The sequence below is a fragment of the Photobacterium sp. WH77 genome, assembly GCF_022014395.1.
Lineage (GTDB): Bacteria > Pseudomonadota > Gammaproteobacteria > Enterobacterales > Vibrionaceae > Photobacterium > Photobacterium arenosum.
In genome coordinates, this window is record NZ_JAKLTE010000003.1 from 1 (window position 1) to 57,671 (window position 57,671).

Annotated in this window: 49 protein-coding genes and 1 tRNA gene (1 of these 50 running past the window's edge); 23 read left to right on the forward strand and 27 right to left on the reverse strand. The window is 49.7% G+C overall.

The genetic code is table 11. The features are described from left to right. The coding region (locus L6J37_RS03845) for an EAL domain-containing protein (RefSeq protein WP_237794182.1) at positions 1-1,469 on the forward strand (1,469 nt) is incomplete at its 5' end. 50 nt (positions 1,470-1,519) lie between these two features. On the opposite strand, the gene L6J37_RS03850 is transcribed toward L6J37_RS03845, so the two are convergent. From L6J37_RS03850 to hutH, 7 genes are all read right to left on the reverse strand, one after another. Next, a complete protein-coding gene (locus tag L6J37_RS03850; protein WP_237794184.1) occupies positions 1,520-3,136 on the reverse strand; it encodes a methyl-accepting chemotaxis protein in 1,617 nt (538 codons plus the stop codon). A gap of 214 nt (positions 3,137-3,350) precedes the next feature. Next, on the reverse strand, positions 3,351-4,391 hold the full coding sequence (locus tag L6J37_RS03855) for a DUF2955 domain-containing protein (protein WP_218383904.1): 1,041 nt from the start codon (positions 4,389-4,391) through the stop codon (positions 3,351-3,353). Between the two features lie 12 nt (positions 4,392-4,403). Next, the gene (locus tag L6J37_RS03860; protein WP_218383906.1) at positions 4,404-5,462 is read right to left on the reverse strand and encodes an HlyD family secretion protein; all 1,059 of its coding nucleotides are present in this window, start codon (positions 5,460-5,462) and stop codon (positions 4,404-4,406) included. A 6-nt stretch (positions 5,463-5,468) separates the two neighbouring features. Beyond that, positions 5,469-5,951 (reverse strand): transcriptional regulator SlyA, encoded by a 483-nt coding sequence (gene slyA, locus L6J37_RS03865; RefSeq protein ID WP_218383907.1) that lies wholly within the window; start codon positions 5,949-5,951, stop codon positions 5,469-5,471. A gap of 223 nt (positions 5,952-6,174) precedes the next feature. Next, a complete protein-coding gene (locus L6J37_RS03870) occupies positions 6,175-7,530 on the reverse strand; it encodes a hypothetical protein (RefSeq protein WP_237794186.1) in 1,356 nt (451 codons plus the stop codon). Positions 7,531-8,356: 826 nt separating this feature from the next. Continuing rightward, positions 8,357-10,369: a urocanate hydratase gene (locus tag L6J37_RS03875; RefSeq protein WP_192014991.1), complete on the reverse strand. Its 2,013-nt coding sequence runs from the start codon at positions 10,367-10,369 to the stop codon at positions 8,357-8,359. A gap of 15 nt (positions 10,370-10,384) precedes the next feature. Further along, on the reverse strand, positions 10,385-11,875 hold the full coding sequence (gene hutH, locus L6J37_RS03880) for a histidine ammonia-lyase (RefSeq protein WP_218383909.1): 1,491 nt from the start codon (positions 11,873-11,875) through the stop codon (positions 10,385-10,387). Positions 11,876-12,025: 150 nt separating this feature from the next. On the opposite strand from hutH, the gene L6J37_RS03885 reads away from it, so the two are divergent. Continuing rightward, positions 12,026-12,973 (forward strand): LysR family transcriptional regulator, encoded by a 948-nt coding sequence (locus L6J37_RS03885; RefSeq protein WP_237794189.1) that lies wholly within the window; start codon positions 12,026-12,028, stop codon positions 12,971-12,973. A 223-nt stretch (positions 12,974-13,196) separates the two neighbouring features. Here L6J37_RS03885 and L6J37_RS03890 read toward each other — a convergent pair. Further along, positions 13,197-13,287, reverse strand: a tRNA-Ser gene (locus L6J37_RS03890). A gap of 118 nt (positions 13,288-13,405) precedes the next feature. After that, a complete protein-coding gene (locus tag L6J37_RS03895) occupies positions 13,406-14,284 on the reverse strand; it encodes a DMT family transporter (RefSeq protein ID WP_218384182.1) in 879 nt (292 codons plus the stop codon). 127 nt (positions 14,285-14,411) lie between these two features. Between L6J37_RS03895 and L6J37_RS03900 the strand changes: the two genes are divergently transcribed. Next, positions 14,412-15,875, forward strand: a complete 1,464-nt coding sequence (locus L6J37_RS03900) for an aminotransferase-like domain-containing protein (RefSeq protein ID WP_269093355.1) — start codon at positions 14,412-14,414, stop codon at positions 15,873-15,875. Positions 15,876-15,922: 47 nt separating this feature from the next. Continuing rightward, positions 15,923-17,053, forward strand: coding sequence for a PQQ-dependent sugar dehydrogenase (locus L6J37_RS03905; RefSeq protein WP_237794191.1), 1,131 nt, complete (start codon positions 15,923-15,925; stop codon positions 17,051-17,053). Positions 17,054-17,097: 44 nt separating this feature from the next. Here L6J37_RS03905 and htpX read toward each other — a convergent pair whose 3' ends face one another. Beyond that, a complete protein-coding gene (gene htpX / locus L6J37_RS03910) occupies positions 17,098-17,976 on the reverse strand; it encodes a protease HtpX (protein ID WP_192014986.1) in 879 nt (292 codons plus the stop codon). Positions 17,977-18,254: 278 nt separating this feature from the next. Here htpX and L6J37_RS03915 point away from each other — a divergent pair, with 278 nt between their 5' ends. Continuing rightward, positions 18,255-18,410 (forward strand): hypothetical protein, encoded by a 156-nt coding sequence (locus tag L6J37_RS03915; protein ID WP_192014985.1) that lies wholly within the window; start codon positions 18,255-18,257, stop codon positions 18,408-18,410. A gap of 146 nt (positions 18,411-18,556) precedes the next feature. Continuing rightward, entirely contained in the window at positions 18,557-19,219 is a 663-nt protein-coding gene (locus L6J37_RS03920; protein WP_192014984.1) for a hypothetical protein, read from the forward strand. Positions 19,220-19,298: 79 nt separating this feature from the next. On the opposite strand, the gene bioD is transcribed toward L6J37_RS03920, so the two are convergent. From bioD to bioB, 4 genes are read right to left on the reverse strand one after another with little or no spacing between them, the layout of a single operon-like run. Then, positions 19,299-19,976 carry a dethiobiotin synthase gene (gene bioD / locus L6J37_RS03925; protein WP_192014983.1) on the reverse strand — a complete coding sequence of 226 codons (678 nt, stop codon included), beginning with the start codon at positions 19,974-19,976 and terminating at the stop codon, positions 19,299-19,301. Continuing rightward, positions 19,969-20,748 carry a malonyl-ACP O-methyltransferase BioC gene (bioC, locus tag L6J37_RS03930; RefSeq protein ID WP_237794193.1) on the reverse strand — a complete coding sequence of 260 codons (780 nt, stop codon included), beginning with the start codon at positions 20,746-20,748 and terminating at the stop codon, positions 19,969-19,971. Before bioC ends, bioD begins: the two co-directional genes overlap by 8 nt. 16 nt (positions 20,749-20,764) lie before the next feature. Further along, positions 20,765-21,964 carry an 8-amino-7-oxononanoate synthase gene (bioF, locus tag L6J37_RS03935; protein ID WP_237794394.1) on the reverse strand — a complete coding sequence of 400 codons (1,200 nt, stop codon included), beginning with the start codon at positions 21,962-21,964 and terminating at the stop codon, positions 20,765-20,767. Continuing rightward, a complete protein-coding gene (gene bioB / locus L6J37_RS03940) occupies positions 21,951-23,003 on the reverse strand; it encodes a biotin synthase BioB (RefSeq protein ID WP_192014980.1) in 1,053 nt (350 codons plus the stop codon). The genes bioF and bioB overlap by 14 nt, the downstream gene beginning before the upstream one ends. Positions 23,004-23,194: 191 nt before the next feature. On the opposite strand from bioB, the gene bioA reads away from it, so the two are divergent. Together bioA and L6J37_RS03950 are read left to right on the forward strand one after the other, a co-directional pair. After that, a complete protein-coding gene (gene bioA / locus L6J37_RS03945; RefSeq protein ID WP_237794396.1) occupies positions 23,195-24,454 on the forward strand; it encodes an adenosylmethionine--8-amino-7-oxononanoate transaminase in 1,260 nt (419 codons plus the stop codon). Between the two features lie 127 nt (positions 24,455-24,581). Next, positions 24,582-25,151: an LON peptidase substrate-binding domain-containing protein gene (locus L6J37_RS03950; protein WP_192015062.1), complete on the forward strand. Its 570-nt coding sequence runs from the start codon at positions 24,582-24,584 to the stop codon at positions 25,149-25,151. A gap of 9 nt (positions 25,152-25,160) precedes the next feature. Here L6J37_RS03950 and L6J37_RS03955 read toward each other — a convergent pair whose 3' ends face one another. Together L6J37_RS03955 and mlc are read right to left on the reverse strand one after the other, a co-directional pair. Further along, complete coding sequence (locus tag L6J37_RS03955) at positions 25,161-25,526, reverse strand: thiol-disulfide oxidoreductase DCC family protein (RefSeq protein WP_237794194.1); 366 nt, start codon at positions 25,524-25,526, stop codon at positions 25,161-25,163. 119 nt (positions 25,527-25,645) lie between these two features. Beyond that, the gene (gene mlc / locus L6J37_RS03960) at positions 25,646-26,863 is read right to left on the reverse strand and encodes a sugar metabolism global transcriptional regulator Mlc (RefSeq protein ID WP_237794195.1); all 1,218 of its coding nucleotides are present in this window, start codon (positions 26,861-26,863) and stop codon (positions 25,646-25,648) included. Positions 26,864-27,145: 282 nt separating this feature from the next. On the opposite strand from mlc, the gene queE reads away from it, so the two are divergent. The 8 genes from queE (at position 27,146) to L6J37_RS03995 (ending at position 36,423) form a co-directional block, all read left to right on the forward strand. Continuing rightward, positions 27,146-27,814 carry a 7-carboxy-7-deazaguanine synthase QueE gene (gene queE / locus L6J37_RS03965; protein WP_218383922.1) on the forward strand — a complete coding sequence of 223 codons (669 nt, stop codon included), beginning with the start codon at positions 27,146-27,148 and terminating at the stop codon, positions 27,812-27,814. A gap of 206 nt (positions 27,815-28,020) precedes the next feature. Next, positions 28,021-30,882 carry a hypothetical protein gene (locus L6J37_RS03970; protein WP_237794196.1) on the forward strand — a complete coding sequence of 954 codons (2,862 nt, stop codon included), beginning with the start codon at positions 28,021-28,023 and terminating at the stop codon, positions 30,880-30,882. A 207-nt stretch (positions 30,883-31,089) separates the two neighbouring features. Continuing rightward, complete coding sequence (gene asnS, locus L6J37_RS03975) at positions 31,090-32,490, forward strand: asparagine--tRNA ligase (protein WP_192014975.1); 1,401 nt, start codon at positions 31,090-31,092, stop codon at positions 32,488-32,490. A gap of 436 nt (positions 32,491-32,926) precedes the next feature. Beyond that, positions 32,927-34,471 carry a methyl-accepting chemotaxis protein gene (locus L6J37_RS03980; protein WP_237794197.1) on the forward strand — a complete coding sequence of 515 codons (1,545 nt, stop codon included), beginning with the start codon at positions 32,927-32,929 and terminating at the stop codon, positions 34,469-34,471. Positions 34,472-34,637: 166 nt separating this feature from the next. Then, a complete protein-coding gene (locus L6J37_RS21400) occupies positions 34,638-34,991 on the forward strand; it encodes an AraC family ligand binding domain-containing protein (RefSeq protein ID WP_330872746.1) in 354 nt (117 codons plus the stop codon). Positions 34,992-35,001: 10 nt separating this feature from the next. Beyond that, positions 35,002-35,466, forward strand: coding sequence for an AraC family transcriptional regulator (locus L6J37_RS21405; RefSeq protein WP_330872745.1), 465 nt, complete (start codon positions 35,002-35,004; stop codon positions 35,464-35,466). 22 nt (positions 35,467-35,488) lie between these two features. Further along, positions 35,489-36,100: a LysE family translocator gene (locus L6J37_RS03990; RefSeq protein WP_237794198.1), complete on the forward strand. Its 612-nt coding sequence runs from the start codon at positions 35,489-35,491 to the stop codon at positions 36,098-36,100. Between the two features lie 35 nt (positions 36,101-36,135). Further along, the gene (locus L6J37_RS03995) at positions 36,136-36,423 is read left to right on the forward strand and encodes a DUF2000 family protein (protein ID WP_237794199.1); all 288 of its coding nucleotides are present in this window, start codon (positions 36,136-36,138) and stop codon (positions 36,421-36,423) included. A 73-nt stretch (positions 36,424-36,496) separates the two neighbouring features. Here the strand turns inward: L6J37_RS03995 and L6J37_RS04000 are convergent, their stop codons facing one another. Next, positions 36,497-36,949: a hypothetical protein gene (locus L6J37_RS04000; RefSeq protein WP_237794200.1), complete on the reverse strand. Its 453-nt coding sequence runs from the start codon at positions 36,947-36,949 to the stop codon at positions 36,497-36,499. 592 nt (positions 36,950-37,541) lie between these two features. Between L6J37_RS04000 and L6J37_RS04005 the strand changes: the two genes are divergently transcribed. The 3 genes from L6J37_RS04005 to L6J37_RS04015 all read left to right on the forward strand — a co-directional run bounded on the left by L6J37_RS04005 (position 37,542) and on the right by L6J37_RS04015 (position 40,630). Further along, positions 37,542-37,700: a hypothetical protein gene (locus L6J37_RS04005; RefSeq protein ID WP_237794202.1), complete on the forward strand. Its 159-nt coding sequence runs from the start codon at positions 37,542-37,544 to the stop codon at positions 37,698-37,700. Positions 37,701-37,752: 52 nt separating this feature from the next. After that, the gene (locus tag L6J37_RS04010) at positions 37,753-38,031 is read left to right on the forward strand and encodes a hypothetical protein (RefSeq protein WP_237794203.1); all 279 of its coding nucleotides are present in this window, start codon (positions 37,753-37,755) and stop codon (positions 38,029-38,031) included. Between the two features lie 316 nt (positions 38,032-38,347). Next, a complete protein-coding gene (locus tag L6J37_RS04015; RefSeq protein ID WP_237794204.1) occupies positions 38,348-40,630 on the forward strand; it encodes a YgiQ family radical SAM protein in 2,283 nt (760 codons plus the stop codon). Between the two features lie 92 nt (positions 40,631-40,722). Here the strand turns inward: L6J37_RS04015 and L6J37_RS04020 are convergent, their stop codons facing one another. The 6 genes from L6J37_RS04020 to L6J37_RS04045 form a co-directional block, all read right to left on the reverse strand. Next, a complete protein-coding gene (locus L6J37_RS04020; protein ID WP_237794205.1) occupies positions 40,723-42,156 on the reverse strand; it encodes an aspartate kinase in 1,434 nt (477 codons plus the stop codon). A 137-nt stretch (positions 42,157-42,293) separates the two neighbouring features. Next, complete coding sequence (locus tag L6J37_RS04025; protein ID WP_027252509.1) at positions 42,294-42,689, reverse strand: ectoine synthase; 396 nt, start codon at positions 42,687-42,689, stop codon at positions 42,294-42,296. An 11-nt stretch (positions 42,690-42,700) separates the two neighbouring features. Further along, positions 42,701-43,966: a diaminobutyrate--2-oxoglutarate transaminase gene (gene ectB, locus L6J37_RS04030; protein ID WP_218383931.1), complete on the reverse strand. Its 1,266-nt coding sequence runs from the start codon at positions 43,964-43,966 to the stop codon at positions 42,701-42,703. A gap of 23 nt (positions 43,967-43,989) precedes the next feature. Continuing rightward, positions 43,990-44,526, reverse strand: coding sequence for a diaminobutyrate acetyltransferase (gene ectA, locus L6J37_RS04035; protein WP_192014967.1), 537 nt, complete (start codon positions 44,524-44,526; stop codon positions 43,990-43,992). 343 nt (positions 44,527-44,869) lie between these two features. After that, entirely contained in the window at positions 44,870-45,025 is a 156-nt protein-coding gene (locus L6J37_RS04040) for a hypothetical protein (protein WP_237794206.1), read from the reverse strand. A 103-nt stretch (positions 45,026-45,128) separates the two neighbouring features. Beyond that, the gene (locus L6J37_RS04045; protein WP_237794207.1) at positions 45,129-46,943 is read right to left on the reverse strand and encodes a diguanylate cyclase; all 1,815 of its coding nucleotides are present in this window, start codon (positions 46,941-46,943) and stop codon (positions 45,129-45,131) included. 267 nt (positions 46,944-47,210) lie between these two features. Between L6J37_RS04045 and L6J37_RS04050 the strand changes: the two genes are divergently transcribed. Continuing rightward, positions 47,211-48,059, forward strand: coding sequence for a UDP-2,3-diacylglucosamine diphosphatase (locus L6J37_RS04050; protein WP_237794208.1), 849 nt, complete (start codon positions 47,211-47,213; stop codon positions 48,057-48,059). Positions 48,060-48,118: 59 nt separating this feature from the next. On the opposite strand, the gene ydiJ is transcribed toward L6J37_RS04050, so the two are convergent. Both ydiJ and L6J37_RS04060 read right to left on the reverse strand, forming a co-directional pair. Further along, positions 48,119-51,178 (reverse strand): D-2-hydroxyglutarate dehydrogenase YdiJ, encoded by a 3,060-nt coding sequence (gene ydiJ / locus L6J37_RS04055; protein WP_237794210.1) that lies wholly within the window; start codon positions 51,176-51,178, stop codon positions 48,119-48,121. Positions 51,179-51,365: 187 nt separating this feature from the next. Continuing rightward, positions 51,366-52,880 carry a bifunctional NUDIX hydrolase/phosphatase PAP2 family protein gene (locus tag L6J37_RS04060; RefSeq protein WP_237794212.1) on the reverse strand — a complete coding sequence of 505 codons (1,515 nt, stop codon included), beginning with the start codon at positions 52,878-52,880 and terminating at the stop codon, positions 51,366-51,368. A gap of 183 nt (positions 52,881-53,063) precedes the next feature. Between L6J37_RS04060 and L6J37_RS04065 the strand changes: the two genes are divergently transcribed. Then, a complete protein-coding gene (locus tag L6J37_RS04065; protein ID WP_237794214.1) occupies positions 53,064-54,722 on the forward strand; it encodes a VRR-NUC domain-containing protein in 1,659 nt (552 codons plus the stop codon). Between the two features lie 176 nt (positions 54,723-54,898). Beyond that, complete coding sequence (locus tag L6J37_RS04070) at positions 54,899-55,690, forward strand: pirin family protein (RefSeq protein WP_237794215.1); 792 nt, start codon at positions 54,899-54,901, stop codon at positions 55,688-55,690. A 100-nt stretch (positions 55,691-55,790) separates the two neighbouring features. On the opposite strand, the gene L6J37_RS04075 is transcribed toward L6J37_RS04070, so the two are convergent. Next, positions 55,791-56,267, reverse strand: a complete 477-nt coding sequence (locus L6J37_RS04075; RefSeq protein WP_237794216.1) for a DUF2947 domain-containing protein — start codon at positions 56,265-56,267, stop codon at positions 55,791-55,793. 173 nt (positions 56,268-56,440) lie between these two features. Further along, complete coding sequence (locus L6J37_RS04080) at positions 56,441-56,659, reverse strand: hypothetical protein (protein WP_218383953.1); 219 nt, start codon at positions 56,657-56,659, stop codon at positions 56,441-56,443. A 476-nt stretch (positions 56,660-57,135) separates the two neighbouring features. On the opposite strand from L6J37_RS04080, the gene L6J37_RS04085 reads away from it, so the two are divergent. Then, a protein-coding gene (locus tag L6J37_RS04085; protein WP_237794217.1) for a DUF3108 domain-containing protein crosses the window boundary here: on the forward strand, positions 57,136-57,671 show its 5' portion. It continues 247 nt past the right edge of the window; only the first 536 of its 783 coding nucleotides appear in the window; its start codon is at positions 57,136-57,138; its stop codon lies beyond the right edge, outside the window.

Consider the following 57,671-nt stretch of genomic DNA (forward strand, 5'->3'; position numbering starts at 1 on the left):
ATGCCAGGGGGAGTCTGGAAAACCTGGTAAACGAAAAAGCCAACATTGCGAGTGCGCTTCTGCAAAACACCATGGATGAAGCCCATATTGCTGTTAATAAGGCTACTCCATTGCTCGGTGCCGCCTGTACCCCTGCAACCGCGGAAGAGCTAAAGCGCATTTCCGTGCTCAGCCCTAATATTCGCACCATTAACTTAGTCAAAGATGATTACGTTTACTGTTCATCACTGTTCAGCAGGACATTGAAAAAGAATGCTAACACCCACATCTCAATCGACAACCGGCTGTTTCTGGCCACGCATAATTATTTCAATCCAAATGAAAACATTCTTTTTCTCAGCTCAAAAGCTGGTGACAGGTATGCAATCGCAAGTATTGATGTCCATTATATAAAAAAAACACTCAAGACTATTGGACAGAAAATTCCGTTAACAGTTACGTTAAATAACCAGCAGAGAGTGACATACAACACTTTTTACTCTGAGACAAAAAACGGCACATTAATCGCCCTGAATTCCCGGGATGATGAGTTCACCATTTCATCTCGGATAAGCCAGCAAATGTATCTGGATTACATGCTGTCGCATTTATACATTCCCATATATCTGTGCATCATTATTGCCATTATCATCAGCATCAATGGCTACCGCCAGCTCAAGCGCCCGCGCTCACCTCAAGAGGAATTACGGCGGGCCGTAGAAGACAATGAGTTTCTGCCTTACCTGCAACCTATAGTGAACCATCAAGGCAGGATTTGCGGTGCGGAAATATTAATGCGTTGGCACCACCCGAACCAGGGGTTCATCATGCCAGACTTATTTATCCCTCTGGCAGAGGACACCGGCCTGATTACAATCATGACGACTCAGATGCTGACCAGCGTGAAATCTTATTTACTTCAGAATCAACACTATCTGCCCGACGGCTTTCACCTGGCCATTAATATCAGCCCAGGCCAGTGTAATGATCTGCTTTTCTATAATGACTGCCTGAGTTTCATGTCTGCCTTTCCGGAAGGAAAGGTAAAACTGGTCGCTGAACTGACAGAGCGGGAGTTCATTGAAGATACAGGGAATGCTGCCCTCCTGTTTGAGAAGCTGCATAATCTGGGGGTTCAAATTGCGCTGGATGATTTCGGCACCGGTCATTCATCGCTGGCGTATATCAACCAGTTCAACATCGACATTATTAAAATCGATAAGAGCTTTACCCACCTGATTGGTTCCGTAGACATGCCGAGCCATATCGTAGATAACGTGGTTGATCTGGCCAACAGACTGAACATAGATGTCGTTGCAGAAGGGGTGGAAAACGCGACACAGGAAGCCTATCTCAAGCTGCGCAACATTCAGTTTTTCCAGGGCTATTTCTACGATAAACCCATTCCTCCAGCGGTTTTCATAGAGAAAATGCAGCAGCAAAGCGACAGACAGGCACGCTTAACCGCTGATCTTTCACTGAATGGCTAACGAATCAAGCAGGGAGCAAACTCCCTGCTGTTTATTATCATTAGTAAACGCTACACCTTAAAATAGGCCAGGTGCTGGTTAAGTAATTCAGAGACTTGCGCCATTGCCTGACTTTCCTGAGCAAGGTTCATGGATGATTCTTTCATCACGTTAGCAGACAGGTGAATGCTGCTGACATTTTCATTCATTTCATTGGCGACTATGCCTTGTTGTTCCGCCGCGGCCGCTATCAGCACCACTCTGTCAGTGGTTTGGTTCAAGTCTGACACCATATTTTCAAAGGTGATCCGGGTTTCCAGCGCAACATCGACACAGCTTGCCGCCTGAAAATGACTCGATTGCATGGTTTTGCTCGATTGCTCAGCAATACTGGTCAGTCTGTCGATACTGGCCTTGACCTCTGATGTCGACTGCTGAGTGCGACTGGCAAGATTTCTGACTTCATCGGCAACCACGGCAAATCCGCGTCCCATCTCACCGGCTCTGGCCGCTTCAATGGCGGCATTCAATGCCAGCAGATTGGTCTGCTCCGAGACATCCTGAATCACGTTCACCACAGCATGAATATCCTTTACCCCTTGTAACAGCTCATTGACGAAGCTGTCTGCCTGGGTGATGTTTTCAGCCACCGACTGAATATTATCGCTGGTGGCTTTCATGCTGACACTACTTTGCGAAGCCTGCTCAGCAACGTGAACAGTGGCCTCGGAGGTACTTTCTGCATTTTGGGCGACATCGTTAATGGTTGCCGACATTTCATTCATCGCCGCCGACAGTTGCTCAAGCTGTACGTGCTGGGATTCGACGCTGGTTGCCGTCTCTTCACTGGCACTGGCAATTCGGCCAGCCATTTCACGTGATTGCTCCGCAGACTGACTGGCCACTTTGAGTGCCGCCTGCAGTTTATCCAGCATGCGGTCGACTTCCCGCCCCATTTCACCAATTTCATCCTTACGCTTTTTATTCAGCCTGACTTTCAGATCACCGTCTGCAATCACATGAACTTTTTCGACCAGCGCAGTGAGCGGTGTGACAATATCGTGTGCCAGCAAGTACCCGAACAATGCCAGAATGATCACCGCAGCGGCAGCAAAAACCGATGCCTTCGCCAGATCACTGTAGAAGACATCGTCTATATCCGACACCAGTACGCCCGAGCCGACTATCCAGTCCCACTCAGGAAAATACATCACATAAGATATTTTTTCGTGCAGCCGGCCATCCGGTGCCCGCCAGGTATAATCCAGAAACCCCTGGCCTGTTGCCGACGCGATACTCGCCATTTCACGCCAGTGATACTTGCCAGAACCATCGCGGATCGCAGAAGCATCAGCGCCGTCCAATTCCGGCTTTAACGGGTGGATAATGACTTGTTGCCTTGGGTTGGTAATCCAGAAATAGTTATCACCATCATACCTGAGCTGATCAATGGCCTGCAGTGCCATATTTTTCGCCTGCTCTGCACCTAAATCCGCCGTCTGAGCGGCAAAAAACTGAATGATACTTTGCGCGGTTTCAACTTGTGCGCGCAGCTTATCTTCACGCTCGCTGAATGAAGCGTTGCGCTGCTGCGCCAGATTATAAATACAGACAGATACAATAATCCCGGCGGCTATTGCCACCAGCAGTTGCAGCTTTATTTTTATTGATATATTTCCAAGTTTCACGTGATGTCCCTGCCAAAATAAGCAACAAAGCACGTATTTTGCAGCAGGGAATCCGGGGAAGAGTTATCTGAAATCAAAGAAAGTTGAAACTCTATGCCTGACAGGCATTAAACGTAATGATATGTGACACACGTCATATACAACTCGCTCAATGTCCTATTACTGACTATGTGGAAATCTGTCGATATCAACCTCAGTGCAACACAAGCCCCGGCTACTGAGCCGGGCTGAAACGGGTCGCCTCAAAGCTGTTCAGTAAACGGTGGATCAGGTATGTCACCAGTAAGGTGGCAACTATGGCGAAGAAGATACTGCTGACCCGGTAAAGCGCGCTGAACACCAGATCATTACCCGGAGTCAGGTATTGCCCGTATAAAATGCCAAGGGTTGTCAGTCCGCCAAAGCCGGCACCTGAGCCGCTGGATTCCTTAACATGCATATAGCTGAACAACATAGCGCCTATCCACAGCAATGGAATGATCAATACCAGCATTCCGGACCAGTCGTACAATAACAACTGCCCTGCCATACCAAAGGCGACCCCCATGATAGTGCCCATCGCCCGTTTACGGGCATAACCCAAAGCGCCATTCCAGTGCATAGGAAAAAGCAGTAACAAGGTGGTCGCCTGCGCTGACATCGAGTCATTCAGATCAAAGATCTGAAAAACCAGAAACGACAGTGTTGCAATACTGGCGCCCATCAGTGCTTCATGGCGCATTCGGTGAGAAGCCTTCGGTTCACTGGGACGTGCTGGTGGCCGACGAGGTTCGGCATCAGGGATCAAAAACGTCATCAGGTAAGCAATCACCACCGACAGCACATTGGCCAGCAGGTTGCTGAAGATAAGATCATTCAAATCTGAACTCGGGTAACTGGCAAAGTGCAGCATAATGCTCAGGCTGAGCACGCTGTTCGCCCCGAACAGAAAGAGTGTTCCTTTGGACATACAGGCAAATTTGTACAGAAAAAGCACGAAAGCAATCAGGGTCATCATGCCCGGATGTCCGCCAAAGAATCCGCCTAGTATCCCCACTTCCAACCCGCACACTATCGCCGCAGCCAGCAGCTGACGCGCGGCATGCGCACTCATCACAGGCACCATTCCCAGCAACAGCATGGGGGTAACAGTAAAAAAAACGCCGTAGTTCCAGCCGAAAATTTTACTGATCGTAAAGCCGAGCGTGGCACCGGTTGCAATTCTCAGGCACTGGCGGACATCGTTTTCCGACATCGGATGATCCCATAACTTCATGGCACCTCCGGCTTAGTAGATGTAGTGCAGCGCACTAAGGAACTTAATCTGAGCATGAGCCATCCAGGCGAACAGGCCACCGTCCGGAACCAGCTGTACCGTGGCACGCGCACCTGCGGGTAACTGTTGCGGCGATTCCCCATCAATGTTCAGATGAAGACGCATTCGCTGGGCATCCCGCACCCATCGGTTAGACTCTGTAGGCGTGGCAAGACGGCCATTCGCATCAAACTGTCCGGCACTGACACCCGCATCCAAACTGCTGATATGTGCACTAAAGACCTGCCCTGGCTGACTGTCGAAAGCAACCAGCGCCTGACTGTCGTTACTGAAATGTCGCAGGCTCTTTTCCCGGAAATCGGCAATGATATCGACATCCGTTGATACCAGTGCCACCAGCGGATTACCGGCTGCCGCGTAAGCGCCTTGCTCCAGCTGGAGATTGGTAATTACGCCGTCACGTTTGGCTTCTACACGGGTATAAGACAGATTCAGTTCTGCCTGTTGTAGCTGATTTTTCGCCACACGAATGCTCAGGTTTTTATCGCTGATTTCGCCCCGGCTGACTTCCAGCTCTTTTAAGCGCGCTTTCGAGGCAGACAAATTCGCTTTGGCTGCGATGGCAGCACTCTGAGCATCATCACGCAGTTGTTGTGATGTCCCGTTGCGATGAAACAGTGTGCTCAGTCGCTGCGCTTCGCGTGTTTTTTGTTGCAAAATGGCTTCATTCGCCGCGACTTCTGCCTTTGCGGCCAGGATAGAGGCATCCAGCTGGCTGTTATTCTGGATCACTTTTTCCAGATTCAGACGCGCTTGTTCGACGGCCAGCTTATACGGGGCCGGATCGATAACAAACAACACGTCGCCCTGATGGACGGCCTGATTATTATGCACATGTATTTCGGTGATCGGGCCATTCACTCTGGGAGCGACTTTGGTAACAACCCGTGTCGCCATCGCTTGTGGGGTCAAAGGCATAGCCAAGTCGGCCATCAAAAAATAGGCAAAGACCAACACAAATGCGAAACAGGCGTATTTAATCCAGCGGGCAAACTTTTGATCAGGTGTCATAGAGGTTTATGTCTCCTTAGAATCGTTATTGTGTTCTTTATTCAGAGAATCCAGCGCATTGTGGGCAATCTGCTCCAGAATTAAGCCCAGCTTCTGTAATTCCTGATCGTTAATATGCGATAGCAGCTGTTTGCGCACCTGCATGATGCGTGCTTCCATTTGGGTGAGCAGTTGTCGTCCTTCATCCGTCAGGCTGACAATCCGGGCGCGCTTATCACTGTCGCAGCAACGGCGTGTAATCAGCGACTGTTCTTCAAGCTGTTTCAGGGTGCGCATCAGCGAGGCCAGTTCGATCTCCAGCGCTTCTGCCAATGTTTTCTGACTGACATGATCGCCCAACCGCTGCAGTTTCCACAAAGCCGTCCAGCGCGGATGAGTGAGGCCCAAAGGGGCCAGTTCGCGGTCTGCCACCATCTTCCACAAACGCGAAACACGGCTGAGCTGCTCAGCTAACGGCAGATCACGCAGTATATTGATATCTTGAATCATGGTGCTTCACCAAAAATACTTAGCCTGCTAAGCAATATAATATAGTTAGCAGGCTAAGTAAATGTTTCGTGATTTATCTCACACCATGCCAGTACAAGCATTTTGACGCAGCATGCGCTGTTCGAGGGGAAACTGGAGCGAAATCAGACAAGGTCGGGGGGCTCTGAAAACAATAACGCCAGAATGAGAAAGCTCACATTCTGGCGTTGTGGATCAATGATACTTACAGCAGGCGGTTAAATTCGACATCATATCTTTCATTGAGACTATCGGTTATATCGAGCGTCAACGTCTTCCCATCTTCTGATACGGTCACAGAATGAATCATGGATTGAACTCCATTGTCATGCAGGAGAGATGGCCCTGAACCGTCAAAAATCAGGTCTAGAGTCAGATCAACGTTATTCATATGTGAATAAGTACCGTACTCAATCCCAATATCACCGTCCTCACCTTCTGGCACTTCGCTATCGGCCAGTTGAACCAAGAAAAACTTACCGTCATCACGGAAGTTGAAAATGACATGTCCTGAATTATTACCTTCTTCGGCTGGCTCTTCTTTAAGTTCCCAGCTTCCCACAATAGTATTGGAGGTTGCCACTCGAGGGAAAACTTCGTCACCGGAAGCGTCTTCATCATCAGACGGTGTTGGATCAGTCCAGGTCAGAGAAAGTGAAGCATCGCTGACGACAAAATTGGTGATGATGTCATCACTGGCCAGACCGCCATCAAAATGGTCATCTGCAATACCGTTGTTGTCGTTATCTTTAGACCAGCTGATCTTTTTCCCTACTAAATCAGTACCTTTCAGCTTAAAGCTGCCATATTGGAAACCTTGCCACAAATCTTCATCTTGGTCTTCAACTTCATATTCATATTCCACAACCAAAAAGTGGCCATTAGGGAAAATGTTCACAATACCTGCATATTCAGAATCCTCACCCACTTCCCAACCTAAGGTAAACATACCTTTTAAATCAGCCGTTGTTGTGCTCAGGCTTTCTTCAAAGTGGGCTTTTGCTTCAGCCTCATCTGGCAGGTCGCTGGCAGATTTACCTGCCTGAGACAGAAGCGCTGTGACATTGGATTCATTACCAAAATCAGCGGGCGCAACATTGAAGTTAATTTGAGATGCGGTGTTTTTCACTGTTTCGTTAATAGCAATGCCATTTGAAGGATCGCCGTCAGTATCCAGAGTCATCAGCAGGCGGACAATGTTCACCACAGCGTTATTGTTGATATCATCAGTGCCAGCTAAGTCCAATGGGGTAATCACATTCCCGGCATCAACAGAGGTAAAACTGTGGCCCCCCATTTTGAAGGTGACTTTTTCACCCGGCTTATAGCTGAATTCGCCATTGGCATTGGTGGTTCCGCTCTGGGTGGCGGTAACATAGTCCATGCCTTGGACCGCAGCGTCAATCAAACGACCGGTTGATACATCACCGGATTGATTTTGATCACCACCGGATGAATTGTTATTGGCTGTATCGTTACTAGAACTACTGCCACCGCCACAAGCACTGATCGCAAAACCCAGTGCTGCCACAATCGACAAGTTTAATAGTTTTCTTTTCATTGTTGTTGTCCCTCTGCATATGTGTTTTTTTGCTTTTATAGTATTTTGTTTTCGCGGATCCAAATACAGGCAGGAAAACTGAGACACTCAACGATTCGCTCTAATTAATATATTAAACATTCATTTCAAAAGCATTAATCCCCACAAACGCAAACCAAAATGAAGCATTCGACCATTCAGAGCTTCAACAAAGTAAATTAATATACATATCAATAATGACTCAAGATATTTCACTATTGATATGTTAAAAATAAATCTGGCAATTCTGATGACAAAAAATGTAAAAGAACGCTAATTAAGGATTGTTATCAACACAATTAAATTGACAACCCCCTGACATAAAACAAAAAAATCGAGCTACTCACTAATAGCGCCTGTTAATTGATATTATTGTGATTATTATCACACAAATTAATGATGCCAATTTGAGATAAACAAGAGCTTCATGAATACCAAAATAAAAACAACAAACCACAACTATTCACAAAAGGAATACATTGGTGCTTTTACATGAATAAATAATAAGAAACTGAGTTATCTGGCAGTTAAACCCATTCATGAATAAATATTTCATCCAGCGTAATCATGTTCGTAGTCTGGTTAACCGTTAACTGAAAAGTGGCTTCGGTTAAAATAACCGGGAAGAATTACCAGCGTTGAAACACAGCTTCGAATGAATGGTTAAGATTGGATGCCTGATATATGTCGGGCGACAGAGCCAGAACAAGGTAGGGAGGGAGGTTTAAATCTCGTAACACAACTCTGAACCCAAAAGAAAAAGCCTCGTCATAACGAGGCTTTCAGAAAACAATGATTGGCAGGTTACTCAGAATGTCAGATTATTGATAATGTCATCGTCAACCTGATTCGCTAACGTCACTTTTAGCTTAGGCGTTCTTGCCATTTCACGCTGAATGGCAAAGTTCGCTTCTTTATTACGTGCCCAGCTGCGACGTGCAATACCGTTATTAACATCGAACAGCAACATAGACTTCAGCCTGCGCTCGGCACTTTCACTGCCATCAAGCAACATGCCGAAACCGCCGTTGATCACTTCACCCCAGCCTACACCGCCACCGTTATGGATAGAGACCCAAGTCGCGCCGCGGAAGCCATCGCCGATCACGTTGTGAATGGCCATATCAGCTGTAAAGCGGCTGCCATCATAGATGTTCGACGTTTCACGGAATGGTGAATCCGTACCACTGACGTCGTGGTGGTCGCGGCCCAGTACGACAGGACCGATTTCACCGCGATGGATCGCATCGTTAAACGCTTTGGCAATTTCCATACGACCTTGTGAATCAGCGTACAGAATACGCGCTTGTGAACCGACGACCAGCTTGTTTTGCTTCGCATCTTTGATCCAAGTGATGTTGTCTTGCATCTGCTGCTGAATTTCTTCTGGCGACTCGGCCATAATCTTGCTCAGCACCTCAGCGGCAATCGCATCGGTTCTGTCCAGATCTTCCGGCTTGCCTGAAGTACAGACCCAACGGAACGGGCCAAAACCGTAGTCAAAACACATAGGACCCAGAATGTCCTGTACGTATGACGGGTATTTAAAGTCGATGCCGTTTTCAGCCATCACATCGCCACCCGCACGCGACGCTTCAAGCAAGAAAGCATTACCGTAGTCAAAGAAGTAAGTGCCGCGGGCTGTATGTTTGTTTACCGCATCCGCATGACGCTTCAGTGTGTCTTGTACTTTTACCTTGAACAGCTCTGGCTCTTCACGGATAAGACGGTTCGATTCGTCATAGCTGATGTCAACCGGGTAGTAACCGCCAGACCAAGGGTTGTGCAGTGAGGTCTGATCCGAACCCAGGTGGATAAAAATGTCCTTCTCGTAGAAGGTTTCCCACACATCCACCACGTTGCCGATAAAGGCAATCGAGACGACTTCGTCGTTGGCTTGTGCTTCACGAACACGTTCGACTAACGCATCCATATTGTCGATCAGCTCATCCACCCAGCCTTGTTCGTGACGTTTAATCGCCGCTTTCGGGTTCACTTCGGCACATACCGTAATACAGTCAGCGATATTACCGGCTTTTGGTTGTGCACCGCTCATGCCGCCAAGACCCGCTGTCAGGAAGATCTTCCCTTTCGGGCTTTGACCTTTTTCAAGCACTTTGCGGAAGGCGTTCATGACAGTAATGGTGGTGCCATGTACGATGCCCTGCGGGCCGATATACATAAACGAACCCGCTGTCATCTGGCCGTATTGCGTCACACCTAATGCGTTGAACTTTTCCCAGTCATCTGGCTTTGAGTAGTTCGGGATCATCATACCGTTGGTCACCACAACGCGCGGTGCCTCTTCCGACGACGGGAACAGACCCATCGGATGCCCCGAGTACAAATGGAGCGTCTGATCGCTTTCCATCTCACTTAGGTATTTCATGGTCAGCAGGTATTGGGCCCAGTTCTGGAATACCGCACCGTTACCACCGTAAGTGATGAGCTCTTCAGGGTGCTGCGCTACAGCCGGATCCAGGTTGTTGTCGATCATCAGCATGATGGCGGCTGCCTGCTCGCATTTCGCCGGATAGTCTGAAATAGAGCGCGCTTTCAGATCATAGTTAGGCTTGAAGCGGTACATGTAAATGCGGCCAAAATCTTTCAGTTCCTGAGCAAACTCAGCAGCCAGTTCCTGATGCCATTCATTCGGGAAGTAACGCAAGGCATTGCGAATAGCCAATTGCTTTTCTTCCGGCGTCAGGATGTCTTTGCGTTTAGGCGCACGGTTAACACCGGCCGGATACGGTTTAGCCTCCGGCAGTACGCTAGGGATCCCTTGTCGAATTTGTTCTTGAAAATTGAATACAGTGTCCATCCTTACAGGCTCCCTTCAGTTCACATTAAACGCTTGTGTTTTCACCAATGCGATCATGGCGTCAATGTCTGGCTTCAGCAGGCGGTCTTCTTCCAGCTTGGCCACTTTCTCACGAATAATTCGGTAGTTTTCTTCAATCACATCTGAACAGCGGTTCGGACGTCTGAATTCAATCGCTTGTGCCGCATACATCAGTTCGATAGCTAAGATCTTTTCCAGGTTGCCTAAAATCTGATTCAGCTTTCTGCCCGAGATACTGCCCATAGAAACATGATCTTCCTGACCCATAGAAGTCGGCACGCTGTCAGCAGACGGAGGAAAACAGAGTGATTTGTTTTCAGTGACCAGAGCCGCTGTCACGTATTGCGGGATCATCATGCCCGAGTTCAGGCCACCAGATGCCGTCAACAGACGCGGCAAACCGTGCAAGCCTTCAAGCAACAGGTAGCAGCGACGGTCTGCAATATTACCCAGTTCCGCGGCAGCAATAGAGGCATAATCCAGCACCATGGCCAGCGGTTGCCCATGGAAACTACCGCCGGAAATGGCTTCTTCGGAGCTGATAACAATCGGGTTATCAGTCACTGAGTTCATTTCAATTTCAGCCAGTTCTTTCAAGTGATTGTAGGCATTGCGCGAAGCACCATGCACCTGCGGAATACAGCGCAGGGAATAAGGGTCTTGCACGCGAACACAATCAGCATGCGAGGCCATGTTTTGTGAGCCTTTGAAGAAACGTCTCATCCGGGCGGCGACTTCAATATTGCCGGCAAAGGCACGCGTCAGGTGCAGCTCTTCTCTGAATGGCGAACCACTGCCCTGCATCCCTTCAATACTCATCGCACCGGAAAGATCTGCCAAGTCAAGCAGATAACGCATTTTCGTGAGTGCGGTAATAGCATGAGACAGAATAAACTGTGTGCCGTTGATCAGCGCCAGACCTTCTTTTGCATGCAGCTCAAGCGGCGCTAAGCCGTATTCACGCAGCGCTTGCGCGGCTGGCACTGTGTTGTCGCCTTGCCAGAATTCACCTTCGCCAATGAGGGGTAAAAACAGGTGAGAAAGCGGTGCTAGGTCACCCGACGCGCCAACAGAGCCTTGCTCCGGCACAACAGGGATCAGATCGTGTTCGAGAAACGCCAGCATACGCTGAACAACTTCCAGACGAATACCTGAGTAACCCTGACTTAAGGCATGTATCTTGGTGATCAGCATCAGTTTTGAGATGGATTTCGCAATCGGCTCACCCACACCGACCGCATGGGTGATCAGGAGGTTTTTTTGTAACAGATGCGTTTCTTCCGGTGAGATTTGAGTATCACACAGCGGGCCGAATCCGGTATTGATGCCGTACACCGCCTTGTCTGAGGCGGCAATGATGTCCACATTACGACGGCTTGCATTGATTTTATCGAACGCTTCTTCACAGAGTTCCGCTTTGATACTGCCATCCGCTATGCCGTTGACAATATCCAGATTGAGTTGATCAACACCATATCTAAACATCTTGTTTGTTCTCCTGACTGACTGATATCTCTGTATCAGATTGCTTCTATAAAATAATGTTAGCTTGCCCTGTATGTTTTATAAAAGCATAATGTTCGTAGTTCATTCCGGTTTTATCGAACAAAAAATACAAGCTGACAGAGAGCCCCTATGCAGATTCAAGATGTTGATTTACGTATGCTGAGAATATTCGTTGCTATCGTTGAGTGCGGCGGTCTGTCGGCGGCAGAATCGCGCTTAAACATAGGTCGCTCCACCATCAGTTCTCACTTATCCGACCTGGAAGTGCGCCTTGGAATTACGCTTTGCAAACGCGGCCGGAGCGGCTTTGAGGTCACAGAGGCCGGGCGCGTAACCTATCAAGCCTCACTGGAGTTACTCCAGCAGTGCGAAGCCTTTGCCGCCACAGTGGCGAGCTCTAAAAACGAACTGTCCGGCCGGGTCACGATTGCCATGATCGATACCTTAGTCAACGATCCGCGCTGTCGTGTGGCCCAGGTGATTGCCGGATTAAAAAGCAGAAGTAATAACTTACAGTTCGACATCAATGTATGCGAAGCGCGCGAAGTTGAAACATCCGTTGTGAATGGGCGCTCGCTGGTGGGAATCGGCGTTAGTCGTCACCCGCTAAGGGGGCTCGACTATTTCCCCCTGCATAATGAAACGAACTATCTGTATTGCGGCAAAGGCCATCCGCTGTTCGATTGCCACCCATCGGAAATCGACACGCTGTTACAACAAGCAGAAGTGATCACCAGTAACTATATGCGGGATAAGGAAACCCGCAACGACGCACTGAATTATCAGAATACGGCCATCGCCTATCACGATGAGGGGATTGCGCATTTGATTTTATCCGGTGCGTTTATCGGCTACCTGCCCGAGCACTACGCCAGCAACTGGGTCAGCAAGGGACTGATTAAACCTATCTTGCCCGAGAAATATACCTACCAAATCCCGGTCATGCTGATCACGTTAAGAAACAACTCAGCGTCGCCCCTGGCCAAGGCACTGATTAAAGAGATTAAGCGTTGTCATAGCCTTGCCCCATCATCCAATGCCAGTGTTGCCAAGGTTCAGACGAAAAAAAACCGCTGATAGTTCAGCGGTTTCTTTAAATGTGGCGGAGCCACAACAAGGTATGGCGGGATTTATCACTCGCAAGCTCGTGCCCCTTCGGGCGTTGCCTGAAGGCAACGTGGTCTCGATTCGCTCGGCTGAGACTGGCCGTCCGTACCCTTCCAGGGTTCTTCACCCTATCTCATCTTGCCAAGGTTCAGGCGAAAAAAAACCGCTGAACTGGCAGCGGTTTCTTCAAATGTGGCGGAGAGATAGGGATTTGAACCCTAGATACGCTATTAACGTATGCCGGTTTTCAAGACCGGTGCTTTCAACCACTCAGCCATCTCTCCGTAAGTGGTGCGCATGATACCCAGCCGATCCCATGTTGTAAATACCCCAAAGAATCAAATGCACACTTGATCGCCAATCTGACACATTCATTTTCGCTTTGGCTGATTTTTCAGCCCTTTAGCTTTCCTGTTGCACAGAAGCCAATGACTTTTCCTGCGTTTGCACCGTCTTGGGTTTTCGCATCACCAGATAAACCGCCATCGCAGCCAGCATAAAACCGACGGCACTCATCGCATCGAAGGTTTCATTAAATGCCAGCCAGGCTTGCAGCGCTGTCACCGGCGGCACCAGATAGAAAGTTGAGGCGACTTTCGAGGCTTCCCCGTGTCTCACCATATACAGCAACAGCCAGACTGCGGTCACAGACACCCCAAGTACCAGCCAGGCCAGAGTCAGGGTGAATGTCAGATTCCATTCCACCTGCATAGTTTCCATCGTCATCATCACAGGTGCGAACAAGAGCGCAGCCGTCAGGTATTGGTAAACCGATCCACCGACCAGATCAACCTGCTGGCAGAAACGCTTTTGATACAGTGTACCGAGCGTAATACCGAGCAAAGCGGTCGCGGCACACAAATAGGCGGCTATTTTATGATCTTCCTGCTGCCAGCTCATATTGCCCTGCAGTACCAAAGTAATGCCCATCAGCCCCACCAGCAGCCCCAGCCACTGTGAGAATGCCAGACGCTCCTGCCCCATTGCGACTAACAAGAGTGCCGTCAGTACAGGTTGTAATCCAACCAATAAGGCGCACAGGCCCGCTGGCATACCAAGGTAAATACCGTAATAGGTGCCGCCCAGATAAAAACCATGAATCAGCACACCAGCGACCATGCTGTGCAGCCGTGCGCGACCTGTCGGGAGCTGCCCGTTAAGTAAGTACAACAACACCATAAAAATCAGAATATTGAATGCCATACGTATAAAAAGAAACGTTGCAGGTTCCGCATACGGCAGACCAAAACGGGCGCCAATGAAACCCGTGCTCCACAGCATCACAAATATGAAAGGAATAAACCGAGCCACTGAGACGTCCTTCTGGTGATTATCATGATTTTCCACTACTGTAGATGGGTACAAAAAAAGTAAAAAGTGACAGTTTTGTGATTTTCATAGGGTACAGATGCAGCAAACACAGCACCAAGCACAAGCCAGCGAGGCCAAATACCGGCAAGTGATCCGGGAACTGACACTGCGTATGGAGCGCGGTGTGTATCAGGCGGGTGATAAGCTTCCTTCGATTCGTCAGTTAAGTGAACAGCTCACGGTAAGCAAAAACACGGTCATACGTGCGTATCAGGAACTTGAAGCGGCTCAGAAAATTGAAGCGCATCCCCGCTCTGGCTACCGGGTCATCACTGCCGGACGGTCTGCCCCTCTGACGATGCAGGCCCCCGGCTTTGTCGATTTACTGACATTAAGCCGAACCATATTGCAACAGTCTCCGTCATCGTCTTTGCTGCCAACCGGCAGCGCGCACCCGAATACGCAATTTCCGGCCATTACCTCGCTGTATGCTGAAATTGGCCGCCATAGCCGTTACCAGACTCATCTGCCGAGCCATTATTTGCTCCCGCCAGGTGATGAGCAATTACGAAAGCAGCTGGTCACTGTTAACCAGTGGCTGGACATTTCGACCTCGCCCGATGACATTCTGATCACCCACGGCGCACAGCAAGGGATCAGCATGGCATTGCAGGTGCTGACCCAACCCGGCGATACCGTCATCGTTGATTCCCCCTGCTATTTCGGCAATCTGCTGCTGCTGGAATCACTTGGCCTGAAAGTGGTGGAGATCCCCTCTCACCCGCAGAGCGGGATGGATTTAACGCACCTGTCACTCGCTCTGGCGCAGTGGCCCGTCGCGGCCATCCTGATCAACCCGAGCTTCAATAACCCAACCGGTTCTGTGATGCCACGGGGTGAGCGCGAGTGCTTTCTCAGCATCACCGCAGGTATCCCCGTTATTGAAGATGATGTGTTTGGTGATCTGGGTTACGGCAAACGCCCGCCCGCACTTTACAGTCTGGATACCGATAACAGGGTGATCTATTGCAATTCGTTATCTAAAACGCTGGATTCTCGTTTGCGTATTGGCTGGATGCTGGCCGGACAGTATCAGCCGCTGATTGAGAAACGCCTGCTCGCAGACAACATGGGCAGCCTTAATCTGATGCAGTCGGCAGTGGCTGAGTTTTTAAAGACCGGCAAATACCGCACTCACCTCAATAAAGTCAGACGCTATTACCAGCGTAATCAACGTGCATTCAGTCAGCGTCTTTGCTCTGCGCTCGACAGCTATCCCTGGATGGCTGGCCAGTATCATTTACACCTGCCCGATGGCAGTTTTCTCTGCTGGCTGGCGCTGCCCGAGCAGGCCGACAGCTATCAGCTTTATCAGCAGGCACTGGCGGCCGGGATCAGCCTGTTACCCGGCAACATGTTTTGCACTCAGGATCAGTATCGCCATTGTCTCCGGCTCAGCTATGCGGCATTCGAAGATAATTCGCACTGGAACTCAGGCGTGAAAAAGCTGGCACAGCTCATTGCCGAACATATCAGACCACTGATTGATAACACAGAGTGAGCATCGACTAGGCTTACTGAAAAGATCATTTTATTAAGGAAAATACCATGAGATTCCGACACCTTGCCTTCATCGGTGCATTGTTAAACGCATTGTCTTTTTCAGTGACATCCGCGCCTGGCATTGTCAGTACCGGTTCCAGTGAAGGCATGGCTTATCAGCTTGAAAAAGTGGCTGACGGCCTGTCAGTACCGTGGGGAATGACCTTTGTTGACCCAACAACACTGCTCATTACGCTGCGTCAGGGAGAAGCGGTACTGGTCGATACCCGCTCAGGACAGCAAAGAACCCTGAATGGCCTGCCCGACATTTATGCCCGGGGCCAGGGAGGTTTGCTGGATGTCACTGTATCCCCCGACCCCTCGGCAAATGGCTGGATCTATTTTACCTACAGCAAACCGGTTAAAAACGGCAGCGCCACCACACTGGCAAGAGCCAAATTATCAGGCCAGACGCTCACCAACTGGCAGGATTTGCTGGTTTCCCGTTCGCACAGTGAGGCCAGCAAACACTATGGCAGCCGGATAGCCTTTGATATGAAAGGCCATGTGTTTTTCTCTGTCGGTGACAGAGGAAATCGCCCGAACGGGCAGGATCTGAGCAATCACGCCGCCTCAATATTACGTTTAAATCTCGATGGCACAGTGCCGGAAGACAACCCCTTTTATGGTCAGTCTGGTGCATCGGCAGAGATCTGGAGCTATGGTCACCGCAACCCGCAAGGCATCGCATTTGATACAAAAACAGACAGGTTATGGGAAATTGAACATGGCCCGCGCGGTGGGGATGAAATCAACCTGATCCTGCCGGGGCGCAATTACGGCTGGCCAGTTACCTCACACGGTAAAGAGTACTGGGGGCCGCTGGATGTCGGTGAATCCAAAGAAAAAGCCGGTATTGAGTCACCGAAAAAAGTCTATGTCCCCTCCATTGCCCCCGGCAGCCTGATGATTTATCAGGGCAGCGCTTTTCCGGCCTGGCAGGGTAATCTGTTTGCCGGCGCACTGGTGTTACAGCACCTGAATCGAGTCGCCCTTAATGCGCAGGGAAATCCTGTCAAAGAAGAAAGGCTGTTTGAAGACTTGAATGAAAGAGTGCGCTCACTGGCGCAAAGTGCAGAAGGGATTGTCTATTTCGGTACTGACAACGGCAACCTGTACCGCATTGTGCCCAAATGAAACAGCCCTCGCATAGTGCGGGGGCTGTCGTTAGTCTGAGTGGATTACAGGTGCTCACCACGACGCAACGCATCAATACGTTTTTCCAGCGGTGGGTGTGTCATGAAGAGTTCAGACAAGGTTTTCTTGCCGTTGATGCCGAACGCCATCATTGAACCTTCAAGGTGAGATTCCTGACTGACTTTCAGGCGCTCTAGCGCAGCAATCATCTTCTCTTTACCAACCAGATGTGCAGAGCCTGCATCGGCTTTGAATTCACGGTGACGGCTGTACCACATGGTAATAATACTGGCCAGGAAACCGAACAGTAATTCCATAATGGTGGAAACAATGAAGTAGGTCATAAAACTGCCGCCCTCGCCTTCTTCGTTGTTGTTGCTGACACCGCTGACAGCACCCGCAATAATACGGGAGACAAAAATCACAAAGGTGTTCACCACCCCTTGTAGCAAGGTCATAGTCACCATATCACCATTGGCAATATGGCTGACTTCGTGTGCCAGCACGGCCTCCGCTTCATCGCGGGTCATGCTGTGTAACAACCCGGTAGACACTGCCACCAAAGATTCATCACGCTTGGCACCTGTTGCGAACGCATTGATATCCGGTGAATCATAAACAGCCACAGTCGGCATACCGATACCAGACTGTTTCGCCTGACGTGCAACCGTTTCCATCAGCCAGTGTTCTGTTTCATTACGCGGATGTTCAATCACCATACCACCCACAGACCTGAGCGCCATGGACTTAGACATGAAGAGGGAAATCAAAGAGCCGCCAAAACCAAACAGCACTGCCATAACCAACAGGCCATTTAAACTGCCTGGCTGTAAATCAGTAACGGCATAGATAATATTGAGCACAATGCTGAATACCAGCATTACGGCAAGGTTGGTTGCCAGGAACAAGCCAATTCGCTTCATACCTTTCTTTTCTCCAACAAAGGTCTGGGTGTCAAATGCTTCTGCGCCTTCCTAATGGCTGGCGCATCAATAAGATGGTACTTATAGTATGGTCGTTCAATCTAAAAACAAGCGGAAGCAGGAAATTGTTACTTTTGGTAAGAGATATCCGCTTCTGAGACAGAAATCATGGTTTGCCCGATCAGCAGGGTCTTAGACTTTGGTCGTATTGTATAAGATGCCGCCATTCTCTATTGTCGTTGCGTATTCGAATTCACAGTATCTAACAAGGAGGCAAGATGGCTGACCAAGAAAACTACCAAGTCGCAATTGATATCCTGCGCTGCCATCTTGGCATGACGGCTGAAGAAGCCTGCGCAGAGCTGGGGATTGACCCAATCACGACTCAGCCAACTGAAGCCATTGAGCAGATGCCTTTACTCAGCGATAACTGATTTCCTTGTACCAAATGCTGGACTCAAAGCCTCCTTTTCGGAGGCTTTGTCATTTTTGCGTCATAATGTCCTTACGCAAGTTCTCATTCAGAATGTTTATGTGATACTAGTCCCAAAAATCATTCTGAACACTGTACAGGTAAATTATGAAAAAGCTCTATTCACACACTATGGATAGCGCCACTTCGCGCGAAGACGTGCGCACTCTGCTCCTTCCCGTTGCTATGTTTATGGCTGTTGCCGTTATCGCGGCAATTGCAGCACTCATCATAAAAATCGAAGTGCTGCAACTGAGTGGCAATCTCGGCGAAAACTCTCTCGTGGAATATACTCAGGAACTTTATCTGTTTTTGACCAGCGCACTCTTTTTTGGCCTGGCCATGAAGCAGCCAGCACAAAAAGGCTTTGCTGTTCTGGTTTCCACGTTTTTTATGGTGCTGCTTATCCGGGAGCTGGATGGGCTGCTGGACCTTATCCGGCACGGTTTCTGGAAATTCCCGGCTGCCGTGGTTGCGGTGCTGGGGATGGCATATGCCCGTAAACATCTGCCGACAACACAACAGCCACTCAGTCGATACAGCAAACACGCCAGTTTCGGTCTGATGCTGGGCGGTCTGGCTACCCTGCTGGTGTTCTCACGCCTGTTTGGCATGGGAGAGATCTGGCAAACCGCGATGCAGGATAACTATATGCGAGAAGTAAAAAACCTGGCTGAAGAAGGGGTCGAGCTGCTGGGTTACAGTTTAATCCTGGCTGCGGCTATCTGGTATTGTTTGCCGGGCCTGGTCAACAAAAAACAACGCTATTAACAGCATGAAATGCAACAGCGCCGCCTTACTGGCGGCGTTGTCGTGTTATGTATCGTGCGATAAAAAGGAAAAAAACGGTTTAAACCAAAAGATCCATATTCAGGTAGGCCGTTAAGTCCCGCTTGGCAATACCGGGCAAATAGGGGATTTCACCTAACTTTGGAGCGGGCAGGTAAGATTCAAGATACTTCAGGTTATCCTCATAACAATGGGTATCCGGATCAACAAGGTTTGCCACCCAACCGGCCAGCGTCAGGCCATCATTTTGAATCGCTTCTGCGGTCAGCATCGCATGATTCAGGCAACCCAGTTTCACCCCCACCACTAATATGACTGCCATTTCTTCCTGCTTTACCCAGTCAGACAGTTTCATTGTGTCGGAAAGAGGAACACGCCACCCGCCGGCACCTTCAACAAACACCACATCACTTTTTTGCTTCAGCTTTGATAAACCTTCAGACAATCTGGCAGGATCTATGCTAATACCTGCCTGCTTTGCTGCAATATGAGGCGCGATGGGCGGCTCAAACGTATAAGGGTTAACTTCTTCATACTGCAATTCTGGCTGGGAAGCGGCTTGTAAAAACAGTGCATCAGAATTGCGCATACCATAAGCGGTCAGCGTACTGCCTGATGCAATCGGTTTAAACCCTGCTGTTCTTTGCCCAGAGCGAACACAGGATTCAATTAAAGTACGGGTAACTACCGTTTTTCCTGCATCGGTATCCGTTCCTGTAACAAAAAATGCGTTAGACATTCGTGAACACTCCAAAACAAACTTGATACGTTGCGGGTAATTGACCCGTACTGTCGCGAAAACACGCATAGGCATTTTCGATCCGGTTCAGCGCCGTCCGGCCGAACATCCCTTGCCGACGCTGCTCCGACAGGTGAGTGGCACCTATTCCCTTAAGATCCTTCATTAAATCCAGTGCACGCTCATAATGCATAACCACTGGCTTGACCGATAACTCTGCCGCATTCAGCCCCGCCTCTGCCACGGCCTGTGAAAGCTGAGTGACAGAGTCAAACTGATTGACATGCCGCTGCGTATCAACCGATTGCCACGCGCGTTCAAGCTCAAACAATGTGCCCTCTGCCAGCGTGGTGATTCCAATCACCCCGCCCGGTTTGACAACCCGCTGCAACTCCCGCAGCGGAACGGCAAGATCTGAGCACCATTGCAGAGCAAGACTGGAAAAGGCCGCATCAAAGTGGTTGTCCGGAAATGGCAGCGATTCGGCATCAGCGACACAAAACACGCCCGCGCCATCACAGCGAGCTTTGGCCTGCGCCAGCATTTGTTCTGACAAATCAATGGCTGTGGTCTGGTAGTGCATGGCCTGCAGCTGGCGGGTGAAATACCCGGTTCCGCATCCGGTATCCAGCCAGTGGCTGCCTTCCGGCAGGCTGGGTAATGTATCCAGCAATTGGTGCCCCACCTGTCGCTGAAAAGCCGCCGATTGATCATATTGTTTTGCAGCTTTACCAAAACTGGCGGCAATCGCCTGCTTGTCTGAACCAGACAAGTTCTGATTCCGTGGCCTAACCGCCACTGTCGGACTGATTTCCTGCATCCTGTACCTCTTCAAAAGACGCATTCAACGATGTTGCCAACGCTTTGACTTGTTTCTCTGTATGGCTGGCAGACAGGGTAATACGTAATCTGGCCTGATTGACCGGCACTGTGGGCGGTCGGATAGCCGACACCCAAATGCCTTTTTCAGCCAGAGCTGCAGACAGGTTTATTGCCAGTTCACTGCTGCCCAGCAATACAGGTTTGATCGGCGTTTCTGTCGCAACCAGACCCACTTCCGGCAATAGTTCGTCTGCCAGAATATGTCCTAATGCTGCCAGCTTCTCCCTGCGCCAGTCTCCACTCTGGACCAGATCGCAAGCGGTACACAGTGCATGTGCCTGTGCCGGCGGCATCGCCGTCGAGTAGATATAATGCCGCGCAAACTGAATCAGATATTCTGCGACCTCATCGCTGCACAACACCGCCGCGCCCTGCATGCCGAAGGCTTTGCCAAATGTGACAATGCTGATCTCAGGTTTAATGCCTGCCAGCGCCGCACTGCCCCGACCGCCTTCCCCCAGCACCCCGCAACCATGGGCATCATCAACCATCAGCCAGCTTTGTGAAGCACTGCACAGGGCTGAGATCGCCGCCAGCGGCGCCTGATCACCATCCATGCTGAACACGCCTTCCGTTACCACCAGAGTAGCGGCACAATCGCCTGACCCGGCTTTTAATAATGCATCCAAGGCATTGAGATCGTTGTGAGCAAAGCGGCGCATGAGCGCCGGTGATAAAAGGCCCGCTTCCATCAAAGAGGCATGATTCAGCTTGTCCTGGATCAGCCGGTCTGATTTGCCGAGTAAGGCAAACAGCACCGCCTGATTGGCACTGAATCCGGTACTGAATAACAAGGCTCTGTCGTACCCCAGCCAATCCGCCAGCCGCTGCTCAAGCTCTGCATGCGGTACCTGATGCCCGGTCACCAAAGGTGAACCGCCACTGCCTGCGCCATAAACAGACAACCCCTGCTGCCAGGCCGCGATCAATTCCGGGCACTGAGCCAGTCCCAGATAATCGTTGCTGGAAAAGTTAATATGCGCTTGTTGTTTACCGGCAAACTGCACGCAGGATGGCTGTCTGCTGAGTGGCTTTCTCTGACGATACAGTCCCTGAGTCTGTCGCTGACTCAGGGACTGTGATATCCGGGAATTAAAGAGAGGCATCGTAGAACAAGTCATCTGCTGCCGGGCGGGCAGCCACACGCTGTGCTACCTGACCAAGCAGTTCATGTTCCTGATACTCATCCGGCTTAGCGGCTTTTTCCTGGCGGTTAATACCCAGCTTGTTAAACAACTGCATGTCTTTGTCTTCTTCCGGGTTAGGTGTGGTCAGCAGCTTGCATCCGTAGAACACAGAGTTAGCGCCCGCCATAAAGCACAGTGTCTGCGTTTCTTCACTCATTCCCTCACGGCCAGCCGACAAGCGAACAGCGGAAGCCGGCATCATAATGCGGGCAACCGCGATGATGCGGACAAAGTCCAGCGGATCGACATCATCCACGCTATCAAGCGGCGTCCCTTTAACTTTCACCAGCATATTGATAGGCACGCTTTCCGGGTGCACCGGCAGGTTCGCCAGCTCAACCAGCAGGCCTGCCCTGTCACGCGCACTTTCGCCCATTCCTATAATCCCGCCGGAGCAAATCTTCATACCGGCATCACGCACATGTGACAGCGTATCCAGACGATCCTGATAAGTACGGGTGGTAATGATATTGCCGTAATACTCAGGCGAGGTATCCAGATTGTGGTTATAGTAATCCAAACCGGCATCGGCCAGCGTGCTGGCCTGATCGCCGGTAATCATGCCCAGCGTCATACAGGTTTCCAGCCCCATAGACTTCACACCGCGTACCATTTCCAGCAGGTACGGCATGTCGCGCTCTTTGGGGTTTTTCCAGGCTGCGCCCATACAGAAACGTGTCGCACCCGAGCTTTTGGCTTTTTCTGCCGCATCCAGCACCCGCTCAACTTCCATCAGGCGTTCACGGTCAACGTCGGTGCGGTAGTGGGCACTCTGCGGGCAGTATTTGCAGTCTTCCGGGCAGGCGCCGGTTTTGATCGACAGCAGGGTGCTGACCTGAACCTTGTTGGGTTCATGATACTGACGGTGAACTTGCTGCGCTTCAAACACCAGATCCATGAAGGGTTTTTCAAACAGCGCCTGAACTTCTGCAACGCTCCAATCGTGTCTCACTTCCACGTGTAAACCTCTTTATTTGTTCTTATTACCCGCAGATTGATCACGATAACCGTAACAATTCCACGGGTTTGAATACTTGCAAGTCTACTTTCAGTAAGTACACTGTCAACCACAAAGAAAATACAGGGTTTACATCTGTGCAAAACATCACCAGCAAAAAGAACTCCTCCAACCACTTCACGGCTTCACAGGTGGATTTGGACTACGATCGTCAGCATGTCTGGCACCCGTACACCTCCACCATTAACCCGCTACCCTGCTACCCAGTGACTCATGCTGATGGCGTGACCCTGTATCTGGAAGATGGCCGGGAACTGATTGATGGTATGTCTTCCTGGTGGTCGGCGATTCACGGTTACAATCACCCGGTACTGAATCAGGCCGCACACGATCAGCTGGGCAGGATGTCGCATGTCATGTTCGGCGGCCTTACCCACCAGCCTGCGGTTGAATTGTGCCGCAAACTGATTGCCATGACGCCTGAGCCTCTGCAGCAGGTATTCCTGGCAGATTCCGGTTCAGTGTCGGTGGAAGTGGCTTTGAAGATGGCGCTTCAGTACTGGCACGCAAAAGGTGAACCACGGGCGAAATTCCTGACACTGCGGCATGGTTATCACGGTGATACCTTTGCCGCTATGTCGGTCACTGATCCCGATAACTCGATGCACAGCCTGTATAAAGGATTTCTGCCAGAGCATCTTTTTGCAGATTCGCCCACGCTCGGATTTCATGACGAGTGGGATGAGAGTGATATTGCAGACTTCGCTGCCAAACTCGATGATCATCATCAGGACATTGCCGCTGTCATCCTGGAACCTGTCGTTCAGGGCGCAGGAGGAATGCGTATCTACCACCCTACCTTTCTTCGTCGTGTGCGAGAATTGTGCGATGTCTATGGTGTGCTGCTGATTGTCGATGAGATTGCGACCGGGTTTGGCCGGACAGGCAAACTCTTCGCCTGTGAACATGCCGGCATCAGCCCGGATATCATGTGTGTCGGTAAAGCACTGACCGGTGGCTATATGACCCTGGCTGCAACCCTGACCACCAAGCACCTTGCCGACACAGTGTGCAGCGGTGCTGCAGGCTGCTTTATGCACGGCCCGACTTTCATGGGCAATCCGCTGGCCTGCGCCGTGGCCAATGCCAGTCTGTCTTTGCTGGAAACGGGTGAATGGCAGCAGCAGGTCAGCCAGATTGAAGCGCAACTGGCCGAATTACTGCCCGTGGTCGCTCAGTCTGACAAAGTGAAAGCCATTCGCTGGCTCGGTGCAATTGGTGTGGTGGAGTTGTATGAACCTGTGGACATGGTCACGATACAGCAAAGTTTTGTAGACAATGGTGTCTGGGTTCGTCCATTCGGTAAACTTATCTACATCATGCCGCCATTTATCATTAATAATCAGCAGCTTAATAAACTGATTTTCGCCATTTTACAATCATTGCACTAATATCGAAAAACAGACAGATCCTCATGTTTGACCAGATATACTCTATGTAAGAGTCATTGTAAGGCCGTCATATACACCGCACCATTTAGCGGCCTTTTACAAACATGCTGTCAGAAGGCCAAGTATGATGCAGTTACCCCTTTTCCCGCTCAGACTCTATGTGTTGCCGGGAGGCGTTAGTAAACTGAGAATTTTTGAGCCCCGCTATACCCGCTTAGTGACATTGGCGATGTCATCAGGCGATGGTTTTGGCTTGTGCATGAAAGATGGTGATTCTCTGTGTCATTTCGGCACCCGGGTCGAAATCACAGATTTTGAACAATTACCTGACGGATTACTGGGCATCACTATACGGGGTATAGAAAAATTCGTTATCAACAATCACTGGCAGGAAAAAGACGGCCTGAGATTTGGCGAGGTCAGTGCGATAAAAAACTGGACACCCAGTTCCACCCGCTTCATCGACAAACCCATTGCCAATAGCCTGGAAGCCTTGTTTGATGAATATCCCGATTACGCCGCGAATTACCCGGATCCCGACTTTACTGACATGGCCTGGGTCTGCCAGCGATGGCTTGAAATCTTGCCATTAGAAACTAATCAAAAACAATGGTTTATGAGCCGAAACGACCATCGTGCAGCGCTGTCTTTCCTGCACAATGTGATAGATGAAGAGCTCAGGCACGACGATATATAGCGCCGCCGTTTAACCTCGCCCCTCGCGGGCTAACCGCTGATCAACCATACGGCGATAAACGGCAGATAACACCTGCCGGATGCCGGAAAGCCCCATCAGCCAGGCCACAGGCCGCATCCACCAGATTTGTTTAAGCAGCAGTATATAGGCATCCATTTCCTTGTGAACCGCCCCGTTGTTGTCCTGAACGTGCAGCTCTCTCAGCGCTTCGTCGGGCACAATGCCCATCGCGGCCAACTCTTCATCTTTACCGGTAATGTCGTACCATTCCACCAGATGCGGATGCTGACCCAGCCAGGATTCATACCATTTCCGGTCGCGGACACAGGTCGGGCAGGCTCCGTCATAAAACACAGTGATTTTGCTTGTTTTCATGAAGGTTCTCCTGATTGCCGGACGCTTACTTTAAGTCTGGCTGATAACGGGTAATAGGCATAAAAAACGCAGCGAACGGGTAGTTTGCTGCGTTTTACCAAAGTTGCATCTGAAAGCGGCTAGCCTTCTTCAGTCAGCTTCACCAGCAGATGGCCATCATACATGGCCTGCTTCACCAGCGCGGCGGCAGGCATGGTCGCCTGGGTATAAAAACTGGTTTCTTCAATACGCAGATCCTGATTGTACACAGGCAAAGACTGGCTCTTTACACACTCAATAATGGCGGGATACAACACCGATTTGGCCTGATTGAATTCGCCGCCGATCAGCACCTTCTCAGGGTTGAACAGATTAACCATAATGGCAATGGCCCGGCCTAAGTGGAAGCCCAGCTCAGTGATCACCTGATATGCCAGCGGATCGCCCTGCACGGCAGCCTCGCAAATGGTTTCGATAGTCAGTTCTTTGCCGTACAATGATGACCCTTCCCCCAAGGCCAGGCGGGATTTCACCTGCTGCCTGACGGCCTGTAAACTGGCTACCGTTTCCAGGCATCCTTTATTGCCGCAATAACAGGGAAGACCATCAGGTTGGATCTGAATATGGCCCAGCTCGCCGATGTTGCCAATCCGGCCCTGTAACACTTTGTTATCCAGAATGATGCCTGCACCCACCCCATGATGAATGGAGATCAGAATAGAATTCGCCACATCTTTGGCATTGCCGAACAATTGCTCGGCCAACGCCCAGGAACGGGTATCGTTGCCGATAAAAACCGGCAGGCCCGTTGCTTCATGAATTGCCGGCCCTAAAGGTAAATCTTTCACTTCATAGTGTGGCATTTGCAGCACCATGCCTTTATCGGAATTCACCAAGCCCGGTAAGGAAACGGCAATGGCGGTAATGCGATCCAGCTGCTTGGCGTGGCGGGCAAAAAAGCTTTCAATTTCACCGAGCAGCTTTTGCAACACATCATTTTGCGCCAGTTCTTCGATATCCTGACGCTCCTCGAACAGTATGTCGCCACCCTGCTCATGCAAGGCAATGGTCAGGTAACCCCGGCCAAGACGAATACCTAAAAATTGCCAGCCATCATTATCGGGTACTAAGCCAATGGCCGGACGGCCGCGATTGCCTGATTCCTGAATTTCAGCTTCTTTGATCAGATGCCCGTCAAACAGCTCACGGGTGATTTTGGTAATACTGGCTGGCGCTAACTGGCTCTTTTTCGACAGCTCGATACGGGAAATAGGCCCATACTGATCGATAAGTTTGTAGACGCTTCCGGCATTGTTTCTTTTGATATGATCGATATGACCGGGTTGAGCGACATACATGCTCTGGATCCTCAAAGGTTAACGAATACGCAAGAAATTGAATTTTTTTACTTTGCGAAGTAATTGTGAAGCCCCTTGTGCCAAGGACGTGAACCCAGTCACGACCAGCCTGTCCCTTTTGGTCTTCGCATTACCGGGCCGGACAAACAAGCAGCATGATTGAAAGATATGTGGCTCTAGAGACAATGACGCAGGGTTCTGACATAATACGCGCCCTTTGAGGTTCAGGGTACCAAAACACCCTTTTTCACGTTAACTTGATTGATTGTTTTGAGGTCAGCCGTGTACAAAATCAATGAAATCTTTGAAACCATCCAGGGTGAAGGTGTTTTCACAGGCGTGCCGGCTATTTTTGTCCGTCTGCAAGTCTGCCCTGTCGGCTGTGCCTGGTGCGACACAAAACAAACCTGGAGTGCCGAGCCTCAGGACGAAGTTAACGTCAGCGCTATGCTTACCAAGCAGGGCGACTCGCCAAGCTGGACGTCTCTGGATGCCGGCGGCATTGTCAACCTACTGATTGAGCAGGGATACACAGCTCGTCATGTCGTAATTACCGGTGGCGAACCTTGTCTGTATGACTTACGCCCGCTGACTGAACAGCTGGAAGCCAACGGCTTTGGCTGCCAGATTGAAACCAGTGGCACTTACGAGGTGCTGGCCACAGACAAGACCTGGGTGACTGTCTCGCCGAAAATTAACATGAAAGGCAAGCTGCCGGTTCTGCCCGGCGCACTGTCACGCGCTAATGAAATCAAGCACCCTGTCGGGACGCAAAAGGATATCGACCAGTTAGATGCGCTGTTAGCCGGCGTGCCGCTGCAGGACAAGGTTACCATCGCCCTGCAGCCTATCAGCCAGAAAACCAGAGCTACCGAACTTTGCATTCAAACCTGTATTGCCCGGAACTGGCGTCTGTCTATCCAGACACATAAATACCTGTCGATTGCCTGATTAAGCTGACACCTCAGCCCCACCTGTTTTCGGTCGTCTCAATTCTTAGATGCTGTCTCAACAGATGAGACGACCCATAGGGTTTTACATTCCCCTGCCCACCGTTTACCTATACTCAGCCCAAACACCGAAACCAATCCAGCCGCCTATGATCGGCCATGAGATTGGTATAACACGTGCTGCATTGAGTATTCAGGGGAAATGTTATGCGCACCTATCTGAGACTTGGTCTGAGCCTGTTTCTGGCTGGACTGCTTTCTGCGTGCGGTGGCGGCGGAGATGATGCAGGCATTCAACCTGCTGAGCTGCCACCCGTCAAAACCAAATTTACCGTCACTGTCGACTTGCCTGCCGGGTTGATGACAGCACAGCAAAGACTGAGCTGGAGTCCTGTCAGCCAGGCTTATGCGGCCACACCGGATCTGTATCAGGACAACTTTGCTGTACTGTTTATCAATCAGCAGGGCAAAGTGATGGGTCAGGGTGACATCACCAGTTTTGCGATGACAGACGGTAACTACAGTATTGAAGCTCAGGTGCCACTGCTGCTGCATGGCGTGCTGGTGCTGGATCTCAATGGCGTGCCGCAATTTGCCATCGGCGACGACTTACCGACCAATCTCTTCATGACACCGTTAACGGACACCGAGATCGCCCTGTCCCTGAAAACCACACTCGCCTACCGTGCGTTGATAAAACGCGTCGCCACAGACGGCCATTGGGGCATATTTGGTGAAACTGTCAGTGACCCCAGTAATATCGATGTCCGGGATGCCGGCGATTTCGTTAATGAGCTGGCTGATGAACTGAGTGTCACCCTGATCCCCAAACTGGGGCTCAATGGCGTCAGCCTGAGCAATCTGATGTCGCTCAGCATAGTCAACGACATCCTTGAAGGCATCATGACCCGCAAATACACTGAGCTGACGGCACAAAAAGACGAGATAGCCACCATCTTCAACTCGGGTTTCTGGCGACTGGCCAGCCACAGCTCAAACACCGGCAGCACGCTAGAAGCCGATATGATGGACTACAGCAGCCCGGATACCGCTGACAATGAAACCCGTCAGATCGACTGGCGCTGGACCAAAAATGGCGACAGTGATATCACATTGACGGAAGATTTCACCTACCTCAGCGAACAAGGGTTGGTTCAGTTCGACAGCAAAGAAGACGCGATTAAAGGCCAGATCCTGACCTCCAGCGGATGGAAGGATCTGTACGAGTATTTCAAGGTGCTGATTTCGTCCAGCAGCACCGCCAGCATGACAGATGCCGGACTCGAAGAAGCCGATGGCCGCAACATCACCATGCGGGTCAACAGCTATTCACTGGCGGGCCTGAAAATGCATGATTTTCTCACCACCAAAGAAAACCACTTCATGACCCGCTACGTACCTGCCAACACCACCTTTGGCGAGGCTGCCAAAGGCTACTATTTCACCTGGAATCCGGTGGCTACCCGTATGCTGCTGTGTAACACACAGGTCGGTGGCGACGAGTGTACTGTGGCGCCCAGAGACAACCCGACCGTCCCCTACACAGCCCTTGAGGATATGGTATCGGTAGAACGCGCTGGCAGTATTGAGCAGGTCAACGGTTACCATCTGACCGATAACGTCGTGGTGGAGTTGGTACTTAACGGCACGCATCAGGCCAACTACTGGGTCAATGTCGGCGGTGATGACTGGATTGTAGTTGAAACCGGTATCTGGGGTGCGGTGTCGACCCTGGGCAAAGAGATGTTCCAGTTCGCCGTACCTGATGTTGTCAAACAACTTGCCAACCATTACCCCTTTGATACGCCCTACTTATTTCTGGTCGTCGAACAAGGGGCGGTCCATCAGGGCGAGGCCATTCTGAAAGACACCGACTACCACTTTGCCGGCTTTAATAACGCCGCCAAAGACGAGATCTATGCGGTGACTTCCCGTGACAATCTGCCTGCTTTTGGCGACTGCAGCTTTGGCAATACCTCCCCTGCCACTGAAGATCAGTTCCTCAATTCTGTGACAGAATGTGGCGGCGATGAGCGTTTCGTCACAGACAGTGTCAACAGCCTGGTTGATCAGCATCTGGTACAAATCTCCACTGACCCGAGCTCGCTGGGCGAGCTGGAAACCCTGATCCTGAAAAGCGACAACACCTGGGAGTATTACCTCAACACCGTTTTGCAACCGGGCAGCAGCAATCGCAGCTGGCTGTTGAATGACAAGGGTTTCCTGCGCCTGACTGAAAACAGCAATGATACCTTCAGCGATTACCAGTTATGGGCGCTCACCCACAAGAAATACCAGGATCGTCCGATTCTGGCCGTCAAATATTACAGTCAGAGTGACTTAGGCGGGGCCAATAACAGCGTCATTGATAACCTGATGACCAAGCAATATACCCCCGACACTCTGGTTGCCTGCACCGCCAACGATTCTGGCTGGAACAGTGGCAGCCAGATGCCTGCAACAGCAAAAACCAAGGCTGCCTTCACCAGCCAGGCAGCCAGCTGTACCGTCAGCTGGGAAGGGAGAACCCCCCGCTTCACCCAGAACATGCTGGCAGGTAAAGCCCTGACGTTCAGCGATACCTCCCGTCATTTGGTATTAAATGCGCAGGCAGACAGCCAGAGCGGCTTTAATACCGGTCGCTACAAAGACAGCGACGGCTGTGGCTTTGACATCCCGATCCGCTGGAAACTCGAAGCGGATGGCACTCTGTATTACGAAAATGCCATGTCTCAGGCGCAGATTGATGAAACCTTCAGCAATGGCGCGAAAAAATTCCCGACCGGCAACTTCAAAGAGTGGATAAAAGTCTCAGATACCGATGGTCTGGCATTCACGGTCAAAGGCTTCAATCATTTCACCCGCTGGCAGAGTGCGACACCGGCTCTGGGTGCAGACGACGGCGAGATGTGGAGCGATCTGGTTGCGCTGATCCCGGCAGCGAATGTGCCGGCCTTTACGGTGCAGACCCCCACAGAAGCCCCGCTTCCTGACAGCCCGTACCCCGGCACCATATTAAGGGACGGACAAACATGCGACTTAACACCGCCGGCGACACCCGCGCCTTAGGTTAAAAATCACTCTGGCGGTCTTAAACCGGCCGCCAGAGTTGCCTCAGCGATTATTTAATCAACACAAAACACGACACAATGTGATTATTTCCCATCAGGTAACGCATCAAGGCTTGATGCTTGTGTCAAGACAGGTAATATTGCTGTTTTGGACAGTAAATTAAGCACAGCACTCAGTCGTGCCTAAACGGAGAATAATGACATCATGACTTACGCGCCTGTTTCAGACGTACTGAGCGGTAAGATTGCGGTAGACAGTGAAATCACTGTACGCGGTTGGATCCGTTCACGTCGGGATTCCAAAGCCGGAATCTCTTTCCTTGCCATCTATGACGGCTCTTGTTTCGACCCGATTCAGGCCGTGGTCCCGAATGCACTGAATAATTACCAGGAAGAAGTCCTGAAGCTGACAACTGGCTGTTCGGTGGAAGTAACGGGTAAAGTGGTTGAATCTCCGGCTCAGGGTCAGGACTTCGAACTGGCAGCGACTGACGTCAAAGTGGTTGGCTGGGTTGATGACCCTGACACCTACCCAATGGCGAAAACACGCCACTCGATTGAGTACCTGCGTGAAGTGGCCCACCTGCGTCCGCGTACCAATGTGATTGGCGCGGTTGCCCGTGTGCGTAACTGTCTGTCTCAGGCCATTCACCGCTTCTATCACGAGCAGGGTTACTTCTGGGTCTCTGCACCGCTGATCACTGCCGCTGACGCAGAAGGTGCCGGTGAGATGTTCCGCGTGTCTACGCTGGATCTGGAAAACTTGCCACGTACCGAACAAGGCAATGTCGATTTCAACGAAGATTTCTTCGGCAAAGAGACTTTCCTGACGGTTTCCGGCCAGCTGAACGCTGAAGCCTACGCCTGTGCTCTGAGCAAAGTGTACACTTTCGGCCCGACTTTCCGTGCTGAAAACTCCAACACCAGCCGTCACCTGGCTGAGTTCTGGATGGTTGAACCAGAAGTGGCATTCGCGGATCTGAACGATGTCGCTAAACTGGCAGAAGACATGCTGAAGTATGTGTTCAAAGCCGTGCTGGCTGAGCGCCGCGATGATCTGGAATTCTTCGCACAGCGCATCAACAAAGAAGCAATCACCCGTCTGGAGAAATTTGTAGATTCTGATTTCGCTCAGGTTGACTACACAGATGCCATTGAGATCCTGAGAGCGTCCGGCCGTCAGTTCGAGTTCGACGTTGAGTGGGGTATCGACCTGTCTTCTGAGCACGAGCGTTATCTGGCGGAAGAGCACTTTAACGCGCCTGTTATCGTGAAGAACTACCCGAAAGACATCAAAGCCTTCTACATGCGTATGAACGATGATGGCAAAACAGTAGCAGCCATGGATGTTCTGGCACCTGGCATTGGTGAAATCATCGGTGGTGCACAGCGTGAAGAGCGCCTGGACATTCTCGATCAGCGCATGCGTGCAATGAACATCGATCCGGAAGATATGAACTGGTACCGCGATCTGCGCCGTTACGGCACTGTACCACATGCCGGTTTCGGCCTGGGCTTTGAGCGTCTGGTTTCTTACGTAACCGGTGTGGCTAACGTTCGTGACGTAATTCCATTCCCACGTACACCGCGTTCCGCGAACTTCTAATCAGTCATTTATTCGGCTGATATCAAACCCTGCCAGCTTTCGCTCGCAGGGTTTTTTCTTGCCTGATCGACCACATCTTCGCCACTTAAGACAATATTCAGACAAATACAGGCTGTTATCGCGTGATGGCAGACTATCCATTAAATGTTCACCCAGAATTGACGCACTCTTTATATGGAATTATGTCACCCAATCCATCTGACTTATAAAGCGTAAAATATACGCTGTGGGCATAAATAATAATCGCTGATTTCAGCTTTGCTTACTTTTTCTGCCACTAAATTTGCATTCTTTGAGGAATTTCAAATCCCCGGTATTTGCCTTGTGCGGTTAAATACCCCTCATCTAGAGTTGAGTCAGACGTGTCACATAATTAAAAGAACTGCTAACAGTTCAACAATGCTGCCATCTATTGCGTTACGAAGAGGGACAACTCATGCGTAAAAATCGCCAGGTTAATGACCGGGAAGTGGTGCTTGATCCTAATGCTCAATTAGTGACAACAACAGATCTGCAAGGTGTCATTACCTATGCCAATGACGAATTTGTAGAAGTCAGTGGCTACAGTTTTGACGAGCTCGTCGGGCAACACCACAATATTATTCGCCATCCGGACATGCCCAGGGCGGCCTTTGGTGACCTGTGGAGCCACCTGAAAGCAGAGAAACCCTGGCGGGGCATTGTTAAAAACCGCTGCAAAGACGGCAGTCATTACTGGGTGGATGCTTACGTCACCCCGCTATACCAAAACAATCGGGTTTCTGGCTATCAGTCCGTACGCCGCAAGCCTACTCAGGACATGGTCAACACAGCTACGAATGTCTATCAGCAACTGAACAATGACAAAAATCCTTATGGATTCCGTCTGTCCAGCTGGGCCAAGCTGGGGTTGTCTGCCCTGCTCACCGTGCTGTGCGTGGCATTTACGCACTTTTATATCCCTCAGTTCGAATTCCTATCCGCTGCTGTTCCATTGATCTTCATTGCGATCCTTTGTCGGGGTGAACTATTTGCTGTACCCCGTTTTTTTCAGCAGTTGTCGAATAACTATGATGCCCTCACCCGGATTGTCTACAGCGGTGATGACACGACATCCATTGCCGATTTCCATCTGAAATTAAACGATGCCCGGCTGAAAACCGTGCTGGGCCGGGTGGATGATGCGGCGCTGACCATTCGCGAAGTCACAGATGAGCTCACCAGTGTCACTCTATCCACCCGAGACTCGATCTCCAATCAGGACAAAGATACCCAGCATATCGCCACATCCATTACCCAAATGTCGGCTGTTGCCACAGAAATTGCGCAGAATACTCAGCTGACGACAGACAAAGTGCTCACCGCGCAGCAAAAATGCGCCAACACCACCAAAGTGTTGCAACTCACGCAGAACAATATCAATGATTTGGCCAAAGACACCGAAAATGCGGCGCAAACGGCCCAGTCACTGGTGAAGGTGTCGGAACAGATTGAAACCATGATGATGGAAATTCAGGGCATTGCAGAGCAAACCAACCTGCTGGCACTGAACGCTGCTATCGAAGCGGCACGGGCTGGCGAACAAGGGCGGGGGTTTGCGGTCGTGGCAGACGAAGTGCGCGCTTTGTCTCAGCGTACCCACGGCGCGACAGAAAATATTCAAACCAGCATTGTCAACATCAACGCTACCCTGAACCAGTGGCAGGCAACCTCTTCCGAGAGTATTGAGAAAACTCAGCAATGTGTCGCCCATACCAATGATACGGCAGCCAGTATTCTGGAAGTGGTGTCCATGGTGGATGAAATTGCTGATATTTCAACGCAAATTGCCGCAGCGGCGGAGGAACAAGGCACTGTGGCCCAGGAGATCAGTAACAACGTCCATCAGATTTCCACCTCTTCGTCTGAAAACCTTGTGATGATGTCGCGCATGGAACAGGCCGCAAACCAAATGCGCGAGAAAGTGACGTTTCTGGAAGGCTTGAGTAAATCCTTCGGTTAACCCTTTCCCCTGAAAAAGCAGTGCTATACCCGACCACTGCCGTAACCCCCCAAGGCCGCGATGCGGCCTTTTTTCATGGATTTCTGTTGATATGAGCAATATTGTCCAAGCAATTAGTACACGTTTTGTTTAACCTGCCTTTATGCCATGATTCAGGAGGACAGGAATGAAGCCGGACAATAGCTTTCAATTTATCACCAGCCCTCATCTGGCTGGCGTTACCCTGCTTCATGCCACAATGAGTGACTTTTCCTATGACAAACACGCTCACGAAGAATATGCCATTGGTGTGACCCTCAAAGGACGGCAGGATTTCTTTTGCCAACGGGCTTTTCATCGCAGTCCGCCTGGCGGGGTGCTGATATTTAACCCGGAAGATGTCCATGACGGCTGTTCCGGCGATACTCAGGAGCTTGAGTACCGGATGTTAATACATACATCCAGAGGTATTTATTCCCCAGTTCAGAGCCTTAGGTGTACGTCAGGGGCAACTTCCCAGAATCAGCGGTACCTTACTTGACGATATGATTTTGCGTCAGCAGACGCTGAAGCTCTCTGCGCTGATGGAAAATCCGGCCACCACAAACATAGAACTGGAATCGGGACTGTTTCAGCTTTCACATTCGCTGGTACGCCGAGGCGGACAGCTGAATGAACAGCCACCCACGAATCGTATCGACACACTGTTACTGCGGGCGAAAGAGTATATACATGCGCATCTGAACCAGAACATTTCCATCGATGATATTGCCAGCGCGGCCACTATGTCGAAGTACCATTTTATACGGCTGTTTCGCTCCCAGTTTGGGATTACACCCCATCAATACGTAATTAATTGCCGGATTAACAATGCACGAAAAGCACTGGAGACGGGCGAGTCCGTGATTGATGTCGCAACAGATTGCGGATTTTCTGATATCAGCCATTTAAACCGCCGATTCAAACGCAGTTACGGCATGACACCCAAACAATATCAATTACAAATAACACGCTAACAACTTTCAACTGGATAAAAATATGCTTGAGATCTGGCTATATGCATTTTCAATAATGTATTCACCTGGTCCTGTAAATCTGCTCAGCTTTAATACAGGACTGAATAATAAAACAAATAAGAATACAGGTTTTTTCATGGGCGTGAGTTTCGCCATGTTAATTCTTTTCCTTTCGTTGAGCTTTCTCAGTCACTCGGCTGTGCATGAAACCATCATTCCATATATCAGTATTCTGGGCTGTACTTATATGCTTTTTCTCTCCTGGAAGTTGTTCACATCAGGACGAGAACCGGATAATACATCCGTTGCCTTGTCTGATCTGACATTCCGGGATGGGCTGATGCTTCAGTTACTGAACCCGAAAGGTTTTATTGCCTGTCTGCCCATTGTGACCATTCAGTTTCCGGCACTGAATATCGTCGGATTACAAGCGTTGATTTTGTCCATCGCATTATCTGTGTTCGCTTTCGGGGCGCCCTTAAGTTATTCACTCACCGGCAGGCTAATAGGTCAACGAGTGAACAGATCTGTGTTTTTCAAAAAGTTCCAACTCTTCATGGCACTCTTATTAGCTTATGTAGCGATGAAAATTGCCTACACTCATATTTACATTGATTTATTCAAACACCTTTAAATTCATTCACCCTTTAAATGCGAGCTGAAAAATTAATGAAATTCGATACTAAACTAGCCATTGTTGTTGCCGAAGACTTAGCCATCTGGCAAAAATTAAATGTCGTTTCTTATATGTCTTCAGGCATTGTCGCTCAGCACCCTGATATAATTGGTGCAAGCTATGAGGATGCAAATGGCGAAATCTATCTCCCCATTTGCATCCAACCCACCATTATTTTATCTGCGTCAAGAGCCAAGTTTTCAACTTTTATCAGCAGAACAAAAACGCATTGTATTCACCCAGCCATTTATATCGAAGACATATTCAGCACAGAGCTATGAACACTCTCCCCAAGAATAGTTACTTTGTTAACTTAGATGTCTCATTTAGTTTCTCGGAAATTTCGTCAGATACTTATATTAAAAACAACTCGACAAGCTCACCTGATTTTATTTTAATATCATCATCTAAAGCGAATTGATACAAGAACTCTCCATTAACTAAGTACACTCTAACATTTTTAATCTTATAAGCATCGCTTACAATATTATAAGCATTTGAAAAGAAAAGCATTATATAAATATCTGTATATTCACTTTTTGAATTTATTATTGGTCTCTCTAAAGACATAATACTGCCTGAAACATGAATTGGATTAATCTTACATTTTACTCCCTTGCTAATGTAACTCATCTTATGACAACACCCAAATTCTATTAGAAATAACTCCTCAAGAAATAATATTTCATTGTTAAAACGCTCACTTACACTCACCTCATTATATTCTATCTTCTTTCTTTTTTTATCCATTTCAGAGTAAATAGATGACTTTCTTAAATTGAAAACATTCCTGAAAAATTTAATCAAACAAAACTCCATCTAATCAACACAAGTTTGAAATAAATTATACATGTTCGTTATGAAAAAATCGAAAACTCTCTATACTCCAGCACTTTTCCAGACTGATTAAACCTGTATTTCTATTATAAAAACAACCATTTATATAGCGTGCCATTATAAACCAAGCCATATACAGTCGTGGAGACTAAAATGGTATCGTCATAAAACCTATTGACATAATCACCTTGATTTACCACTTTAATCCGCTCCAAAAACCCAGGGGAGAGCGTGATTTTGACTAAAAAAACGTTCACGATCTCACCCTAATGACCATAGCGGCCAAAAAATTTTTCTATCGCGGGGGCCGCCCTCGTTTGCAGGGTTATCGCCTTCAGAAGAACCTATGTTGCTGGCGCATCGCGACTATGAAGAAACGATGTATCAAAAGCTGGAGCAGATTAACCGCTTGAGTCAGGGTGTTGAATAGTTCGGTGGCTTTGCCTGTCAGGCGATAAGTATTGGCAGGTCAAAAACATGATTAATGTCACAATCAATCATTATGTGAACTTTTTTCGCAGTTCTATCCTTATTAAGAAATTCTCACATAAGGACTTTGACAATGCCTCCATCAGATAAAAAACATGTCAATTTTTCAGAAGAACATGAACTCAACAATCGTCTACGGCAAAACAACAAAAGGCAAACTGAAGCAAACCGGGAGCAATTAAAAGAAATAGCCAAACAGGCAAAAGAGTCACTTTTGGTAAGAATCGGCTAACCCATGCCGAATTAGATGCTGCCATTAATAAAAATAAGAAGGATTTAGAGTAATGTCTACTACGCCAATTATCTATGAAATCACTCTAGCTTGGAGAGAAGAAGGTCAAATCAAAGAAAGCCCTGATCCAATCAAAATGGACTTTTGCCCAAGAGTTGGTGATGTTATTAATCTTGACGGTTACTACCATGAAGTGGTTTCAGTTGAGTACAAATCCAATCAATCTATCTGGCCTACTGTTTATGTTAATGTGATTGGCGACTCTAAAGCACATGAAACATGGGTTGCAAATAAGCTATCTGAAACGAAACCCAAAAGTTTCTGGATGTAATAACTTTCAATTCTACCCTTTTGGCAATCGGTAAGCATACTCAACCCCACCCGCCAGATTCGCAAATGCCTGGCGGGTGCCATAGGCTTTTTCTGAGAGCCGCCGCAGTAACGTACTCACCCATGAGTTCTTCAGGTCGCAAGGCTGCCCGATGTGAGCCAGTCAACGCCAGCAGTCGAAGCGCTGAAAAAACACCAGACAATCCCCTGATGCTTCCATCAATAGAAATTGATGTATTACTGCGGGAACATGGTAAAATCGTACGTTTTTTATATCTGCCCCAAATGCCCTACATTGAGCGAGCAACAGTAAACGCATGAATTTAAAGAAGATTAACGAATACCCGAAATACTGGGCCGAGTGCTATGGAACAGCGCCGTTTCTGCCGACAACGCGTGAAGAAATGGACGCGTTAGGCTGGGATAGCTGTGACATTATCATTGTGACCGGTGATGCGTATGTCGATCACCCGAGCTTTGGCATGGCGGTGATCGGTCGGGTACTGGAAGCTCAGGGGTTCCGTGTCGGGATTATCGCTCAGCCCGAGTGGAACAATAAAGAGGCCTTCATGGCGCTGGGTCAGCCGAACCTGTACTTTGGTATTACGGCCGGCAACATGGACTCGATGATCAACCGCTATACGGCGGATCGCAAGCTGCGCCATGATGACGCCTATACCCCGGACAATGTTGGCGGCAAGCGTCCTGACCGCGCGGTGCTGGTGTATTCGCAGCGTTGCCGTGAAGCCTATAAAGACACCCCGATTGTGCTGGGTGGCATTGAAGCCAGCCTGCGCCGTCTGGCGCATTATGATTACTGGTCTGATAAAGTGCGCCGTTCCGTGCTGTTTGATGCCAAAGCAGACATTCTGCTGTTCGGTAATGCCGAGCGGGCACTGGTTGAAGTGTCACACCGCATTGCCAGCGGCGAAGACATCAGCACCATGACAGACATCGCCGGTACGGCGGTGATCCTGAAAGAAGCCCCTGCCCATTATAAAATTATCGATTCCACCCGCATCGATAAGCCGGGCAAATCTATGGTGATGCCTAATCCGTACGCCACCGAAGAAGTCTGCGAGACCAATAAATCCAAAGCCGATGCTGAGCCGGTTAAAGCTCAGACGGTGCAGATTCAGCCTTCCCGCCACGACGCTTTTACCAGCGCCGTGCGTTTGCCTTCTTTCGAGAAACTGCGCAACGACCGCATTTTGTACGCCCATGCCAGCCGTGTGATGCACCTGGAAGCGAACCCTTATTCTGCCCGCGCACTGATTCAGCTGCACGGTGACCGTGAATTATGGGTCAATAAGCCGCCTATCCCGCTCACCACTGAAGAAATGGATTTTGTGTTTGGCCTGTCGTACGCACGGGTACCGCACCCTTCCTACGGAAAAGCCAAGATCCCGGCTTATGACATGATCAAGACCAGTGTCAACATCATGCGAGGCTGTTTTGGTGGCTGCTCTTTCTGCTCGATTACCGAGCACGAAGGCCGGATTATTCAAAACCGCTCTCACGAGTCGATTTTGCAGGAACTGGAAGACATCCGCGACAAAGTGCCCGGCTTTACCGGCACCATTTCCGATTTGGGTGGCCCGACGGCGAACATGTACCGTCTGGGTTGTTCCGATCCCCGCGCCGAGAAAAACTGCCGTCGTCCGTCGTGCATTTTCCCGAAAATCTGTGAGAAGCTGGATACTGACCACAAACACACCATAGATCTGTACCGCAAAGCCCGGGAAGTGAAAGGGATCAAGAAAGTGATGATCGCCTCGGGTGTGCGTTACGATCTGGCTATCGAATCACCGGAATACATCAAAGAGCTGGTGACACACCATGTGGGTGGTTATCTGAAAATCGCGCCTGAGCATACTGAAAAAGGCACGCTGGATCTGATGATGAAACCGGGCATGGGCACCTATGACCGCTTCAAGGAGCTGTTTGAAAAATACAGCGCCGAAGCCGGCAAGAAACAATATCTGATCCCGTACTTTATTTCGGCCCATCCGGGTTCAACCGATGACGACATGCTGCATCTGGCATTGTGGCTCAAGAAAAATGATTACCAGTGCGATCAGGTACAGAACTTCTACCCGTCGCCTATGTGTAATGCCACGGCCATGTATCACTCGGAAACGAACCCGCTGAAACGCGTTAAGTACAAACAACGGGAAGATCTGTTTGTAGCCAAAGGCGAGCGTCAGCGTCGTCTGCATAAAGCCTTGCTGCGTTACCATGATCCGGCTAACTGGCCGCTGATCCGTGAAGCATTGATCAGCATGGGTAAAAAACACCTGATCGGCGACCGCGCCGACTGTCTGGTGCCCGCTGAAGGCAGCGACGCAGCCCTGACGCCGGCAACCCGTCGCGGTTCAAGCCGGCACGGTGCCAAGCGTTTCGCCACCAAGCACCCGAATCAGCCGGATATCCGTAAAGACGGAACGACACAACGCAAGGGTCCAGGTAAACCGAAAACCCAGGCTGGCAGCAGTGCTCAGGGTAGCGGCAAACCACAAGGCGCTGGCAAACGTCCGTCATCGCCGGGTAAGCCTCAGACTCGCGGTAAGCCATCAGCCAAACGTGGCGCACGGGCCTGATACTAAACCCAGCCGCTTTAAATAATGATCAAAAAGGCAAGAGCGATGCTCTTGCCTTTTTCATTTCAGGGGGAACTAACAGTGACTGACTGTTAGGCGACGACTTTCTCTGTCGAGACTGCTGCCGGGCCTTCACTCATAAAGCTCTCATGCAGCGCACAAATTGCGCCGTGATAATCACTGTCTTTCACCACAAACTGCACATCAACGTTACGCAGGGAAGCGTGAGCAGCTTTAGGACTGATATCTTTATCCAGCAGGGACAATACACCCTGACTCATGGTTTTATTGGTATCGATAGCCGAACCTATAACCGAAATCAGCGCCACCATTTTTCCGGTGATCTTCGCCTTCGGATAACGCTTCTCTGCTTTGGACAGCACCTTGTTCTGGCTTGATGTACTGCCGTCCAGATAGTAAGTCACAGAGTTGGCGTTCATCTCTTTACTGATCAGCTGAACGTTCTCTTCGCGGATGATTTCCATCAGCTCATAGCTGACGTCTTCCACCTGGCCGACCATAGCCTGATCAAATAAATGCAGCGCAAAGACCTTATCCCGGCCGGCAATAATCTCGGCTTTACCCGTATTAGGCTGGTAATGCTGAGAAATTAAGGTGCCCGGATGTTCTGGTTCAAAGGTATTTTTTACCGCCAGCTCAATACCGGCACGACGAAGTCCTGAAGCGGCGTTAGGGTGAATCGCTTCCATACCCAGGTTAGCCAGCTGGTCAGCAACGTCATAGTTACTTTTTCCAATCGGGCGAACATGCTCAGGACCAACGATACGCGGGTCGGCGCTGCTCAGGTGATACTCTTTATGGATCACTGCGCGGCTGGCCTTGCTCAATACCGCCAGACGACTGAATGTCATCTCACTGTAACCGCGATCATAAGTCTTCATCAAACCTTCATCACAGTAGACATAGCCGGTGACGATTGGCAGTTCTTTGCTCAGATCGATATCTTTGATCGCATCCAGAATCACAGCATCCAGATCGCCCTGGACATTGTTCTCAGCGCCCCAGCCCGACAAATCAACAAAGCGAGAGTTAATACCCAGGTTATTCAGCATCAGCGTGGTATTAAAGGCAGAATGCGCTTCACCAATAGAAGACAGAAACTCGCGGATTTGCGGCAGATAACTGGTCAGAGAAAACTGTCCGTACTGACAGGTTTCCAGAATATTTTCGATACAGGTAATAGCGTTAGCAATACGCTCTTTGACAAAATTATCGGCACGGTTACGACAGAACAGCTCAGGAAACATAGTGTCGTTAATCAGCAGCATACGCTGCTCCAGTGCTTTCAATTTCTCACGCCATACATCATTGCGTTCTGCAATGTAGCGGAAGATACCCGGCTCACCGGTTCGCTTGCATTCCAACAGTGCGTCAGTGATACCGCCATAGGCCGAAACAACAAACATACGTTGATAAGGATTGTCTGGATAGAGCAGGATATTGTCCATTACCGCATCGAACGCAGACATGGAAGTACCGCCAATCTTTTCAACGGTATGAGTCATGGTAACTCCTTTTATTTTCATCAGCTAAGCGAGAGCGCTTAGCCTGATGGTTTTGAAAGGCGGTTTGCACCGCCTTCCGGTAACCCTCAGGTTGATATCGCAAGGAGGGTTAATCACTTGCGTCAATACAGCTGCGATTATTCGGCTGCTGGGTAAACACCGTCTTTGTCGTGGACTTCCATGCCCGTCAGTGGCGGGTTAAACACACAAGCCATCACCATATCGACACCTTTATTGGCACGCAGTTGGTGTTCATCATGCTTGTCCAGCACATACAGGGTGCCAGGCTTGATCTCGTAAGTCTTGCCATCGGCTGTGGTCTGGATTTCCCCTTCACCCGACACGCAATACACAGATTCCAGATGGTTCTTGTAATGAATATGGGTATCGGTATTGGCAAAGATAGTGGTGATGTGGAACGAAAAGCCCATGTTGTCATCACGCAGCAACATGCGGACACTTTCCCAGTTACCGTTTTCAGCCACTACCCGGCGTTCGCTGTTCTGGCACTCTTCAAGGGTGCGTACAATCATTCTTATTCTCCTTAAGACGCTTTCTTCATGCTGGATTTTGCATACTCAGCCACCGCTTTTTCAAAGATGTGCAGGCCTTTTTCCAGTTCCGCTTCACTGATAGTCAGCGGGCAGAAGAACTTCAGCACTTCATCATCCGGACCAGCGGTTTCGATAATCATGCCGTTTGCAAAACACAGCTTACCGATTGCACCCGCAAATTCACCATCGTGACAGGCAATACCCTGCATCAGACCGCGGCCTTTGATTTTTTCAAATACTGCCGGGTACTGCTTGAGTACTTTTTGCAATGTTACGTTCAGCTGGGCAGCGCGTGCATTGATGTGCTGCTCAAACTCGTCGTTGTGCCAGTAGGCTTCAATAGCGACTGCGGCTGTCACGAACGCGTGGTTGTTACCACGGAACGTACCGTTGTGCTCGCCCGGCAACCACTTATCCAGCTCCGGTTTCAACAGTACCACCGCCATTGGCAAACCGTAACCACCGATAGATTTAGACAGGGTCACCATATCCGGTTTGATACCGGACGGCTCAAAGCTGAAGAAAGTACCGGTACGGCCACAACCTGCCTGAATGTCGTCGACAATCAGCAGAATGTCGTGACGTTTACAGATAGCGCTCAGGCGCTGTAACCACTCGTCGGAAGCCACGTTCAGACCACCCTCACCTTGTACGGTTTCGAGGATGACAGCAGCCGGTTTATCCAGGCCGCTGGAGTTATCAGTCAGCATAACTTCAAACAGTGCCAGACCGTCCAGGTCGGCGTAACCTTCATATGGCAGGCGGGTTACACCGCTCAGTGCCATACCCGCACCACCACGGTGATGCTGGTTACCGGTAGCCGCCAGTGCACCGTAAGACACACCGTGGAAGCCGTTCGTGAAGGCAACAATGTTCTGGCGTCCTTTGACTTTACGCGCCAGTTTCAGTGCCGCTTCAACGGCGTTAGTACCGGTTGGACCAGTGAACTGTACTTTGTAGTCCAGACCACGAGGGGTCAGGATGTAATTCTTCAGGTTTTCAAGAAATGTCGCTTTTGCTTCGGAATGCATATCCAAACCGTGCGTCAGGCCATCTTGATCGATGTAATCCATCAGTGCTTTTTTCAGCACCGGGTTATTATGGCCATAGTTCAACGCACCAGCGCCTGCCAGGAAATCCAGGTAACGCTCGCCTTCGCTGGTGTTCAACCAGCAGCCCTTTGCGGATGAGAACACCACCGGGAAGTTTTTGGCGTAACATTGAACATTTGATTCCTGCGCATTAAAGATATTCATGACTTATCCTGTTTTGTCGTGATTTATTGTTTAAGTGGAATGCGATAGAGATATTCCGAGTCGTGTTCACCGTCGAAATGCTTCTCTTCATCGAGGAACAGCGAGACTTCACCTAAGTTACCGTTCGCCTGATCCACCTTCTTAAACAACGCCCAAGAGGCTTTATTGAGGCGGGTGATGGTCGTTTCGATACAGCGAATATCGCTGAGATCATCACGCGCCAGCAGTTGTTGAATCATCTTGAAAGCGAGCCCTTTACCACGCGCCTTCTCGCCGACAGCAACCTGCCATATAAACAGAGTGTTTTCCTTCTCAGGGACTCTGTAAGCCGAGACAAACCCTGCCATCTCACCGTCTGATTCAGCAACAATACATGTGTCTTTGAAGTGAGTGGTCTGCAGGAAATTGCAGTAAGAGGAGTTGGTGTCTAATGGGGGACAAGATTCGATCAGTGAATGCACTCGATTACCATCTGTTCGTTCCGGTTTTCGAAAAACAAACTCTTCCTGAGTCTTAGTCGATGTTTCTGGGTCTATTGCCCATGGTGCCATTGTAATCATTGGTCGCCACATTGTTTAGTGCTCTAATGAATTCAAAAACAATTATAGGGACTCGAATGATAAGATCAACCCCAATATTTATAAAAAATCACTGATTATACCCATAAGATATTGATATATATCCAGTTAATACCAGAAAATGATTACAAAGCCAATAATTACAGAACTAATCATATTGCTGTCATTAAAGCGACATCAAGCCACGATAAGTGAGATCTGCTGACCAGAAATGTTCAATTCAGTGGTGGGAAAAGAAGATAAGGACGTTTCAAGCCGCTGCCGCCAGACTCAGCGACTTGACGTTGAGAAGGAAAAAAATAAAGAATCCGTTAATTACCAGACATTACCTGGCAAGTTCCGTTGCCATAAAAACCGCAATAGCAATGACGGCACAGATCAGCATACCAATATACAGTTTTTTCTGATTTCGCTCGTCCAAAAATCGAGCCATGGCTACCGCCGCTGCAATCAGCAGAATTATCACTACAAGTTTAAGCATGCCTCCCCCTGTTGATGTCTGTTAATCGCCTGATTGTTATATCAAGGATATGTCCGTCTGTGAAATTCACTGCCAACTCTTCAACTTAGCACCAATTACAGAATCAGGCTGTTGCCGCTTCCGTTTCTGTACCGATTGAACACATTTCTGCGCTGAGCACCTGGTTCTTACCCTGCGATTTCGCCTGATACAGCGCCCTGTCTGCAGACGAGATAGTCGATTCCATTCCCTTGTGTAAAGGAGCAACACCAATGCTGACGGTAATGGCGCAAGATGTGTCTTCATCAATATCAATACGGCTGGCCTCTACTTTTGCACGGAAATCATCCAATGTCTTCAGGGCTGTCTCTGTGTCTGGTGCTTCCATTAACACCGCAAACTCTTCCCCACCGTATCGACACAGGACTGCTTGTGCCGGAAAACTGTATTTCATCAGACTCGCTATGTTCAGAATGACTTCGTCGCCAAGCAAATGACCGTAGGTATCATTGACCGACTTAAAGTCGTCTACATCAATCATGGCCAAAAAGTAGCCGGCGGCACTGTCCATCAGTTTCTGATCCATATGCTGACGAAGACTGTTCTTATTTTTCAGCCCCGTCATCTGATCTTCACTGCGAATGTGCTGAGTCAACAGTATCTGATTCAATGCGCTGAGCGTGTAATTGGCAATCATTTTGGCGAAAAATGGGTAAGCCGCACCAGGCTGGCATATATACAGCACACCGATCAGCTGACTTGCCGGGCGCTGGTAATCATTCTGTCTTGCGCTGTTGACTAAAGGCAGCCGTATACAGGGCTCGCTTGGCGCAATAAGGCGGACAATATCATCCTGCTCGGGCTTGCAGAATCGGCCAAGCTGCTGACAGCCAGCAATACGGCAAAGTAAATCTGCCGGCACATTTACCCGTAAGTTGTGATAGGCCTCTTCCAGCACTCCTTCATTGGCATTCATTACGAAAAGATACACCCGGCTACTGCCCATAGTATCGTTTAATAACGCAGACAGTTGCTCGTGCAGTTCATCGAATTCCTGCGCTTCAATTAACTGACCACCCACCTGATGAACGCGAGTATGCAGGTAGCCTGCCAGTAAAATAAAAAATACGACGACCAGAAAAGTGCCGCCCACAGCGCCCACTTTCAAAGCATTGGACGCAATTTCACTGTTGCTGGTGCCGGATAATAACACCCAGTTAAAATTATTGTTGGCATCGTAAACACTGAATTTATATTGATTATCATATTCGTAAGAAGGGATATTACCGTTACCATTGCCAGCCATGATTGTTGTCAGTAATTCGGGGTTTATACTGACAGAGTCTACGCCTAATCGTGCTTTATCGGGGTGAATAACAACTCTTCTCGTCTGCGGCTCAATCGCATAAACATAACCCTTCGTCATCGTTTTCAGATCGGAAAGATCATCGGACATCGCACCGGCATCAAGCTCAATAATGATCCTGACGTTTTTTTTTCCGGGTATCGCCAGTTTTTTCACCAGGGCAACACACCACTTTTTGGTGCTGTTACTGTGATAAAAATCAGACAGAAAAAGATCACCGATTTTCTGGCTTTCAGAATACCAGGGCCGTCGATTTACCCGCACATCAATCCCCGACAAGCGAAATCCGTCTGTCCCGTAATAGTCTGAATCTACCAGTAATCCGACTTCCAGAAATTTATTCTGGTTGTTAACCACATAGTTAGCCGCATCAAGAAATGCCGGGATATTACCTGATCCTTTCAGGATCTCAGATAATAAAAATAACTGATTCGTTGCCGCAATGTAATTCAGGTCTAAATACCCTTTTGCCACGTTCAAATTAGCCCGCGCCTGTGAGTATGCACTTTCCCGAATAGAACGATAATCTGAATAGCCTAAATACACCAGTGCTGACACCAGTAGAACAAGCAATGGAAGAACCATTTTAATCAAATACTTAGGCTTAAAGTTCATCTAAAATATCTATTGAATAAAACATCGGTCAAAATCTGAAAGTTGATGATTATATCTTAATCGCCGGATGCCTGTCGCAACCTAATTGACAAATAGCCACTGGTAGTAACACTTTACAACCGTTCCATTGCAATGAAGGAGTCACTGATACGACACCCGAATGTCATATAAGAAAATTAGTCTTATTTCTGACACTGATACCTTGATATAAGGGTTGAATCGACTATGGGAAACCACACCTACCGTACACTCTGGTTATCAGACATACACTTAGGGAACAGGGATTGTAAAGTCGACTATCTGTTGGATTTTTTATCCCGCTATCAGGCCGACACCCTGATACTGGTTGGTGACATCGTTGACCTCTGGTCGCTGAAATCGCGGTTTCACTGGCCGGAAAGCCACACCAAAGCTGTCCGCCTGTTACTGGAGCGAGCGGATCAGGGATGCCGGATCATCTATATTCCGGGCAACCACGACGAAGCCATCCGCAAGTTTATTCAGTTTAATCTTGGCAATGTTGAACTGGCACACCGCTACATCCACACCAGCGCAAACGGCAACCGCATTCTGGCTCTTCATGGCGATGAATTCGACAGCATGGTTTGCCACAGCAAACTGACCTCCTTACTGGGCGATGCCGGTTACGATTTCCTTCTATTCTTAAATCGCTGGTTAAACAGCTACCGCCGCTTAACCCGGCAACCATACTGGTCTCTGGCCAGTTACCTGAAAAGCAAAGTCGAAAAGGCCAACCTGGCGATTGCCAGATTTCGCCATGCCGCTGTCACTATGGCCAAACACAATGACGTCGATGCCATTGTCTGCGGCCACATACATCATCCGGAAATTACCGAACAGGATGGTATCGTATACCTGAATGACGGAGATTGGATTGAAAACTGCACGTTTCTGGCCGAGCACCATGACGGCGTGATCGAACTGATTCAGTGGACGGAACAGGCAAAATGCCTCGACAGCACGGAACGGTTTAAGGTCAACCCTCAGATCACCAGCCTGTTTGACAAAGACACAGAGAAACAAAAAGAGAAGCAGAAAGAAAAAGTGGCCTGAAAAAACGGCGGAGGCCTGAGCACTCCGCCGTAACCGTGTTTGTTACAGACAGCCTGCTATCAGGCTGTACTCACCAAACGTAATAACACCTGAACCGGGTGCTTCATCTTAATATGCTCAAAACGCTTTACCTGAGTTCGGCACGAATAACCGGTTGCCATGCAACGGTCGCCATCCAACTGTGCCAGATTCGGCTGCCAGCTGAGATTAAACACCCCTTTGGACGTCTCCAGCTTATCTTTCTCGTGACCAAAAGTGCCCGCCATGCCGCAACAGCCGACAGATACAGCTTTCATGCTGGCACCGAAGTGACGGAAAATGGCCGCCCACTCTTTCTCAGCGTTTGGCATCTTGGTTTTCTCGGTACAGTGGGCGAATAAATACCACTCACTGTCAGTACGGGGCGCCAACGAGGTTATTTCACTCAGCAATGGCGTCAGCCATTCATGGGCTGTCATTACTTTGAAATCACCGCGCTTATCACCCAGCATTTCATTGTATTCATCGCGATAACAGAGCACCAAAGCCGGGTCGACACCAACCATAGGCATACCCAGCTCATCAAGCTGATTGAGGAAGTCGGCGGTGTTTTTCGCTGTTTTGGCAAACTGACGCAGGAAACCTTTGACATGCTGCGCCTTGCCGTTGGGCTTAAACGGCACCAGCATAGGTTTCTTACCGAGCTTTTCAATCAGATGGACAAAGTCGCGCACCACTTCCGCATCGTAGTAGCTGGTGAACGGGTCCTGCACAATCAGCACATACTGCTGCCGCTCTTCTTGAGACAAAGCCTGCAGCCACTGCAGATCAAACCGGGTTGCATGGCTGCCCGCCAGTCCCTGCATCAGCGTCGGCACCGACAGTTCAGGCATATCCACATAGCCGAGCACTTTCGCCGTCAAAGATTTTGACCAGCCGGGCCGCATTACGGCATTGACCAGTGACGGGGCTTTGGCCATAACCGGCAGATAACTTTCTACATAGCCAACCAGATAGTCTTTGGCAGGACGCTGGTAACGGCTGTAGTACATGTTAATGAAACGCGAGCGGAAACTCGGCACATCCACCTTGATCGGGCACTGACTGGCACAGGCTTTACACGCCAGACAGCCGTTCATGGCTTCCATCACTTCGTGCGAATAATCGTACGCTTTACGCTGAGATCCGAAGGTATTGCGGAAGCGATCGATGATTTGCTTCACCGTCGGCGACTTTTCCATCAGATCCTGTTCCAGCCTGACCGGGTCCACACCCTGATCGGCCAGCAAACGCAGCCATTCACGAACCAGTCCGGCCCGCCCTTTCGGCGAGTGACGGCGATCGGCACTGACTTTCATCGACGGGCACATGGGTGAGCTGGTGTCGTAGTTAAAACACAAGCCGTTGCCGTTACATTCCATCGCCTGCTTGAAGCTGTCTCTGACTTTCACCGGGATCTGGCGGTCAAAATAACCACGCTTTAAGCCATCCACTTTCACCAGTTCAGCATCGCTGTCTAGTGGGGTGCAGATCTTGCCCGGGTTCAGCCTGTTGAGTGGATCAAAAGCTGCTTTTATACGGCGCAGTTCGGTAAACAGCTCTTCACCGAAAAACTCAGGTCCGTATTCCGAACGGTAGCCTTTACCGTGCTCACCCCACATCAGACCGCCGTATTTGGCGACCAGCGCCACCACCTGATCGGAGATTTCCTTCATCATTTTTTCTTGCGCCGGATCGCACATGTCCAGCGCCGGACGCACATGCAGTACACCGGCATCGACATGACCGAACATGCCGTAATGCAGCTGTTTCTCATCCAGTAACTGGCGGAACTCAACAATGAAGTCAGCCAGATTTTCCGGTGGGACACAGGTATCTTCGGCAAAGGGAATCGGTTTCTGCCAGCCTTTGGCAGCCCCTAACAGACCCACGGCTTTTTTGCGCATGTTGTAGATCTTGTTGATGCTGTCCAGGTCGTCACACACCTGAAAACCAATAATCCCCTGCTGACCAATTAAACTGTTCAGGCGCTCACCCAGTTGCTGTACCTGGCGCTTGACCAAATCAACATCATTACCGGCAAATTCAACAATATTGATGCCCTGCATGTCCTTACCCGGCACATCGGTGATCAAATCGCTGACGGTGTGCCAGACAATATCCTGGCGGGCGAGATTAAGGACTTTTGAATCCACAGTTTCGACGGACAGTGCCTGGGCTTCCACCATCACAGGCGCATTACGCAGCGCCGCATCAAAGCTGTCATACTTAATATTCACCAGTGCCCGGGCTTTAGGGATAGGGGTGATATTGAGTTTGGCTTCGGCAATAAAGGCCAGAGAACCCTCGGCACCACACAGCAGGCGCGCCGGGTCAAAATGAGTCAGCGCGTCGTTGAACACATTTTTCAGATCGTAACCGGTCAGAAAACGGTTCAGCGGCGGGAATTTATCCAGAATTTGCTGACGTTTTTCACGGCACACTCTCGCCGCCACACCAATGGCTTCAGCAACCTGACCTTTCTGCTGTGCGATCCGGGCCAGCCCGTCTTGCGTCAAAGGCTCGGTATCCAGCACTGAGCCATCAACCAGTACCGCTTTCAGTGCCAGAACGTGATCTGAGGTTTTACCGTATTGCAGCGATCCCTGACCGGACGCATCCGTATTGACCATGCCGCCAATGGTCGCCCGGTTACTGGTAGATAAATCGGGGGAAAAAAAGAAACCATGAGGGCGAAGCGCGTCATTGAGCTGGTCTTTGATCACCCCGGTCTGCACTCTGACCCAGCCTTCCTGCGGATTGATCTCAAGAATCTGGTTCATGTGGCGCGAAAGGTCGACGACGATACCCGGTGTCAGCGACTGACCGTTAGTCCCGGTGCCGCCTCCGCGTGGAGAAAAACTGACCTGCTGAAAAGCGGGCTGCTGGCCCACTTTTCCGACCAGCACCAAATCATCCACAGATTTAGGAAAGACGACAGCCTGAGGTAATTGCTGATAAATACTATTATCGGTTGCGACAGCCAGACGGCTGGCATAGGTGCGTTCAACATCGCCAGAAAATCCTGCGTTTTCCAGCGCATCCAGATACGACAGTACGATGTCATCGATACTGTTCTCAAACGTCAGTGCGGGTAACATTGCTCTCCTTGTCCAGTTTTAGGCTATCCTGCTTTCACTGGCTCCATATTAATCCAGACAATTATGCCTGTTTGATATAATCGTTTGCGCTCACTTTACCGCACTCAAGTCATGAAACAAAGTGCCAGACACAGCTTACTGACAGGTTTCTGTTTGCTTTATCCGTAAGCTTGCCGGGGCAGCGTCTTTAAGCCGTTTCCGGCTCAGCCAATAACTTCAGCATCAATGACGAACCCGCCACCAGCCAGACCGCCAGCAAAAATGCGCCGGCTGCACGCAGCCCCAGAATAATAAGGCTGACAGTACAGGCATTGACCATCACAGCAGAGAAGTAAGCGAACGCGCCAGACCCTGCCAACAGCACCAAAGCCACCGCAATATGCCGGTGCACAGACAGTGTCAGGCTTCTTTTAGGTAACACATCCAGACTGAGAAACACCCCCAGTGAGATGGCAAACAGATAGGTGTGCGCCGGCTGCAAGGTTAAGCCGGCCGCCACACCGGTGAGGACAGTAATCCCCAGCCATACCGACTTTCCCCGTATGGCGGTCGGGGTGATCAGCCGGGAGAACAGGATCAGCAGCAGAATACCGATGACTATTGCCGCTACCGTATCGGAAATAAAGTGCACGCCAAACCAAACACGGGCCAGCGCCTGACCCAGGATCAGAGCGCTAACCACCAACAAGCCCGCCCCGGCGCGGAACCGTGATTTTCCTGCGCACAGTTTCATCCAGAACATTCCCCAGATAACAGTGGCTAACAGGGTATGCCCGCTCGGAAAACTGAACCCGTAGGCATTGCCGTTTTGCAGTGCCGGCACCAGATAAAACGGACGCGGCAGATTGAAAACTTGTTTCAGGCAGGTTGAGACCAGGATGGTAATCACGGTGGCGGCAAGCAACTGCAACATTGCAGTAGGTCCGAATAAGGAAGCAATAACAGCAATTAGCAAGAACACAAACCAGTATTCGCCGGAAAGATTCAGCAGCCACATCAGGCTGTCCAGCACAGATTTTGCGACATCCGGCAGGGCGTTACCCCAGTCCTTAAAGGCCTTGATCACAATCAGTTCAGCCTGATGAAATGCGCTTGCCCGGTCACTGATATCGGTATAAAAAACCACCTCGCTCTCTGGCGTTTCCATCATCCACTGATATAAGTAGGCAGTATCTTCGGGGTAGCGATATTCAGCGGGTGCTAAAGACAGCGGTGACATCAGGTATACAGCTTTCACTTCCCGGCTGAAGTCCACCGCTTGCCAGGCTGCAATCTGCTGGCGCTGGTCGCTTTCCTCTTGTTCAGCAACCAGAATCGGTTGTGTCGTTACGCAAGCAAATATCGCCGCTCTGCCCCTGAACTGCAAAAGCTTTATCACGTCGACATCTAATCCGGTTTCTTCCAGCGCCTCTCTTCTGGCCGCCTCACTGGCAGTATCCTGACTGTCAATATAGCCGCCCGGAATGGATAACTTCTGAGTAATGACCTCAGACACCATGACCATCTGCTTACCATGCCGGATAACACAGGCTGCCCCAACAAGACTGGCAGGCTGTTCGTCATGCGGTTCAACGGAAACAACGCGCTGGTTGTTCACTTCTTCGGCATGCACATTCCACGAAAGAACAGCAAACAGAGAAGCGAACACGGTAAAAGCGAGCATGATAAAAGCAGACGGAAAAAGGGCACGCTGTCTGATCACTGAAAACCTTTCATTTTTAAACTATTACCTGTGGCAAGTTTATCAATACGGAGTATATGCGACCATTAAAATGCCATAAATGATCATGTTATGTTAATTTCATTTTATTGTTTCTGGTATCAGAGCTTTACCGCAACGTGAGAAATTCCCACAATACAGCGCATCCAATAAGCCGTTAAGACAATGATGACTCAAAATACACCAACAGTGCTGGCGCCGGATTATTACCGCCACAACTTTGATTTCCTGCTGCGCAGTGTCCGGCAGCAATATCATGATCTATTGAGCCATAGCGAGCACTGGTGGCTGAATACTTACTCCCGGCTTACGCCCGATGCCAAACAGTTGTACATCCGAATGTTGTCCCGCAAGGGCAGATACTTCCGCGTCAGCAAACTCAGCTACCCTGAAATCCGGCATACAGAAAACGCCATTGAGGAGCTTCTGAGCAACAAATTTCTTACCTGCAATGAAGCAAACTGGCCGGTGGATGAGATCTTGGATTTATTCACCAAACCAGAACTGCTTAAGATCTATAGAGAGAAACACTCCCCTGATGCGCGCACAAATGACCAAGCGTTAAAGCAGGCCAGAAAAGCGGATCTCACCGCAGCCATACTCGCCACGTCACCGGCCATATCGGCATTCAACGAACCCATCATACATGTTGAACATCAGGCGCACCTGACAATCTTCTTACTGTTGTTTTTCGGCAACCAGTATCAGGATTTAAGCCAGTTTGTTCTGACTGATTTAGGCCTGCATATCTTTGAAAACTATCAGGTCGACCCGACAACCCGCCTGTTTCAGCAGCGACAGCACATACTGGAATGGCTGTCCCTTGAAGCCTTAGCGGCCGAATACGAACAGCTTTCACTCAGCAAAAGGGCCCAGGCAGTGAGGCAATTTGCCGGTCGCCTGCCCGGCCCCTGCACATGGCCGCCGCTGGAACGGCGACGGCAACGATTGTTCAACCGGGTTGCCCGGGATCTTGAGCGCCTGGGCGAATATGATCTGGCGTTGTTTCTGTTTAATCACACTGCGCTACCGCCCAGCCGCGAACGCCGGGTGCGGATACTGGAAAAACTGCAGCGTCACTCAACCGCTTTGGCCATCTGCCGGCAGATGTTGTCAGCGCCCTTTAATGAAGAAGAAGCCGAAGTCGGACAACGCCTGGCGCATAAACTCAGCCGTACACTAAACCTGCCGGTAGCACAGGCGATCAAAGACACTTTTACGCTGGAGACACTCACACTGCCTGCCAGTGGAGAACGTGTCGAGTTAGCCGTTGCTAACCATTACCGGCAAGCGGGATGGCGTGTTCACTACACCGAAAATGCCCTGATATGCGGCTTATTTGGCCTGGCATTCTGGGACATTATTTTTGCCTCTGTTTCCGGGGCCTTTCTTAACCCCTTCCAGCGGGCGCCCCGCGATATGTACCACAGTGAATTTTCAGAGCGCCGGCGTGACATGCTCACAGCCCGCCTCAATGCTATCCGCACAGAAACCTGGAACCACTGGCTGGCTGTTTATCAGCAAAAACAAGGAATCACTAACGACTGGGTGAACTGGGCTATTCTGACGCCAGCGCTGGTTGAGGAGACGGTATCTTGCTTAAACGGCGAGCAACTGTATGCCATGCTGTCACGCCTGTTGTTCGATCCACGCCATAATCGCAGCGGCCAGCCTGACTTGGTAATGTTCAAAAGCGGGCATATTCAGTGGGTCGAAGTGAAAGGGCCGGGTGATACCCTGCAGGCCAATCAGAAGCGCTGGCTGCGGCTGTTTCAGCAACTGGGACTGGATGCCAGAGTGAACCATGTTGTCTGGCAAATGTGAACTGAATCAAGGATGGTAAAAATGACGTCAATTTTTAGAAAACAAAAGGGTTCAAATAGTCGTTTACTGAGAGTATAAGCTAAGCTCTAATCACAAGAAGTACAGAAAAGTGGGTGGCGATCATGCAAGCGACGAGAACAATCAATAAAGTCCGCTACGGTCGGAAATCCGGGCCCATGACTGCTTACATTTACCGCGATAATCTTGCTGAACTTAACCCTTTCGTGCTCTGGGATCATTTTGACGCCAATGGCATCAAGCAGGAAACCGGGCTCGACTATCACGGCCATTCCGGCATTGAAGCGTTCAGTTACCCGGTAACGGGCACCCTGCATCATATCGATTCCTGCGGCTGCACTGTGACAATGCAAACAGGCGATCTTCAAATCATGACATCCGGTAACGGTGTCGTTCACAAAGATACCATGCAGCCTCTCGGCGGCCGTGCTGAATCCTTCGCACTCTGGACCGCCTTACCAGCCGGGGAGCAGGAAATGGCCGATGCCTCCAGCCAGTATGCTTGCACTCAGAATCTGCCACTGGTCGAAGAAACGGATGCAACAACCAAGGTGCTGATCGGCCAGTACAAAGAGGCCATCAGCCCTATAGCTTCCAGCATACCTGTGACTTACCTGGATATTATGATTTCGCCTTACGGTGGCTGGTACTGGGAGCCGGATGAAGAGCTGGTCGCTGGTTTTGTCTATCTGCGCTCAGGATCGGTATACATAGGGGCAAACCAGCTTTATCCGCAGCAAATGGGAATACTGAAACCGTCCGCTTTACCCATACATATCAAAACCAGCCAGAAAGGGGCCCGCTTGTTTCTGGTGTTAGGCCAGCCGCTCAAACAACCTTTGCTCAGCTCCGGGGCTTCGGTGCATTCCAACCAGGAAAATATGCATCTGGCCTGTGACAAGATCGCCAAACTGATGGGCGGTAAAGTCGGCTCTGAAATCAGTTCCTGAGCAGGCCGAAAGTGTTTACTGCCTGCTCCGCTGATACAGCCCGCCCCTTCTTCGATTATGTGTGACTCATCGTCAGGTGTTGCTAACTGTGCGTTGTTATTTAAGCGCTTCTGTGACCTATCTTGCAGGTGCCGTTTGAATGGAACCACACTGCCTGGGTTTTCTTTCTGGCGATCAGTAAGGGGCCATCATCAAAAAACAGGAAGTTTTTCCAGTTACGCTTAAACACCCCCCAGCTTGTCTCAATCAGGTTATATTTTTCATAACAAAAATAGACGGGGGTGTTGTCTTCCCAATCAAGGAAGTCTGCTAATACCTCAGGTAATGCCGGTTCATCGTCATCCCACGCTGCCTGCCACTCGACAGTCTCTGTCCAGTTTTTATCCTCGCCGGCCCAGTCATCCTTGCCGAAGTGATCCGAATCCGGGCTCTGGCTGCTGATATGCTCGCGCCATAATGTGGCCGATCTGGCCTGGGACAAAGGCTTAATCTGTACCAGATCCTCAGCCGGAACTGGCATAGAAGCATGAGTGAAAATCCATTTACGGGAATAAGTGTTAATGTCGATGTAATGCATTATCTGATTCAGAATAAAGTGAGACCGGGAAATGTACCGCAGATAAGGCTTTGATGCCAGAACCAGGCTATCAATGAGAAATATTATAGGTAGTTAGCTCCGGGTCGATCCCGGAGCCGACAAGGGTCAGATCCCAGCAGGCCTGACCCGGTCACGTCACTCATTCATTCCGGTTACTTGGCGTTCCAGAAATTACTGACCCAGCCACCCGCCTGATCATCATAATGATTACCACTGAACAAGTGCGTCTCTTCGCTATGGGGATCCGCCGACCTGGATTCCAGTAACTGGTGGATATGGTTTGCCATTGGATCACTGCTGCCTTCAAGCTGCTTTCTTATCGCGACCTCCTTTATGATTTGCAGCCGATAGACACCATTTGCCTTTTTCATCCTGTCCTCCTGCTCATGGGTTGAACCTTAACAATGCTCACTTTTTACAAGCTTTGTACCTCAAGGGCCCATAAAACATAGGTTCCCATCCTAAAAGCGTCAAATTTCCGACACCAGGATGTCACATTGCTTTGCTAAGGCAGGCGAAATGACTCACCAGAGATCAACCAATTATGCAGCCATACCGGTTGTTATCTTGCCAGCTACACTTAACATTTACGCTAAGCCACTGAATTTACTGACTGAGAAATGACATAAAAACTTCATAAATCAGATATGCTGCGAAGACACTTTATCAGGCATGCTTTACCGGAAAACCAGCCACATACCACACACCGGTAGCAGTCACCGGCGCAACGGCTAAAAATAAGTGTCTCATCTGTGGATTGCTTGCACAGTTCAATTAACATAACCAGACATATTGGTTACGCTTAAATAGGCCTTATTATTGGGCTAGGTACCACTGGGGAGGTTTCGTGAAAAGACTTACTCTGTCTGCATTGCTGCCGCTTTGCCTGGCATCTTCTAACCTTATGGCTTCCCCGCCCGTTGAGTGGCATCAGTGCGTGAAAACGCTGACCTACGATCTCTTCTACGGTAGCCATAAAATCGGTTATTTCGAGCGCAAGTTAAGCTGGCAAGACAATCAACGCGTTGATATCCAGTCCACCAGCCGTCTGTCGGCCATAGTGGCGAAAACCCATTATCAGCAGCAAACCCGTGTAGTCTGGTCCGACGTTAAAAACTCGTTTCTCACACAATCTTTTCATAGGAATATCACAGGATTACTTGATGGCGAGACACGCGGCAGCTTCAATCAGGATGGCACCCGCTCAGACATTATCACTGATGGTGAGAAACTCAGCTTTAACAGTAATGACCTGCCGTTGCTGGATATAGAAGCCGTTGCCAGCCAGATGCGGCTGAACCTGATTCAGGGCAAACAGACTTTTGATTTCAAGATGCAGGAGTCAGACGAAGTGAATCACTACTTTTTCAGAGTCGCAGGTAA

What these genes read in the sequence shown, in the direction of transcription:
- L6J37_RS04025 (WP_027252509.1), bottom strand. Translation starts at nt 42,689, where the DNA reads ATGATTGTACGCACCCTTGAAGAGTGCCAGAACAGCGAACGCCGGGTA.
- L6J37_RS03855 (WP_218383904.1), bottom strand. Translation starts at nt 4,391, where the DNA reads ATGAAGTTATGGGATCATCCGATGTCGGAAAACGATGTCCGCCAGTGC.
- L6J37_RS03920 (WP_192014984.1), top strand. Translation starts at nt 18,557, where the DNA reads ATGAAAAAGCTCTATTCACACACTATGGATAGCGCCACTTCGCGCGAA.
- L6J37_RS03905 (WP_237794191.1), top strand. Translation starts at nt 15,923, where the DNA reads ATGAGATTCCGACACCTTGCCTTCATCGGTGCATTGTTAAACGCATTG.
- L6J37_RS04050 (WP_237794208.1), top strand. Translation starts at nt 47,211, where the DNA reads ATGGGAAACCACACCTACCGTACACTCTGGTTATCAGACATACACTTA.
- ydiJ (WP_237794210.1), bottom strand. Translation starts at nt 51,178, where the DNA reads ATGTTACCCGCACTGACGTTTGAGAACAGTATCGATGACATCGTACTG.
- L6J37_RS04015 (WP_237794204.1), top strand. Translation starts at nt 38,348, where the DNA reads ATGAATTTAAAGAAGATTAACGAATACCCGAAATACTGGGCCGAGTGC.
- bioD (WP_192014983.1), bottom strand. Translation starts at nt 19,976, where the DNA reads ATGTCTAACGCATTTTTTGTTACAGGAACGGATACCGATGCAGGAAAA.
- L6J37_RS04005 (WP_237794202.1), top strand. Translation starts at nt 37,542, where the DNA reads ATGCCTCCATCAGATAAAAAACATGTCAATTTTTCAGAAGAACATGAA.
- L6J37_RS03900 (WP_269093355.1), top strand. Translation starts at nt 14,412, where the DNA reads ATGCAGCAAACACAGCACCAAGCACAAGCCAGCGAGGCCAAATACCGG.
- L6J37_RS21400 (WP_330872746.1), top strand. Translation starts at nt 34,638, where the DNA reads ATGAAGCCGGACAATAGCTTTCAATTTATCACCAGCCCTCATCTGGCT.
- htpX (WP_192014986.1), bottom strand. Translation starts at nt 17,976, where the DNA reads ATGAAGCGAATTGGCTTGTTCCTGGCAACCAACCTTGCCGTAATGCTG.
- L6J37_RS03875 (WP_192014991.1), bottom strand. Translation starts at nt 10,369, where the DNA reads ATGGACACTGTATTCAATTTTCAAGAACAAATTCGACAAGGGATCCCT.
- L6J37_RS04075 (WP_237794216.1), bottom strand. Translation starts at nt 56,267, where the DNA reads ATGCATTACATCGACATTAACACTTATTCCCGTAAATGGATTTTCACT.
- L6J37_RS04065 (WP_237794214.1), top strand. Translation starts at nt 53,064, where the DNA reads ATGATGACTCAAAATACACCAACAGTGCTGGCGCCGGATTATTACCGC.
- ectA (WP_192014967.1), bottom strand. Translation starts at nt 44,526, where the DNA reads ATGATTACAATGGCACCATGGGCAATAGACCCAGAAACATCGACTAAG.
- asnS (WP_192014975.1), top strand. Translation starts at nt 31,090, where the DNA reads ATGACTTACGCGCCTGTTTCAGACGTACTGAGCGGTAAGATTGCGGTA.
- L6J37_RS03955 (WP_237794194.1), bottom strand. Translation starts at nt 25,526, where the DNA reads ATGAAAACAAGCAAAATCACTGTGTTTTATGACGGAGCCTGCCCGACC.
- L6J37_RS04020 (WP_237794205.1), bottom strand. Translation starts at nt 42,156, where the DNA reads ATGACTCATACCGTTGAAAAGATTGGCGGTACTTCCATGTCTGCGTTC.
- L6J37_RS03870 (WP_237794186.1), bottom strand. Translation starts at nt 7,530, where the DNA reads ATGAAAAGAAAACTATTAAACTTGTCGATTGTGGCAGCACTGGGTTTT.
- L6J37_RS03860 (WP_218383906.1), bottom strand. Translation starts at nt 5,462, where the DNA reads ATGACACCTGATCAAAAGTTTGCCCGCTGGATTAAATACGCCTGTTTC.
- L6J37_RS03970 (WP_237794196.1), top strand. Translation starts at nt 28,021, where the DNA reads ATGCGCACCTATCTGAGACTTGGTCTGAGCCTGTTTCTGGCTGGACTG.
- L6J37_RS03995 (WP_237794199.1), top strand. Translation starts at nt 36,136, where the DNA reads ATGAAATTCGATACTAAACTAGCCATTGTTGTTGCCGAAGACTTAGCC.
- mlc (WP_237794195.1), bottom strand. Translation starts at nt 26,863, where the DNA reads ATGTATGTCGCTCAACCCGGTCATATCGATCATATCAAAAGAAACAAT.
- L6J37_RS04070 (WP_237794215.1), top strand. Translation starts at nt 54,899, where the DNA reads ATGACTGCTTACATTTACCGCGATAATCTTGCTGAACTTAACCCTTTC.
- L6J37_RS04040 (WP_237794206.1), bottom strand. Translation starts at nt 45,025, where the DNA reads ATGCTTAAACTTGTAGTGATAATTCTGCTGATTGCAGCGGCGGTAGCC.
- L6J37_RS04010 (WP_237794203.1), top strand. Translation starts at nt 37,753, where the DNA reads ATGTCTACTACGCCAATTATCTATGAAATCACTCTAGCTTGGAGAGAA.
- L6J37_RS03895 (WP_218384182.1), bottom strand. Translation starts at nt 14,284, where the DNA reads ATGCTGTGGAGCACGGGTTTCATTGGCGCCCGTTTTGGTCTGCCGTAT.
- L6J37_RS03915 (WP_192014985.1), top strand. Translation starts at nt 18,255, where the DNA reads ATGGCTGACCAAGAAAACTACCAAGTCGCAATTGATATCCTGCGCTGC.
- L6J37_RS03980 (WP_237794197.1), top strand. Translation starts at nt 32,927, where the DNA reads ATGCGTAAAAATCGCCAGGTTAATGACCGGGAAGTGGTGCTTGATCCT.
- hutH (WP_218383909.1), bottom strand. Translation starts at nt 11,875, where the DNA reads ATGTTTAGATATGGTGTTGATCAACTCAATCTGGATATTGTCAACGGC.
- ectB (WP_218383931.1), bottom strand. Translation starts at nt 43,966, where the DNA reads ATGAATATCTTTAATGCGCAGGAATCAAATGTTCAATGTTACGCCAAA.
- L6J37_RS03950 (WP_192015062.1), top strand. Translation starts at nt 24,582, where the DNA reads ATGCAGTTACCCCTTTTCCCGCTCAGACTCTATGTGTTGCCGGGAGGC.
- bioF (WP_237794394.1), bottom strand. Translation starts at nt 21,964, where the DNA reads ATGCCTCTCTTTAATTCCCGGATATCACAGTCCCTGAGTCAGCGACAG.
- L6J37_RS04080 (WP_218383953.1), bottom strand. Translation starts at nt 56,659, where the DNA reads ATGAAAAAGGCAAATGGTGTCTATCGGCTGCAAATCATAAAGGAGGTC.
- slyA (WP_218383907.1), bottom strand. Translation starts at nt 5,951, where the DNA reads ATGATTCAAGATATCAATATACTGCGTGATCTGCCGTTAGCTGAGCAG.
- L6J37_RS03885 (WP_237794189.1), top strand. Translation starts at nt 12,026, where the DNA reads ATGCAGATTCAAGATGTTGATTTACGTATGCTGAGAATATTCGTTGCT.
- L6J37_RS03990 (WP_237794198.1), top strand. Translation starts at nt 35,489, where the DNA reads ATGCTTGAGATCTGGCTATATGCATTTTCAATAATGTATTCACCTGGT.